The following is a 56,849-nucleotide window of genomic DNA, read 5'->3' on the forward strand; positions in this document are numbered from 1 at the left end:
TTTCGCTGCCGCATTTCGCGACAGCCAGAACCGCTTGAAACCCTGCCGCGCCGTTGCTTTCGCTTCGTCAGCAGCAGAGAGGTGAGACTATAGCGACCCCGCCTTTTCGCGTCAACTGCCAAAGCAAATTAATCTACCAACTCGGTCTTGCCCTAGAAAGAGCCGAGCAGAGAAACCCCTGCTCGGCCGTCAGGCGGCCGTCACGCGTGCGAATTTGCGCTTGCCGACCTGAAGAACCATCACGCTGCCGGCGTTAACGACCAACCCCTTGTCGGACACCTTTTCTCCGTCGGCTCGCACGCCGCCCTGTTCGATCATGCGCATGGCTTCTGAGGTACTCGCAGTCAGACCCGCTTGTTTAAGAAGCTGGGCGATCGCCATGCCCGCACCGACCTCGACGGTGACCTCAGGAACATCGTCCGGAATTGCATTGCGCTGAAAACGCGCTTCGAAATCGGCCAACGCATCCTCCGCGGCGGCGCGGCCGTGGAAGCGCGTGATGATTTCTTGCGCCAGTTCGACTTTCACATCACGCGGATTGCGCCCAGCAGCCACTTCGGCCTTGAGTGCACCAATCTCAGCGTTCGAGCGGAACGACAGCAGGTCGTAGTACCGCCACATCAGTGTGTCGGAGATCGACATCAGCTTGCCGAAAATGTCGCGCGGCGGCTCATTGATGCCGACATAGTTGCCCAACGACTTGGACATCTTGTTAACGCCGTCCAGCCCTTCGAGGAGCGGCATCATCAGCACAACCTGCGGCGACTGGCCGTGGTGCTTCTGCAACTCGCGCCCCATCAGCAGGTTGAACTTTTGATCCGTACCGCCCAGTTCAACATCGGCCTTCATCGCGACCGAGTCGTAGCCCTGGCATAGCGGGTAGAGGAATTCGTGGATCGCGATCGGTTGGTTGTTGCCGAAGCGCTTGGCGAAGTCGTCGCGCTCGAGCATCCGCGCCACGGTGTGCGTTGCAGCGAGCTTGAGCATTCCGGCGGCCCCCAGCTCGTTGAACCAGGAGGCGTTGAAGCAGATTTCGGTCTTTGCCGGGTCGAGGATCTTGAAGACCTGCTCTTTATAGGTCTCGGCGTTTGCAACGACCTGCTCCGCCGACAGCGGCGGCCGGGTGCTGTTCTTGCCAGTCGGGTCACCGATCAACGCGGTGAAATCCCCGATCAGGAACATGACGTGATGGCCCAGATCCTGGAAGTGCCGCATCTTATTTAGTAACACTGTGTGACCAAGATGCAGATCAGGCGCAGTCGGATCGAAGCCCGCCTTGATGCGGAGAGGACGACCAGTCTTGAGTTTCTCGACCAGTTCGGCCTCGATCAGGAGTTCGTCGGAGCCGCGCTTGATGAGTTCGAGTTGCTCAGTGATCGCTGTCATGCCTTCTATCCGGAAACGTGAAATTTGCTACTATCGCCCGCATTTAACCGCGCGGCCAGTTGCAAATGAGCCACACAAAAGTTTCTATTCTAGCGCGGCTTAAGGGACTTAAAGAGCAGGGTCCTGTCTGGTTTTGGTCGGGGGTCGGCATTGCCGGCGCCTCGGTGTTCGGCATGGTGGCTGCGGTTGCGGTCATTCCAGGCCCTGACGCCACGACGATCAACCAGAAGGCGGTCATCGAGAACCTGCTCGTTTCGCCCGAAGCCGAGATTCTTCCTGAAGATGCGGCCTTCTTCCGCGAAGACCGCATCCAGCGCGGCGATACCCTCGCCTCGCTGCTGCAGCGTCTCAATATTGACGATCCGGAAGTCGCCGATCTGCTGCGGACCCACACGCTCGCGCAGAACGCAATGCGTCGCCTGACGCCGGGCGCCACGGTGCATGCGTCGATGACGGCCGGTGGCCGCGTGCTGACGCTCGCACTGCCCGGCAGTTCAAGCGATCGGCAATTGCTGGTTGAGCGGCGTGACGGATCGATCGTGGTTCGCGACGTCGCGGTTGAGTTCGATACTCGCATCCAGGCCAAATCCGCCGAGATCCGCAACTCGCTGTTCGGCGCGACGGACGAAGCGGGTCTGCCGGACTCGGTCGCAGTCGGGCTGGCCGAGATTTTCGGTTCGGAAATCGACTTCCATCGCGATCTGCGCCGCGGTGACCATTTCCGCGTGATCTACGAAGTGCTCTACCACCGTGGCATGCCGGTCAAGACCGGCCGGATTCTCGGGGCGGAGTTCGTCAACGACGGCCACCGCTACACCGCTGTGTGGAACGAGAACGGCGGTCGCGGCGACTACTACACCGCCGAGGGCAAGAACCTCAAGCGCGGCTTCCTGCGCTCGCCGCTGGAGTTTTCCCGTGTCACTTCCGGCATGGGCATGCGGATGCACCCGATCTACGGCACGATGCGCGCACACAAGGGCGTCGACTACGGCGCACCGATCGGTACCCGCGTGCGCTCGACGGCCGACGGCACCGTGGAATTCGCCGGCCGCCAGGGCGGCTACGGCAATTTCATCGTGCTGCGGCACGCTGGCGGCATCACCACCGCCTACGGCCACTTGTCGCGCATCGATGTGCGCCAGGGCCAGCGTATCCACCAGGGCGATACGATTGGCGCAGTGGGCAATACGGGTTCCTCTACCGGCCCGCATCTGCACTACGAATTCCGTGTCGCCGGCGAGCACAAGGATCCGCTCAAGGTCATCCTGCCCGATGCACCGCCGCTGTCGGGCAGCGAACTGGCGCGCTTCCGCCAGCACAGCGCGACGATCATTGCGCAGCTGAACGACGCGGCGCCGACCTCTCGCGTCGCACGCGCGGAGTGAGCAAACAAACGACGCTGTTTGCCGGGCTGATGTCCGGCACCAGCCTTGATGGCGTGGATGCCGTGATCGCGGATTTCGCGACGCCGCATCCACGCGTCGTTTCCAACGCCTTCGTCCCCTACCCCTCAGACCTGCGCGACGCGCTGCTGGCGCTGAATGCCGCGGGGCACGACGAACTGCGCCGTGCGTCAGAAATGTCGGTGCGCCTCGCAGTGCTCTACGCCGAGGCCACCCAGGCCGCACTGCAAGCCGCAGGTTTAGCGGCGGAAGAGGTTGCGGCGGTCGGCTGCCATGGCCAGACGGTTCGTCACCAGCCCGCGCTCGGCTACAGCCTGCAACTGAATCAACCCGCCTTGCTCGCAGAGCGCTGCGGCATTACGGTCGTTGCGGACTTCCGCAACCGCGATATCGCGGCGGGAGGACAGGGCGCACCGCTGGTGCCGGCTTTCCACGACCGCATCCTGCGCGATGCGCGCGAGCACCGCGTGGTGCTCAACGTGGGCGGCATCTCGAACGTGACCGACCTCGCACCGGGCCGCAGTACGCGTGGGTTCGATACCGGGCCGGGCAACATGCTGCTCGACGGTTGGGCCGCGCGGCATCTGGGCACGGCGTATGACGCAGGCGGAGCATGGGCCGCCCAGGGCGCGGTGCAGGCGGATCTGCTTCAGGCTCTGCTGGCCCACCCTTTCCTGGCCCAACCCGCGCCAAAGAGCTGTGGGCGCGAGGAATTCAACCTCGACTGGCTCGATACGCTGGTACTAAGTCACCACATGGCGGTCGACGTACAGGCCACCTTGCTGGAACTGACCGCGCGCAGCATTCTGGATGCCACCAGGCGCGAATGCGGCCGCCCTGATGCGCTGCTGGTGTGCGGCGGTGGCGTGCATAACGTGACCCTGATGAGGCGGCTGGCTGCGCTCGCACCGGGCGTACGCGTCGCCTCGACAGCGGAACTGGGCGTATCGCCCGACTACCTTGAGGCGCTCGCGTTCGCATGGCTGGCGCAGTGCTGCCTTGCCGGCAGCGCGGGCAACCTGCCTGAGGTTACGGGGGCGCGCGGGCCGCGCGTGCTCGGCGCCATCTACCCCGCCTGAACGGATCCCGGCGCCGATGGGATCGCTCTGGATGCTCGTTGCGAGCCTGCTGTTCGCCTGCATGGGGGCCTGCGTCAAGCTCGGTGCGACGCGCTTCAATGCAGCCGAACTGGTGTTCTGGCGGGGTTTCGTATCGCTGGTGCTGATCGGTGCCTGGATCGCATGGCAACGACGCCCCGTGATGACGCCGATGTGGCGCACCCACCTTGCACGCTCGGTATCCGGCTTCGTTGCGCTGGTGCTGTACTTCCTGGCCATCGTGACGCTGCCGCTGGCGGCTGCCGTGACGCTCAACTACACCTCGCCGCTGTGGCTCGCGGCACTTGTCGCGGTCCTCGCGCATGAGCCGATGCGGCGCGGCATGTGGGGCGCGCTGGCAATCGGCCTGGCCGGCGTGGCGATGGTGCTCAAGCCCAGCATCGACCCGGCACTCTGGTACGGCGCAGTCTTCGGGCTGTGCTCCGGCGCGCTGTCGTCGGTGGCCTACCTGAACGTACGCAAGCTCGGCGAAGCCGGTGAGCCGGAATGGCGCACGGTGTTCTGGTTCTCGGCCGTGTGCGCCGCAGGCGGCCTGCCTTTCGCGCTGTTCGAACCGCACGCTGGCGCATGGACGCTCACCGACGCCGCCATTCTGCTCGGCGTCGGCGGCTTTGGCGCACTCGCACAACTCGCCATGACGCGCGCCTACCGCTATGGCAAAACGCTCGTAGCGGCCTCCCTTTCTTACACCACGGTAGTGTTCGCCGCGATGTTTGGCGCAGCGATCTGGGGCGAGCGGCTGGACCCGCTCGCGCTGGTCGGGATCGTCGCGGTCGTGCTGTCGGGCGCGCTCGCCGGGCGGCTCTCGCGCAAACCCGCACCGCCGGCTGAAACGGACTGAACTGCGACGACGCGGGCACTAAATTGATGCCCCGCATTGAAGCGCAGCGTGCCCCGCGCGGATAATGGGGGTGTCCCATCCACAAGGAGTGCGTGATGATCACTGCAGAACTGCGTGACAACTGCGTCGAGGCAGTCGTGTTCGGAGAACTCACGCTGGCCGATTTCCGCCAGTTCGAGGCCCAGGTCGAAGCAGCGATCGGCACCGGGGCGCCGCTGCGCGCGCTGGTCGATTTGCGCGAGATGAATGGCCTTACGCTCGACGCCGCAATCGAGGACTACCGCTTCGCTCGCCGCTACAAGAACGAGGATGGCCGCATCGCGGTACTGACGACCAACGATCTCGATTCGATCGGTGCCTGGCTGGAGCAATCGCTGATCAACGCCGAGCTTCGGCTGTTCGACGACGAAATCATGGCCCGCGCCTGGCTGGCCGGAGAAACCGTCGAATGAGTACCTGGCACACGCTGGTGGAGGCGCCTGCACTCGCGGCGCGCCTCGGTGCGCCTTCGCTGGTGGTGTTCGATTGCCGCCACGACCTTGCGAAGCCGGGGTACGGCCGCGACGCATTCGCCAGTGGCCGCATCCCCTACGCCCGCTTCCTCCATCTCGACGACGATCTCTCTGGCCCCAAGACTGGCCGCAACGGCCGCCACCCGCTGCCCACCGCGGAAGACTTCGTCGCCCTGATGCGAAGCCATGGCGTATCGGAGACGACGCAGGTCGTCGCCTACGACGACGCTGGCGGCATGTATGCGGCGCGCCTGTGGTGGATGCTGCGCTGGGTCGGGCATGACGCGGTGGCGGTGCTCGATGGCGGCTTCGCCGCCTGGCGAGACGCGGCGCTGCCGATCAGCACCGATGCACCGCTGAATCTGCCGCACGGCACGTTGAGCCTTCGCCCGGGCGTGGCGAGCGTCAGCGCCGACGATGTGTTGGCCAACCTGGCGTCGGCCGCGTTTCAGGTGGTCGACGCCCGCGCGCCGGATCGCTTCCGCGGTGAGAACGAGACGCTGGACCCGGTTGGCGGCCATATTCCAGGCGCGATCAACCGCTTCTTCCGCGACAACCTGGCGCCGGACGGCCGCTTCAAAACGCCGGCGCAACTCGCCGAGGAGTGGCGCAGCCGGCTTGGCGACCGACCCGTGGCGCAGGTGGTCTGCCAGTGCGGATCCGGCGTTACCGCCTGCCACAACCTGCTGGCGCTCGAAGTCGCCGGTCTGAGCGGCGCGCGGCTCTATCCGGGATCGTGGAGCGAATGGTGCGCCGACCCGACGCGCCCGGTCGCGCAGGGCGACTGAGCGCCACGCCGCCCGATGCGTCGGCTGCCGCCGCTCGCCAACCTTGAAGCCTTTGATGCCGCCGCGCGCCTGGGCAGCTTCCTGGCCGCGGCGGAATCGCTTGCACTGACGCCCTCTGCGGTCAGTCACCGTATCCGCGCACTCGAAGCCGCGCTCGGGCTGAAGCTCTTCGAACGTCGCCACCGCAGCATCGCGCTTACCACCGCTGGCGCCGCCTACCATGCGGAGGTCGCACCGGCGATCGATGCGCTCGCGCGCGCGACCGAACGCATCCATGCGGACGGGCACCGCGCGCTTTCGGTGTCGGTCGCGCCCGCCTTCGGGCGTGCCTGGCTGGTTGAGCGCCTCGCGGCCTATCAGACACTGCATCCGCAAATCGAATTTGCGCTGTCCACCTCGACACGGCTGGACCCGGTGCAGCGCGGCGAGGTCGATCTCGCGATTCGCTTCATCGAAGCGGTGCCAGCGGGCCTGGATGGCTGGAAGCTGTTTGACGAGGCGGTGTTCCCCGTCTGTCGCCCGGCGCAGGCGCGCGAACTCCGGCGAGCGTCGGACCTGCTCCACGCCCGCCTGATCCGGCACCCGCTGCTGTCGTGGGCGGCGTGGTTCGCCGCCGCCGGCGTGCAAGCCGCCGAGCCGACCGAAGGCCCGCGGTTTGACGACGGTGCGCTGATGCTGGACGCCTGCGCCGCCGGCCAGGGCATCGCGCTCACCACCACCACGCTCGCCGCGCCGCTGCTGGCGAGCGGGCAATTGGTAAGGCCTTTCGCGACGGAGTTGGCCCAAGGCAGCTACTACCTGCTCGCCGCGCCGGGCGTGAATGACAAGCCGTGGGTGATCGCGTTCGCGCGCTGGCTTTGCGGCGCGGCACAGCACTCCACACCGTCCGCCTGAGGCTGCTCCGGCGCCAGGCGGGGCCTGCGTAGGCAGCGTTTGATCTGGCGCACTGCGATGGTGCTCAGATTGATCCACGGCAAGATTTTCCAGCCGCGCAAGACTAGTCTCGGCACTGACCGACGCCCCATCGCGCCAATACATAGACACAAGGGCGAGGTCTCGCGCAGCAACACCAACAGAGCGCGGTCGTGATCATCTGGTTCCTCGGGGGGGGGTGCCATGTCCGACTTCGAAATCGTCGCACGCTCGGATTTTTCCGACGTGACCTTCTCGCTTGAAGTGCGCCATCCGCTGATGGCACGCGCCGCCAAGCCTGGCCAGTTCGTCATCGTGATGGAACACGAACACGGCGAACGCATCCCGCTCACGCTCGCGGATTTCGACCGCGACAAGGGCACGATCACGCTGGTGATCCAGGCGGTCGGCAAGACCACCCGCGAGATGCAGCAGAACTGCCGCGTCGGCACCCGCTTGCATGCGCTGGTCGGGCCGATGGGCATCCCGAGCCACATCGGCGCAGCCAAGAAGGTGATCTGCGTCGGCGGCGGCCTGGGCGTTGCGCCGATCTATCCGCAGGCCCGCGCCTACAAGGAAAGCGGCGCCTACGTGATCGGCGTGCTGGGCTTTCGCAACAAGGGGCTGGTCTTCTGGGAGGACAAGTTCCGCGCCTGCTGCGACGAGCTGATCCTGTGCACCGACGACGGCTCGGCTGGCATCAAGGGCCTTGTCACCGAGGGCATCAAGCAATCGATCAGCGCACACGCCGACATCGACGAAGTCGTTGCGATCGGCCCGCCGATCATGATGAAAGGCTGCGCCGAGGCGACCCGCCCCTTCGGCATCAAGACCATGGTCAGCCTCAATCCGGTGATGGTGGACGGCACCGGCATGTGTGGCGGCTGCCGCGTGAAGATTGGCGAGGTGATCAAGTTCGCCTGTGTCGACGGGCCGGACTTCGACGGCCACCTGGTCGACTTCGATGACCTGATGGCCCGTCTGGGCCGCTTCCGCCCCACCGAAAAAGCCGCGCTCGAGGCGTGGCAGGAGAGCTGCCGCCTGCGTGGCGGCGCCGGACACTGAACCCGTCTCTCGCCACCGCGAGCAGGAGGCCAGCATGGCCAAGAGAAAGACGATCCGCACCATTCCGCAGGCGCGCACGCCGATGCCGGAACAGGCGCCGGAGATCCGCATCACCAATTTCGAGGAGGTCGCCTGCGGCTACCGGCTGGAGGACGCGCTGCTCGAAGCCGAGCGCTGCCTCGACTGCCCCGACCAGCCCTGCGTGCGCGGCTGCCCGGTCGGCATCGCCATCCCCGGCTTCATCCGCAAGATCGCCGAGAAGAACTTCCACGGCGCCTACGACGTGATCACCGACACCAACCTGCTGCCCAGCGTCTGCGGCCGGGTGTGCCCGCAGGAAAGCCAGTGCGAAGGCGTGTGCACCGTGGGCGAACGACTGGAGCCGGTGGCGATCGGTCGGCTGGAACGCTTCATCGGCGACAGGGCGATCGCCGAAGGCTGGACCAACCTGCCCTACATCGAGCGCAACCGGCACAAGGTGGGCATCGTCGGCTCCGGCCCGGCGGGCATGGCCTGCGCCGCCGACATAGCCAAGGCGGGCTGCGAGGTCACGGTGTTCGAAGCCTTCCAGGAACCGGGCGGCGTGCTCAAGTACGGCATCCCGGATTTCCGCCTGCCCAACAGCGTGGTCGATGCGGAGATCGAAAAACTGCGTCAGCTGGGCATCCGCTTCGAGTGCAACACCCTGGTCGGCCGCCTGTTCACGCTCGAACAGATGATGGGCGAGATGGGCTTCTCGGCGGTGTTTGTCGGCACGGGTGCGGGCTACCCCAGCTTCATGGGCATCCCCGGCGAATCACTGGGCGGCGTGCTGTCGGCGAATGAATGGCTGACCCGCTGCAACCTGATGCACGGCCGCGACTTCCCCGCCTATGACACGCCACTGCAGCCGGGCAAGCATGTGGCGGTGATCGGCGCCGGCAACACCGCGATGGACGCAATGCGCGTTGCGCTGCGGGTGGGCGCCGAAAAGGTCACCTGCGTGTATCGCCGCAGCGCCGCCGAAGCGCCGGCCCGCGCCGAAGAGATCCACCATGCGCAGCAGGAAGGCATCGACTTCCAGTGGCTGACCAGCCCGGTTGAACTGGTCGGCGATGAGCAGCACCGGGTGCGCGCGATGCGCTGCGAGCGCATGGAACTGGGCGAGCCGGATGCCTCCGGCCGCCGCCGCCCGGTACCGGTTGCAGGCAGCGCTTTCGAGATCGAATGCGACATGGTGGTGTTCGCGATCGGCACCAACGCCAACCCGATCCTCGGCCAGACCTCCGGCCTCAAGCTCGACAAGCGCGGCTACATCTGGACCGACGACACACTCGCCACCTCGATCGCCGGGGTGTTCGCCGGCGGCGACATCGTCACCGGCGCGGCAACGGTGATCCAGGCCATGGGCGCCGGCCGCCGCGCCGCACGCGCGATGAAGGCCTATCTGGGCCTGCGTGACACCGATGCGGTGTACCTCGCCGCGCCCACCGACCCCGCCGAACGCCTGTTCGGCATCCCGCGCCGCGAACGCGGCTTCGCCCGCGTGCACTTGCCGGAGACCGCCTCATGAGCGCCACCGCCACCCTGGATCGTCCGTCGAGCACCGCATCGCGCGCCGCCGTGCCGCTCGCCGAGCACATCATCGAAGTGATCAGCGATTCCGGCGAGGGCGCGCAGCGCTGCGGGCAATCGCTGGCCGCCATCGCCGCCCGCATGGGTAACGGCATCTGGACGACCGAGATTATCCCCGCCGAGATCCAGCCACCGGCGCGCAGCGTGGCGGGCGCCAGCGGCATCCGTATCCGCATCGGCGCACAGCGCGTCACCAACGGCGGCGACCAGACCGAACTGGTGGTCGCTTTCAATGAGCAGGTGCTGATCGGCCGGGTACGTGCCGGTGAGCTCAAGCCGGGCGCAACGATCCTGCTCGAATCGATGTGGCGCAGCCACCGCGATCCGGCGATCGTCGCCTCCTACACCGAAACGGTGGAGGCGCTGCGGCGCGACGGTTTCGACGTCCACGAAGTACCGCTGGAAGAACGCTGCCGCGAACTGGTGAGCGACCCGCGCAAGGGCAAGAACATGTTCGTGCTGGGCATCCTGTGCAACCTGTACGGCTTCGATGCACGGCTCGCACGCGAGCAGATCGCCCGCATCTTCGGCAAGAAGGATGCAAAAGTGATCGAGAGCAACGTGATGCTCTACGAAGCCGGCGCCGCCTGGGGCGAGGCCAACCTGCCGTTCCGCTACCGCATCCCGGCACAGCGATCCGAGGTGCCGCAGATCGTGGTGAACGGCAACACCGCCATCGCACTGGGCGTGATCGCCTCCGGCATGGATATCTGCGCGATGTACCCGATCACGCCGGCGACCTCGGCCTCGCATTACCTGAGCGAGATCTTCGAGAAAGTTGGCGGGCTGGTGCATCAGGCGGAAGACGAGATCGCCGCCTGCGCCTTCGCGATTGGCGCGAGCTACGCCGGCAAGTGCGCGGTGACGATCACTTCTGGCCCCGGCTTCTCGCTCAAGCAGGAGGCGATGGGCCTTGCGGTGATGGCGGAAATTCCGCTAGTGGTGGTGAACGTGCAGCGCGGCGGCCCCAGCACCGGGCAGCCGACCAAGGTGGAACAGGGTGACCTGCTTACCGCCATCTACGGCAGCCATGGCGACGCGCCAAAAGTAGTGATGGCACCCTGCTCGATCGAGGATTGCTTCTACTCGATCATCACCGCCCGCAAGATCGCGGAGACCTTCGGCATGGTCGTTGTGGTGCTCTCCGACGCCAGCCTCGCCACCGCACAGCAACCCTTCCCGCGGCCACAGTTCAGCGAAGACTGGCTCGCGCCGCCGGTGGATCAGACCCCCGTCGCGCCCGGTGCCAAGCCCTACGACTGGGATCCGGTCACCGGCCTATCGCGCCGCTTCCAGCCGGGCCAGCCGGGTGGCATGCACACGCTGACCGGCCTCGCGCACGACCGCAACAGCCGTGTCGCCTACGACCCGGCGATCAATGAAGAGGGCCTGCGCGCGCGCAGCCTCAAACTCGCGGCGCTGCAGAAGACCTTGAAGGCGCCCACCGTCTTTGGCGGTGATTCGGGCGACATGCTGCTCGTAGGCTGGGGTAGCACGATGGGCGCGATCGAGGAAGCAGTCACCCGCCTGCGCAAGGAAGGCCTCGCGGTGTCGGCGATGCACCTGCGCTTCATCCAGCCGATGCCCTCGGGCATCCGCGAAATGTTCAAGCGCTTCAGGCATGTGATGACGATCGAGGGCAACTGGTCGGACAAGCCCACCGACGAACTGATCGACGAAGACAACCGCCGTTACTCGGCGCTGGCAATGATGCTGCGCGCGCGCTTCCTGGTCGATGTCGATTGCTGGAGCGAGGCCCGCGGCCAGCCGATCAAACCCGGCGACATCTGCCGCGTGGTGCGGGAAGCGATGCAACGCAAGGAGCGCGAATCATGAGTGGACTCTTGAGCCAGTGCGTGATCAAGCTGCATGAGGCGCACCATGCGCTGGAGGACTATCAGGGCGGCGTGCCGCGCTGGTGCAACGGTTGCGGCGACAACGCGATCCTCACCGCGATGCAGCGCCTGTGCAGCGAAGAGGATCTGGCGCCGGAAAACACGGTGTTCGTCTCCGGCATCGGCTGCTCCAGCCGGCTGCCGCACTACATGAAGACCTACGGCTTCCACGGCATCCATGGCCGCGCTTTCCCGGTGGCCGAGGGCATCAAGATGGCGCGGCCGGACCTGAACGTGTTCGTCAGCACCGGCGACGGCGACTGCTGCAGCATCGGCGCGGCGCACTGGATCCACGCGCTGCGCTACAACATGAACATCACCGTGGTGCTGCACGACAACCATGTCTATGGGCTGACGAAGAAGCAGGCCTCGCCCACCTCGCCGCGTGGCCTGAAGACCAACACCACGCCCTTCGGCGCCACGCTGGAGCCGATGAACCCGCTGACCGTATCGCTCGGCGTGCAGGGCGCCTCGTTCGTGGCGCAGGCGGTGGATTGGGTGCCGGAAGTGCTCTACGACATCCTGCATGCCGCCTACCGGCATGAGGGCTTCTCGCTGGTGCGGGTGCTGCAGCGCTGCCCGGAATTCATGCCCAAGTCCTTCGACCCGTGGCTGCACGACCCGATGCGCACGATGATGCTGACACACGCCAAGGGCATCCAGCTGAGCGCATCGCTCGCGAAGGTGTACCGCAACCACTGCGAGCACGACCCGATCAACCTCGACCGCGCGCGGCAACTTGCCTCGCTGGAAGACCCGATCCCGGTCGGCATCCTGTACTGCAACCCGGACGCCCCGCGCTACGAGAACCTGCGCCACGCCGGCCAACTGCGATCCCCCGCGGCGATACAGGCCGGGCTGGAACGCGAGATGGACAAATACACCGTGTGGCCCGACAGCGAAACCGCGCCCGCCACCTGACCCGGAGCCTGTGATGGACATGCATGCCAAGCATCAGGATCAACTGGTCTTCCACCTCACCGGCCGCGTCCAGGGCGATGCGCTCGCCAGCATCGCAGGCGCGGATCTGCGCCCTGCCCTGCTCGCACCCTATCGCGACCTCGACGCCCTGCGTCACGACTTTCCGCTGGTGCTCGATCCGCAGGGCGAAGGCGGCGATTGCGTGCACACGCTCGCCGCGCTGGTCGACGACATGTTGCAGAAGGTGGCGCCGCGCGGCTTCGAAGGCGAACGCCTGCGTCGCCATGCGCTGCAGTTGGAGACCGCGATCCGCCGCGCAGTGTCTGGCGGCGCCCGCGGCACCCTGAGCGATTTGTGGGACGCCGCGGCCGCACAACTCGGCGCCGCAGAGGACGACACGCTGGAACAGGTGCTGATGCACGCCGGCAGCGCAGTCGCCTGTGATGGCGAGGTGATCGGCTGCACCCAGGACGCACCGGCGCAACTCCTGACCCACACCTGGCGCATCGCCACCCGCGCCAAGTCGCGCCAGTTCCACGCTACCGCCAGCCGCCTGGTGCAGAAACTGTCGGACATCCTGCGCGCGGCGCACAGCCACTCCCAATCCGGCCGCACGCCGCAAAGCCTGATGGCCGCCCTCGGCGCGCCGCACCAGGCTCAGTTCGACTTCGAGGCGCTCTCGCGCGTGATCGGCAAGGGCGTGCCGCGCGACGAACTGCCGGCGCCGCGCCGCGCGCGCATCGAGCGCGCCTTGAAGACACTTGAAACCCAGCGTTTCTTCGCCCCCCCTGGGGAGGACGACGACGCGCCGAGCCGCTACGAATTTGCCTTCGACAATTGCGCTGCCGCCGCGCTCGCCTACCGTGAGCGCCTGCCCGCGCTGGCCGAAGTGGTGCGCGCGATAGGCATCGCCGAGCTTGAAATCACCGGCACCTACAACGAGGCCGAGCACGACCTGATCTTCGCGGCACTCGACGAACACGCGCTGACCGCCGAAGACCTTGCCCGCTTCCCGGACTACCTCGTCTGCATTCCACCCACGCAGAACGATGCGGCAGACAACGCCATGCTGATCGACCTGCTCTCCGCGGGGATGCCTTTGAAGGTGCTGGTGGAAACCGCCGATCTGCTCGACGACGCCTCGATCGGCACCGGCCATTTCGCCTTCGGCGTACGCGGTACGCGTCTCGCCACCACCGCCATGGGGCTGGGCGGCATGTTCGTGCTGCAGACCGCGGCGGCCAACTTGTACGCCTTGCGCGATCGCATGATGCGCGGCGTCTCCTGCGCCGGGCCGGCACTGTTCAGCATGTTCGCCAGCCCTGCAGGTCAAGGCAGCCTGCAGCCTTACCTCGCGGCCGCCGCGGCGATGCAGTCGCGCGCCTTTCCCGCCTTCAGCTACGACGCCGCGGCGGGCAGCAACTGGGCAACCCGCTTCTCGCTCGAAAACAACCCGCGAGCCGAAGACGACTGGTCGATCGAAAGCATCGACTACGCCGACAACAGCCTTCAGCGCCAATCGGTGCGACACGCGTTCACCTTTGCGGACTTCGTGCTGTGCGACCCACGCCATGCCGCGCACTTCGCCCTGGTCCGACCCGGCGACTGGCACGACGGCATGTTGCCGGTGGCCGACTGGCTCGCGCTCGATGAAGCCGACGCCAGCCAGCACGTGCCCTACCTGCTGGCCGTCGATGAAACCGACACCCTGCAACGGGTGGTCGTTGACGCACGCTTGATGCAGGCAACCCGCCGTTGCCTGCTGCTGTGGCGCCGTTTGCAGGAACACGCCGGCGTGCACGACTCCTATGCCGAACGCATCCTCGCCGGTGCAGTTCCGGCACCGATGCCTTCAGCCGAAGCACCCGCGACACCGCCGGCCGCGACGCCCGAAGCCCCGGAACCGGAAGCGCCGGCAGCATCCGAACATTCCCGCGACGAAGCCTGGATCGAGACCGCCCGATGCCCCAGTTGCAACGAGTGCCAGAACATCAACCCGCGGATGTTTGCGTATGACGCCAACAAGCAGGCCTACATCAAGGACATCACTGCCGGCACCTATCGGCAACTGGTTGAAGCGGCGGAGAGCTGCCAGGTCGCGATCATCCATCCCGGCGCCCCGCGTGACCCCAACGAGCCGGATCTGGAGGCCTTGCTGGCCAGGGCCGAACCCTTCCGCTAGCGCGCGCTGCGCCGCCTTACGGCGGCAGGCAAACCTGTTTGCTAGGCGCGGCGGGTGCTGAGCGTGTCGCCGGACTTCATGCCCATCGGCTCGGCTTCACTCACTGGAACGACGTTCTCGTCCCAGCACTTGCCGCATTTCTTCGAGGGCGTCGGCTTTCTCGTTTTCCAGCGATATCCGCATGCGTGGCAAAGCATATGGCCATACCACTTGCGTGGGTTCCTGCGGAACATGAACGCCACCCCGGCCGCCAGCGCGACGGAGATGGCGAAGATGATGGCGAATGCAAACATGGATAGGTTCAACCGATGCTGTAGCGAGTCAGAGGATGCAAGTGTCCCGTGAGACACGCAGTCTGCCGATCAATTCCAAAAAAATCGTCAGAAGTTGTATCACCGGCCGAGTCAGCTCGCCCGAGGCGGACGAACGCGGCTGGATTGGTGGCGCGAAGTGACAAGGGCCTGAAGGCGAATTCGCGTCCCACACCGTGGGACGCGCCGACAACGCCGCGCAACGGCGTAGACTGCGATCAGTCCGGACCCTGAATGCCTGCCGACTGCGAGCGTGCCATGACACACGAAGCCACCCGATTCCCGCTTGAAGGCGGCTGTGACTGCCGACAGATCCGCTACCGCATGGAGACTGCGCCACTTTTCGTGCACTGCTGTCACTGCCGCTGGTGCCAGCGTGAAAGCGGCGCTTCGTTTGCGCTGAACGCGATGATCGAGTCGAGCCGGCTCAGCTTGCTGAGCGGCACACCAGAACTGGTGCAGACACCTTCGCTGAGCGGCTACGGCCAGCAGATTGCGCGCTGCCCCAGCTGCCGGATTGCGCTGTGGAGCCACTATGCCGGCGCAGGGCCGCTGATCAGCTTCGTGCGCGTGGGCACCTTGGACGAACCGGACCATTTGCCACCCGATATCCACATCTTCGCCGCAAGCAAGCAGCCTTGGCTGGTGCTGCCGCCGGATGCGCTGGTGGTGCCCGAATACTACGATCGCGATCAGTGCTGGCCGGCGGAAAGCCTTGCACGGCGCGAAGCGATCGTGCCGCAACTGGAGGCGTACCGGGCAAGCCTGAAGCCGCCTGGCGGCTGATGTTCGCTGCCGAAGGCAATCGCGGCACTAAGCCCCGCGCGCCATGTCGAACGCATGGCGCTGACGTGTAAGCAATTCAATCTTCGGCGCGCCGTGCCGTTATGGTTGCGTGGCACCCACTGCTGCCGGCGTGTGCATCGCGCCGCGCACCCTTGCAGCAGATTGCTTCCGTAATCGCAACGCAGGATCGACTGATGAACGACGCAAGCCCGCTGGTCCCCCCTAACACCGTTCCAGCGGATATGTACGCGACGCTGTTCGACAACCTGATCAACGGGCTGGCGTACTGCCGAGCGGAATACGAAGGCGACACGGCGGTCGATTTCATCTACCTGCTGGTGAATGAGGCGTTCTGCCGGCAAACCGGGCTGCCCGATGTAACCGGCCGACGTGCATCCGAAGCGATACCCGGCATCACGCAAACCGACCGCGCACTGATCGAACGCTACGGCCGCGTGGCGCGGGGGGGCGCTGCGGAACGCTTCGAGCATTACGTCGAAGCGCTGAAGATGTGGTTCTCGATCTCGGTGTTCAGCCCGGCGCCGGATCATTTCATTGCGGTATTCGACGTCATCACCGAACGCAAGAACGCCGAACTGGCCTTGCGCCAGAGCGAGCGTCGCCTGGCCCGCGTCATCGAGGGTTCGGATCAGGGCTTCTGGGAGTGGAATCTGCAGACCGGGGAGTTCTCGGTTTCACCGCGCTTCGAAACCATGCTGGGCTACGCACCCGGCGAGATGAAGCTCGATCCGGCGAACTGGCCCGCCTATGTTGATCCAGACGACCTACGGCTGGCGCACGAATCGATCCGCCGGCACACCGAAGGCGCGATTCCGGCACACGAAGTCGAACTCCGAATGCTCACGAAGTCGGGCGAGTGGCATTGGGTGCTGACCTGCGGTCGGGTGGTGGAGCGCGACGCCGCGGGCAACCCGACGATGATGTCGGGCACGCATACCGATATCCACCAGAAGAAGCAGGCCGAACTGGCGTTGCGGCAAGCCGCCGCGGTGTATGAGAACACCCAGGAAGGCGTGCTGATCACCGATGCCGACGGCCATATCGTGTCGGTCAACCGCGCCTTCACCGCGATGACCGGCTACACGCTCGACGAAGTGCTCGGCATGACCGCATCGATACTGAAATCCGGGCGGCACGATGCGGTCTTCTTTGCCGCGATGTGGGCCGAGATTGCGGCGACCGGGCGCTGGCAGGGCGAGCTGTGGAACCGGCGCAAGAACGGCGAGATCTATCCGCAGCTCACAAGCATCAGCGCGGTGCGCGACGGGCGTGGCCATGTGTCGCGCTACGTCGGCGTGCTGACCGACATCTCGGCGATCAAGGCCTCGGAGGAGCGGCTGGAGTTTCTCGCCCACCACGATCCGCTGACCAACCTGCCCAACCGGCTGACGCTGTTCTCGCGCATCGAACGCGCGATGAAAGTGGCCAAGCGCGAGGGGCATTCGACCGCGCTGTTGATGCTCGATCTCGACCGCTTCAAGGACGTGAATGACAGCTTCGGACATCTCGTGGGCGACAGTCTGTTGCAACGCGTGGCGGAAGGCCTGCGTTGCCGGCTGCGCGAAGTCGATACGCTGAGCCGGCTGGGCGGCGACGAGTTCACGATCCTGCTCGAAAAGCTGCACCGCCCGGACGATGCATCACGGGTGGCGGAAGACATCCTCGACACACTGCGAACCCCCTGGACACTGCCCGGCGGATCACAGCTACGTGTATCGGCAAGCATTGGCATTGCCCACTACCCCGGCTCGGCCGTTTCGCCCGAAGAACTGCTGCAGCAGGCCGATGCCGCGATGTACCGCGCCAAGCGCGAGGGCCGCGGCCGCTACCACTATTTCTCGCAAGATCTCACACACGCCGCGCGTGCCCGCCTTGAATTGGAAAGTGCCCTGCGCAGCGCCATCGAAAACGGCGAACTGCGCGCCTACTTCCAGCCGCAGATCGACATCCGGAGCGGCCATCTTGTCGGCGCAGAAGCGCTGGTGCGCTGGCACAAGAATGGCGACGGCGTTATCGCGCCGGACGCCTTCATCCCGCTCGCCGAAGAGACCGGGCTGATCGTGCCGCTGGGCGAATGGATGCTGCGGGAAGCCTGCCATCAGGCCAGCAGTTGGCCAGCGCGCCGCGGCAACCCGCTGGGGGTGGCGGTGAACGTGGCGGCAGCACAGATCCGCCGCGCCGACTTCGCCGATATGGTGCTGGGCATCCTGGCTGGCAGCGGCCTGCCGCCCGAACGCCTGGAGCTCGAGCTGACCGAATCCTCGTTGCAGGGGGAGGAAGACGCGGGCCTCGCACAACTCGCGCGCCTGCGCGACGCCGGCGTGCGCATCGCGATCGACGATTTCGGCACTGGCTACTCGTCGCTCGCCTACCTGAAGCGCTTGCCGCTGGATGTGCTGAAGATCGACCGCAGCTTCGTCGAACATGTGGTCAACCGGCGCGACGATCGCGAGATCGTGACCGCCATCGTGCAGATCGGCCGCACACTCGGGTTCAAGGTCATCGCGGAGGGCGTCGAAACGCAGGCGCAGCTCGACATCCTTGATGGTCTCGCCTGCGATCTGTACCAGGGCTACCTCTGCAGCAAGCCCCTGCCGGCCGAAGATTTCATGGCCTTCGCCAAACACGGCACGGCGCTCGGCAACCGCAGCCCGCAGTAAGGCCGGCACTGCCGCCGCAGGTGCCGGCACGACGCGCCCGCACCTCACCCACCCGCGGCATGCGCCGTGTTCGAGTGAAATTCCCTCACCCCAAACCGCGCGCTTTTCGTTCGACCCCGCACCACGCCGCCGGCAAAGTGGCCCTACCCCGCACACCGGTGCCGCCACAGCCCTCCACTACCCCGAGCTGATTCGCACCGCCCGCCGCCCAACCCGGGTCGGCCCGTTTGCCCGCCTTGGCGCGGGCGATTCCCGAATCGCTTTGGAGTGAACGAAATGAAACTGTCGGAACGTGATGGCTGGATCTGGCTGGATGGTGAATGGCTACGCTGGCGCGACGCAACGGTGCATCTGGGCACCCACACCTTGCATTACGGACTGGGCTGCTTTGAAGGCATCCGCTGCTATGCAGGTGCCGATGGCGCGGCGATCTTTCGCCTTGACGAGCATCTGGCACGCCTCGAAGGCTCCGCCCGCCTGCTCGGCATCGAAATCCCGTTCAGCCGCGCAGCACTGCGCGAAGCCTGCGTTGAAGCAATGCGCCGCAACGGCCTCACTGAAGGCTATTTGCGCCCGCTGGTGTTCCTTGGCGATGAGCGCCTCGGCATGGACCCCGCCGGCTTGTCAGTGCGCGTTGGCGTGATGGCGATGCCCTGGGGCCGCTACCTCGGCGCCGATGCGCTGACGCACGGGGTGCGGGTGAAGGTGTCGACCTGGGCACGGCAGCACCCCAACGCCTACCCGTGCCGCGCCAAGGCGATCGGCGGCTACACCACGGCGATCCTGGCGGCGCGGGAAGCGCGTGCGGATGGCTACGATGAAGCGGTGCTGCTCGATACCGAAGGCTTTGTCGCCGAAGGGCCGGGCGAGAATATCTTCATCGTGCGCGGTGGCGAAATCCTGGAACCGGAGGTGACCGTCGCGCTCGACGGCATCACCCGCCGCACGCTGCATGCGCTGGCGGCTGACCTGGGCTACCCGGTGCGCGCTGCGCGCCAGACGCGCGACGACCTCGTGCTGGCGGACGAGCTCTTCTTCTGCGGCACCGCGGTCGAGGTGACGCCGATCGTTGAAGTGGATCGCCGCCGTGTCGGCGATGGCACGCCGGGCCCGATCACGCGTGCGCTGCAGTCGCGCTACTTCGCCTGCGTGAAGGGTGAAGTGACGGCACACGCCGACTGGCTGACGCCGATCAGATGACGTCCGCGGTAACCAGCGCCCCCTCGATCGAGGGGGCGCCCTTAGGGAAGATCTGAAAACGTGAGCGAGACGGATGCAGCGCAAGGCGTGGCGCGCGCAGCGACCAAGACATATCAAATGGATAGGCGCGGGAGCGAGCACGCCACAGCGCCGCGATGCGCCGTCGCAGCCACTTATTCAGACCTTCCTTAGCCGAGGCGTAGCGGTGCGTCTGGCAACTCGTTCGGATTCGCCTCACCGGGCGCCAGCGGAAAATGCTGCCGCAGCAAACCGCCCACGGCAGCCACAGCGGCCGCCAGCCCCTGCTCGAAGCGGCCTGCGGCAAACTCGGCCCGCATGTCGCCCAGCAGGTTGTGCCACTCGATAATGCTGACCCGCCGATCCAGTCCGCGGTCGGCAATGATCTCGATGCGCCGTTCCGCGAGCAGCAGGTAGATCAGCACGCCGTTGTTGTGCTCGGTATCCCACACCCGCAGCTTGCCGAACAGCGTGATGGCGCGGTCGCGCGCGCTGAGCCGCTTCCAGAGGTAGGAGTTGGGCAAGCCCGCTTCGACCACGATGCGGATTTCGCCGCTGTGCTGCGTCTCGCTCTCGCGGACAAGCGACTGCAAGCGCTTCATGGCCGCATCGTCGATTGCGCGGCGGACGTGGCGCCCGCTGAACAGGCCGTGGCGGATGAAACGCCACGGACGCGGAGTTTGAGGGCCGATCGAACCGGGCATCACCAGTCTCCCGAGGCGCCGCCGCCACCGAAATCGCCACCGCCGCCGGAGGAAAATCCACCTCCGCCATCGCCGCCGCCACCGAAGCCACCGCCTCCGCCGCCATGCGAGCCCACGCTGAGCGCATTGCCGAGCAGGCTCGCCAGATTGCCGACGCCGACCGCAGCCAGAATCAAGCCAACAACGCCGCCAATCGCGGCCAGCACGATGCTGGATGACAACAACCAGCCCGCCAGGCCTGCCACTGCGCTGGTGCCCATCACACCGAGGGTGCGGCCGAGCACCGCTTTGAGCAGCACGCTGGCAGCGAGTACGCCAAGGACGAAGAAGACCAGCGTCGATTCCGCGCCGCCACCGGCGTCGCCACCGGTGCGGTATTGCGGGGCGCGCTCAGGCGGTGGCGCCGGCAAGCCCTCGCCACGAATCCGCGCCGCGAGCAGGTCTACTGCCGCATCGAGCCCACCGGCGAAGTCGCCCTTCTTGAATGCCGGCTTCAGTGCTCGATCGATGATCTGCTTGGCAGCCAGATCCGGCACCGCGCCTTCGAGCGCCTTGGCGACTTCGATGCGCAGGCGTCGGTCTTCCTTCGCTACGACGATCAGCAGCCCGTCGCCGACATCGCGCCGGCCGATCTTCCAGGTGTCCGCCACCCGCTGCGCGTAGGCAGCGATGTCCTCCGGCTGCGCCGTCGGCACCATCAGGACGACGATCTGGCTACCGACCTCGTGCTCGAACTGTTCGAGCTTGCTGCTCAGCGCAGTGCGCTGAGCAGCCGACAGCGTGCCGGTCTGGTCGATCACGCGGCCGCTGAGCGCAGGCACCGGCTGCACATCCTGCGCCCAGGCGGGTGCGAAGCAGCAGGCCAGTAGCAGCAAGAAGGCGCGGAGCAGCATCACGCGCGCCGGATCACTTCTTCGCAGGCTGGTCGAAGTTCACCGCCGGTGGCTGCGAGATCTGCGCTTCGTTCTGCACCGTGAAGCTCTCCTTCGGCTTGTAGCCCATCGCCATCGCGGTGAGGTTGCTCGGGAAGCTGCGCGCCAGCACGTTGTAGCTCTGCACCGTCTTGATGTAGCGGTTGCGTGCCACGGTGATGCGGTTCTCGGTGCCTTCGAGCTGCACCCGCAGGTCCTGGAAGGCCTGGTTCGCCTTGAGGTTCGGGTACTGCTCGCTGACCACCATCAGGCGCGACAACGCGCCGGTCAGCTCACCCTGCGCGGCCTGGAATTTCTTGAAGGCCTCGGGGTCGTTCACCAGTTCCGGCGTGGCCTGGATGCTGGTGGCCTTGGCGCGAGCCTCGATCACCTTGGTCAGGGTGTCCTGCTCGAAGCTGGCTTCGCCCTTCACCGTGGCGACGATGTTCGGAATCAGGTCCGCACGGCGTTGGTACTGGTTGAGCACTTCGGCCCAGCCGGCTTTCACCTCTTCGTCCAGGCGCTGGAAGTCGTTGTAGCCGCAAGCGGTCAGGCTCGTGGCCAGAATCAGGGCAGACAACAGGGTCAGTACGCGACGCAACATCGTGACTCCTTTCGAGAACCGGGACCGAAGGACCGCCGGGCGCGGCCAATTCTACGCATGCAAGATGGGTCCGGCAGGCGGCGATTTCAAGTCCGCGCGCCGTAAAGCGTATTTGTGCCACATGCGGAACTCGCCGGCGGTGGCGCTCAGCCAGTCGGCGATGCCGCGCCGCCGCTAGTCCCTGAGGTACTTGTCGTAGATCGCGCGGTAGCGCCCGCTCTTCTTGAGCAGGGCAAGCCCGGCATTGAAGTCGTCGCGCACCTTGGCGCTGCGAAACACCGGCCGGTAGTCCTGCGGGCGCGCGATGGTGAACGCGTGTTCCTGTATCGGCTGCTGCTTGAAGCTGCCGGTCCGCGTGAGCTGAAGCGAGAAGTAGCGGAAGATGTTGCGGTCGCTCAGCACCACATCGTGGCGCCCATCATTGAGCATGCGTACCTGCAGCGACTGGTCGTTCTGCTCGTGGTAATTGCCGGCCTGCTTCACCGGCCCCAGCCATTCGGGGTAACGCTTGTCGGCGCCCTGGAAGGCAATCACCGATAGGCCCTTCAGGTCTTCCGGCCGCCGGATCTTCAGCCCGCGTGAGCGCAGCGTGATGAACACGTTGTCGTAGAACACCGCCGGGTCGCCGTAGTGGCCGCCGTGCGGCTGCATGTCCTCGCCCAGATCGGTCATCGCGGCATCGACTTCGCCAGCCTTGAACGCCACCGGCACGCGCGCAAAGGGAAAGTACACCGGTTTGAGCTTGTGCCCGCCGCCTACGGCGAGCGCCTCGGCGATCACTTCGATCTCGATGCCCGAATTCGTCTCCGGGAAGCAGAACGGCGGGATCTTCTCGCCGAACGCCATCGTCACGTCCTCCGCCAACACGGTGGGCGCAATCAGCATCAGGAGCACGGCAAACAAACGACGCATTGACGTCCTATCCAGAGTGAGTACCGCGAAGGGCACTTTAGTGCGCTTGCGCAAGCAGAGCCAGCAAGGGCTTTCCCTAAACCCGCCCCGCCCGCTGCCGCACCCGCGCCGCGGCGTGGCGCAAGGCGGCGGCGAACGTATCGGCCAGTGGCGTGCTGGGCCGCTGCTGCGGGCGAATCAGCGTAACCCGAAACGGGATCGACACGCTGATCGGGCGCCAGTGCAGGCCCAGGCCTTCCAGCTCGATCGCGGTGAGCGGGTTGACGATCGACACACCCAGCCCCTGCCGCACCAGCGCGCAAACCGATACCGCGCTGGTGGTCTCGATCACCAGCCGGCGCTGCACGCCCTGCGCGGCGAACATCGCGTCGATGGCCTGACGGTAGGCATCCTGCGGCGCGAGGCTGACGAAGGACTCGCCCGCAAAATCCGCCGGGTGCAGCACGTTCTGACCGAGCAGGCGGTGACCATCCGGCAGCACCGCCACTTCGTCGCCGACGAAGAGGTCTTCCGCGATGGTGCCAGGCGGCGGCTCGGCGTGTTCGGTGAGGCCCAGATCGAAGCGCTGCGCGCTGAGCCATTCTTCGAGCAGCGGGGATTCCTGCGGCGTGATCGACAGGCTGGCCTGCGGATGGGCCGCGACAAACTCGGCGCAGGCCGCCGGCAGCAAGCCGTGCGAGAGGGCCGGCAGACACGCCACGCTCAAACGCCCCTGCGCGAAGTGACGCAGCGATTCGGCGGTGGCGGCGACCCGCTCCAGCCCCACATAGCTGCGCTGCACTTCGTCGAACAACTGCACTGCGCGCGCAGTGGGCTGCAGGCGGCCACGCACGCGGTCGAACAGCGTCATGCCGACGACCTGTTCGAGCCGCGCGAGCTCGCGGCTGACCGTGGGCTGCGAGGTGTGCAGCAACTCGGCGGCGCGGGTGACATTGCCGGTGTTCATCACGGCGCGGAACACATCAATCAGGCGGTGGGTCAGCAGCATGGCTTATCCATATCAGCAATGCATGATTGACGCACAAATCCGCATTTTTCGAAATACCCCGCGCGCGGCACACTGTCGCCATTCCCGAATCCAAACCGGACACACGCGATGAAGCCCAGCCTGAACCCCACCCAGCTCCTAGCTTTGACCCGCCAGCACGGCACGCCGCTGTGGGTGTACGACGCCGCGGTGATCCGCGCGCATGTCGCCGCGCTGCGCGCCTTCGACACGATCCGCTTCGCGCAGAAGGCCAACTCCAACATCCACCTGCTGCGCCTGCTGCGCGAAGAAGGCGTGAAGGTGGATGCGGTGTCGCTCGGCGAGATCGAGCGCGCGCTCGCGGCCGGCTACAGCTCGCGCAATGGCGAATCGGGCATCGTGTTCACCGCCGACCTGATCGACCGCGCCACGCTGGCCCGCGTGGTGGAGGAAGAGATTCCGGTGAATGCCGGTTCGATCGACATGCTGCATCAGCTCGGCGCCGTGTCGCCGGGCCACCGGGTGTGGCTGCGCATCAACCCCGGTTTTGGCCATGGCCACAGCAACAAGACCAACACGGGCGGCGAACACAGCAAGCACGGCATCTGGCACACCGATCTGCCGGCCGCGCTGGCCGCGATCCGCCAGCACGGTTTGAAGCTGGTCGGCCTGCACATGCACATCGGCTCGGGTGTCGATTACAAGCATCTGGAACAGGTGTGCGGCGCGATGGTCGAACTCACCCGCCAGCTCGACGCCCCGCTGGAGGCGATTTCGGCCGGCGGCGGCCTGTCGATTCCCTACCGCACGAACGATCCGCAGATCGACACCGAGCATTACTTCGGCCTGTGGGATGCGGCGCGCCGCGAAGTCGGCCAGATCCTCGGCGCGACGCCGCACCTGGAAATCGAGCCGGGCCGCTACCTGGTGGCCGAATCCGGCCTGCTGCTGACCGAAGTGCGCGCGGTTAAGCAAGCCGGCAAGAACCGCTTCGTGCTGGTGGATGCCGGCTTCAACGACCTGATGCGGCCGTCGATGTACGGCAGCTTCCACCACATCAGCCTGCTGCCGCAGGACGACAGCCCGCGCGCCGAGCACGCCACCGTGATCGCCGGCCCGCTGTGCGAATCGGGTGATGTGTTCACGCAGGGCGAAGGCGGCGTGGTGCAAACGCGCCACCTGCCCGAAGCGCGCGTCGGCGACCTGCTGGTGATCCACGATGCCGGCGCCTACGGTGCCTCGATGTCGTCGAACTACAACTCGCGCCCGCTGATCCCGGAAGTGATGATCGACGGCGACACCGCCCGCCTGATCCGCCGCCGCCAGACGGTGCAGGAACTGCTGGCGCTGGAACTGGAAGCCGGGCGCTAAACCCGCGATTCGGGTTAGCCATCGCATCGCTACCGCGATGCGATGGCGCGCGAATGCTGGCTAGGTAGTAGCCCGCGCCAACTCACGGCGCGCCCGCATCAAACGCACGATCGTCGTGGCGTTGGTCAGGCCAATCACGCATTCGAGCGCTGAGCCGCCAATCGAGCCCGAAAGGATGTTATTGCTCAGCCAAAGGCCGGTGCCGACCAGCAAGGTGACGCGCATCGGAATGCCGTCCAGGAAGAACATCGCAAGCGTGCCGAGCACCGAGCCAACCAACGGCAACAGATGCTGCCAGTGCGACACCAGCATGCCCCCCACCGTCAGGTTCGCAAGGATCACCGCCCCGGCTACCCACGGCGAGCGGGTGAAAAGCGAAAGCCATGCGCGCACAGCGGAAATGCCGGCCCCCGCGGCGGCGGCGGGGTTACCCAGCAGCGTGAAGTGCACCGCGTAAGTCAGACTCAGCGCGGTCACAAGGTAGCGCAGGCGCCTGTCGTCGCGCTGCCAGAAGGCCGAAACGCCGAGCACGAACGCCAGGTAGCCGAGTAGCTGCGCGGCTGAAAGCGGGCTGGCCGTTATCACTTCAAAGCCGGCCGCAGCGCCGCCGCCTCGCGCGCGAGACGCTCAATGGTGGCCCAGTCGCCTGCCGCAACGCGATCAGGTGGCAGCATCCACGAACCGCCCACGCACAGGACGTTCGGCAACGCGAGCCAGCTCGGCGCCGAGGCCAGATCGATGCCGCCGGTCGGGCAAAACCGAACTTCGGGGAACGGCCCGGCCAGCGCGCGCACCAGGCGCGGACCGCCTATCTCTGTGGCCGGGAACAGCTTCAGGCGATCGAAGCCATCGTCCATGGCCGCCATCACTTCCGACGCCGAGCCGACACCCGGCAATAGCGAAATCGGCGCGGAGCGCGCTGCGGCCGCCAACTCGCGAGTGAGGCCGGGGCTCACGGCGAAACGCGCGCCGGCGCTTACGGCAGCATCGAGCTGAGCCGGTGTGCGCACCGTGCCGGCGCCGACCACGGCGTCCGGTACTCCACGCGCAATCAACGCAATCGCGTCCAGCGCTACGGGGGTGCGCAGCGTGACTTCAAGGGCCGGCAGCCCGCCGGCAACCAGTGCGCGCGCCATCGGCAGCGCCTGCTCAAGGGTGTCGATCCGGATTACCGGAATCACGGCAGCGAGCCGCATGACGTCTTCTGATTTCAGCTTCATAGATTCTTCAATCGTTGTGTTGCCAAGGGCGGCGAGAGTCACCGCCGGGCCGTCAGGCCAGAAGCGCTGCCGGCATGCATTCGGGCGGAATGATCGCGCCGGGGTACTGGATCACGGTGGCAGCGAGCCGGTTCCCCACGGCCGCCGCCTGTGCAGCGCCAAGCCCGTGCAACCGCGCAGCAAGGTAGCCAGCACCGAATGAGTCGCCAGCGGCCGTCGTATCGACAACGGTCTTCACCGGCTCAGTCGCAACCTCCAAGCGCGAACCGTCGATCGCGCGGATCAGCGTTGGTGCGGCGCCGCGCTTGATCACCACCTCGCGGCACGGCAACGCACAGGCAAATTCGATCGCTTGCGCCTCATCCGCGATCGACCGCACTTCCATTTCGTCGCCCAAGGTCACCAGCGCAATATCGGCGCGCGCGTACGCCGCGGCATAGGTCTGCCGCGCTTCCTCTGGGTTAGGCCACAGTCGCGGGCGGTAGTTGTTGTCGAACACGAAGCGCGCCCCCTTGGCACGCAGCCAGTCGATCAGTGCGAACAGTCTTTCACGGCCCGCCGGCGGCAGGATCGCAAGGCTGATGCCGCTCAGGTACAGCAGGTCGATGTCTGCGGCGCGGCGCTCCAGCGGGCTCGCGTCGCCGGCAAAGTAGTTACGCGCAGCACTGTTCTGGCGCCAGTAGGCGAAACGCCGCTCACCCGCCGCATCGACCTCAATCGTGTAGAGGCCCGGCAGTTCACCGGGCCGCCGCTCGACGAACCCGGTCTCGATGCCTTCGGCCACCCAGCTTGCAAGCATCGCGTCGCTGAACGAATCGCCTTCGCCCACGGCCGTTGCATAGGCGACGTCGAAGGCGCCGCCGGCGAGCCGCGCGAGGTAGACAGCCGTGTTGAGGGTGTCACCGCTGAAGGACTGCCGCATGAGCCCTTCCTCCACCCGGCGAAGTTCGACCATGCATTCGCCGAATGCGACGAGCTTAAGTCTCTTTGTGTTCATGACTGACTCCACTGCAGATAGGCGCGCGACAACACCGGGCGACAATGCCGCCCGGACGCCTCTGCGTTGTAGTGCGCCTGCGCGCGGCTCAGGCGTCGTCGCCTGGACGCCCCGCGGGCAAGTGATTGACGAAGTAATCCGGGCGGAAGGTGCGGGCGATTTCGACCACCGGGAATACATGATCGAGGTGATCGCGCATCGCTGCGACTGCCTGCAATGCCTCGCCTGATTCCATCGCGGCGACAACCGCTTCGTGCTCGGCCACCACACCGTCCATGCGGCCCGGCATCGGCAGCGTGAGCCGGCGGTAGCGGTCGACCTGCGTCTTCGCCTGTACGATCAGGCGCCACACACCGGGGAAGCCGGCGATGTCGGCCAATGCTTCGTGGAAGGCTTCGTCGGTGCGGTGAAAGCCCCGCATGTCGTTCGCTTCCACGCAGGCATGCTGTTCGGCGAGGATCGCGCGAAGCCGCGCCAAGCCCTCGCTGTTGGCCCGCGTCGCTGCACGCTCGACGACAGCGGCCTCCAAGGCCGTGCGCACAAGCATCGCTTCCTCGATCTGATCGAGCGGAATGCGGGCAACGAACGTCCCCACGCGGGGCACGACTTCGATCAATCCTTCCTCTGCAAGGCGCTGTACCGCTTCGTGAACCGGCGTGCGGCTGGTGCCGTGCTCGGCGGCAATGTCCCGTTCGATGATGCGGGTGCCCGGCAGCAGTGTCATGTCGAGAATCTGCTGTCGCAGCGCGTGATAAACCTGCTTTGCGGCGCTCATTGCATTGTCCGTTTGCGATTTCCGGGTTGGCGTCAGCCAGCGGGGCCTCATTTGCCGACCGCGATGCGCCTATGCGGCAAACACGTCGGTTTGGAGTCACCGGTCGGTTACTGATTCTAGGCATTCTGACGTCATTCCCAAACTGGTCCGGCCGGGTGCGGCAGTCATGTCGCACCCGGCCCGGCGCTTACCAGGTAGTTCCACCCGGGCTAGTCGGCGACGGGAAGTCGACGTAGGCACGGCTGCAATCGACCACGTTCGCGGCTTCGACCGCTTGCGAGGCGGCGCCGCTTACGACGATGCGTTGATCGGCCGACGCAACGATCGGCAGGTTCACACCGCTCAGCGTGAGGTTGGCATCCGACGCAATCAGGTTCATCGAGGTTGGCGAATCCGCCACCACGTTCTTCAGCGTCATCACGAGCGGATATTGCGGATTGCCCAGCCCGCCGGTGTTGGCCTGGAAGCCCATCAGCTTGAGCGTCGTCTTGTCCTGGATGCGCACGTTGCTCAGGTAGATGTCGTGGAAGTTCGGGATCAGCGCGCCCGCGGCCGGCAAGGCCTTGGTGCTGTAGTACGGCGTGAACAGCAGCGCGTTGGTCGAATCCTTGATGCAGATGTTGTCGTAGTAGATGTTGCTGACTTCACCGCCACGTGCGTAGTCAGACTTGATCCGCAGCCCCTCTTCCGAGCCGTTGAAGCTGTTGTCGTACACATGCACGTTCTTCACGCCGGCATTGGTCTCCGACCCGATCGAAATGCCGTGGCCCCAGTAGATATGGTTGTGCGCGATCGTAATGCCGTACTTGCGATCGGCGCGGACATCCATGTTGCCGTCGATACCAGGCAGGCCCGAACCGGTCGGGCTGGGGTTGTTGCTGCCTTTCAGGACGATGTCGTCATCACCGGTGCTGACGTAGTTGTACACAATCGCCACGTTTTTCAGATAGCCGTCGAAGTACATCTTGGCGGCAGAAGTCGTGGTGGTGGTCGTCCACGTCGTGGTCGGCTTGGCAGCGCCCGCGGCGGCGGTGGTCAGCACGTTGGTCGCACCAGTGGTCAGCGCAACTTGTGTCGGCTTGGATGCGGAACCTGGGTCGAGCGCGTCGGTGTTCTTGACGTTGTCTTCGTTGAAGGTGTCACCGTTGTACAGCGGATTGCCGTTACCGGCCGGGTTCGCGAAGGCCGCCAGCGAAGGCGTCTGCAGCTTGATGCCCCACACCGTCAGGCCATCGATGCCGCTCGGCACGAAGTGGAAGTTCGCGCTGTTGTTCATCGTGATGCGGTACAGCGTCAGGTTCTTCACGTAGTTGAAGACCATCATGCGGAAGCAGGACTGCGAGCCCGATCCGGTTGTGCCGTTGTCGACCATGTTCCCTTTCATGGCCAGATCCCACCAGGTCATGTTGCGCACCGTGGTTGTACGGTTCACGACCGTGCCACCGTTGTCGCACGGTGTGCCTTCTGCGGCGAACGTGCCCTTCTGGTAGGCGGCGTAGGTGTTCGAGCAGGTCTCGTTCACCTTCATGATCGGGTAGTACTTGTCGGTGGTGACGATCTCCGCGTAGGCGCGGCTGTCGATCGCACCGTCGCCCACAATCGCGGCGTTGACGAGGTTGTCGCCGCCGATCAACGGGCGGCAGTTGCCGGACGAACCGGCCTTGGCGGCGGTCGTCGTGGTCGTCGGCGCGGCAGTGTTCCCGCAGTACTTGCCGGGCAGGTTGTAGAGCATCACGTCACGGCTGGCAAAGAGCGTCACGCCCTTGTCGATCCACAGCGTCACGCCCGAGGGCAGCGTCAGCGGGCCGGAGATGAAGGCGTTGCCACCATTGGCGCCCGCCGTCAACCGCACGGCGTACTTGGTCGCTTTGTATTGCGGCTTGGCCAGTTCCTCACCCGAGGCGCCGGCGATGTTCTTGGTCGGGTCGGCCGCTGCGATCTGCAGCGCGGCGGCGGCGGCGTCGGCATTCGCGATCGCTGCCCCCACTTCGGTTTCGACACCAGCACCACAAGCGTTCAGCGCTGCCTGGATGCGTGCCTGATCCGGGTTAGTGGTGGCCGCACTTGCGGCAACGCCCGCACCAGCCACGGAGGGATCGGCTTCGGGTGGCAATGCACCATCTGGCCGTTTGATCAGCGTATCGCTCGCCTGTAGCGTGGCGCAGACCTGCGTATCGGCCGGCAGGGTCGGCTCCGCGGGCAGGTTCGCGTCGTAGGCCGTGGTGCCGACCTGGAACGGCTTCGCCGACGAGTAAGTCACCCCAGAATCACCATCGCCGCCGCCACCACAGGCGACAAGCACCAGGGACAAGGCAAGGCAGGAAATCATCACTGCACCGTGCTTCATGCGCGGCGCCAGCGTTTGAACAGAGGCCTTCATTTCAAAATCTCCTCGAATAGGCCCGACGCACTCGCGGCGTGGGGCCGATCAACTTTGTGGTCTTCATGCATTGCGCAGCCGGCAGCAGCGGCGACGCTCACGTACGGGCCAGGCTCAGAAGCGCGCAATCACGCCGACACCTGCAGCACGCGGGCTGTTACCGGGCGCTAGGTAGGCGTCGTTGGTGCCCGAGTTGTTGCTGAAGACCGGCGACTGGCCGAAGTTGACGTTCTGCTGCGACTTGTTGTCGATGTTCGTGTAGTACAGGTAGGTCTTGAAGTACTCGTTGAACTTGTAGCTCGCGCCGAGCGAGTACTGAGTGGCGGAGTAGTCCTTGGGCTGGCCGACCACGGCGTTATCCAGATCGCCGAGCTTGGCGTAGGCGGCCATCAGCGAAATCTTGTCGCCGATGTCCTGTGCGATCGAGATCATCGTGCTGCCCTGCTTCATCGTGCCGTTCTCTACGCTCGGGTAGAAGTTGCTGCCCGACGGCGGCACGAACAGCTGGTAGCCATAGCTACCCTTCTCGTAGCCGACGCCCAGATAAGTGCTGGTCGGCAACTTGTACGAGGCGATCAGCTTGTAGAAATACGTGCTCGCGCCATCCTGCCCCGCGAGCTTGAAGCCGTAGCCCTGCTGCAACTTGTCGACGTCGACCGCGGTATCGTTCTGGCGGTCGTAGCCCACGCCAATCTCGAACGGACCATAGGTGTACTTCAAAGCCAGCGCGTAGCGGTCTCGGTTGCCGCCTTCGGTGCGAGCCTCATCGAACCCATAGGACGCCGCTGCCTGAAAGCCATACAGCTCCGGCGAAAGGTAGTGCACCGAATTCTTGTAGCGTGCCTCGCCGCGGCCAAAGATGCTGCTGGCGTTACCCGTCATCTGCGCGGTGGTGTTGTTCCACAGGTCGAGACCATGCGAGGTCATGCCCACGTTGCCACCGAGCTCACCGCCCGAACCAACCAGCGAACGGTAAGCCGAGTCGTTATTGCCGGCGATGAGACGGCCGAAGCGACTGTCCTCGATGCCAACGAAGCTGTTGCGCGACACGATGGTCGCCGAACTGCCCTGATCGTTCGTGCCACCCTGTTCGAAGTTGTTGAAGCTGCCTTCGATCTGCCACAGCCCTTTCGCGGTATCGGTGATGCCAATCGAACCGGTGAAGCCGATCCGCGAGTTTCCGTCGGACAAGCGCCCGCGGCGCTCATACGGCGTGGCACCGCCCTTGGCCTCGACCGATTCGACCTGCGCGTTGAGGAAACCGTACACCTTCACGCTCATCGGCAAATCGGCGTACGCCGCGTTGGAAAGGCAGGCAAACAACGCCGGTGCTGCCAGCAGCATCGCCTTCCGTGTGAATTGCTTCTTTGTCTTCATGTCATGCTCCTCCAGATTCCGGGTGTGGGTAGCCATACCTGGCATTTGCAATGCAGCGCCGCCGCGCCACGGACAGCCGTGCTCGTGCAGCGAGCAGAGCGCGCTCTGCTCGACGCCATGCGGGATGTCGGTGATATGTGCCGCCGCGCTGTCCGCAGACGCCTGCCATGCATCTGCGGGTCTTCGAGAATCGGGCAGCGCATTGGCGCGCCGCCCGGAACTGCTGCGTCGATCAGGCTCCGGTTCGGGCGGCCTGCAAGGGCGGCGTCGCCGCTGACGGTTCGGATACGCGGTTACGGTCGGTCGCGAGCACGCACACCACCACGGCACCAATCAGGTCGAACACCGCGAGCACCACGAACAGCGGGCTGTAGCCGACCTTCGTGACGAGCACGCCGAACACCGCGGTAAACGCCGCCGCGCCGAGGTAGCCCATCATTCCGCCCATGCCGGTGGTGGTCGCCACTTCGTTCTTGCCGAACATGTCGGAGGTGACTGAATAAAGCGCGCCGGAGAGTGTCTGGTGCGCGAAGCCGCCTACGCAGAGCAGCGCAATCGCGGTATAGGGGCTCTCGACAAGACCGATGCAGGCCGGTCCGATCATGAAGAGCGCGCCGGTGACGACGACCATCTTGCGCGAGGTGAACAGCGAGACCTTGCAGTACTTGTGATAGAGCGGAGAGAGGTAGCCGCCCAGCACGCAGCCGATGTCCGCCGCAAGGAAGGGCAGCCAGGCGAACAGCGCGATCTCCTTCAGGTTCATGTGCCGCTCGGTCATCATGTAGAGCGGAATCCAGGCGTTGAAGGTCTGCCACGCCGGCTCGGAGAGGATGCGCGGAATGCCGATCGCCCAGAAGTTGCGGCTGGTGATGATTTCGGTCCAACGGCGCTTCTTCGCGTTCGGGTCGGAGTACTGCGCCTCCTGGCCCGAAACGATGTAGTCGCGCTCTTCGTCCGAGAGCCGCTTCTGGTCCCGCGGGTGCTTGTAGAACAGCATCCACAGGAAGGTCCAGACGATGCCCAGACCGCCGACGATCAGGAAGCCCCATTCCCAGGAGCCATGCATGATCGCCCACACTACCAGCGGCGGCGCGAGCAAGGCACCGACTGACGAGCCGATGTTGAACCAGCCGATTGCGACCGAGCGCTCCTTTGCCGGGAACCACTCAGTGGTCGCCTTCACGCCGGCTGGAATGCCCGCCGCCTCGGTGATGCCGAGCATGCCGCGGAACACGGCAAGGCTCTGCCAACTGGTAGCCATCGCCGCCGCAGCGCAGGCCAGCGACCAGGCCAACGCGAAGATTGCAAAGCCCATCTTGGTGCCGATCGCATCGAGGATGTAGCCGGCGATCGGTTGCATCAACGCGTAGCACACCTGCCAGGCCACCACGATGTGCGAGTACTGCTCGGTGGAGATGTTGAGGTCTTTCATCATCGTCGGTGCTGCCACCGACAAGGTGTTACGGGCGAGGTAGTTGACGATCAGCCCGGCTGTCACCAGGCCCACCATCCACCAGCGCATTCCTTTCATGGTCTTCACGGTTGTCTCCTTCATGCTGCTCAATGGGTCCTCCTGCTGGCGTGCTTTGTAGTGGGCGAACCCGGTGCACGCTCGACGGAGGCCGGACAAATCGCTCTCTAGTCCGGGATCACTTCTCTAGTTACTGCGGTATTGCGTTGTATCCGGCAGGCGCAGGCTTTACGCCCGCGCCGTGTGTTCAAACTGCTACCGGCTGCTCAGTTGTCAGTGCTGCCAGCACCTTGCGCATGCCCTGCTGCCCGATCGCTTCGAGCGAGGACGCTACCGCCTCGCACAAACCGGGAACCGTGTTGAGATCGCGTCCCCACAGCGCGGTGTTCGCGAGCCACGACTTCGTCAGCTCATGCCGCGACCACTCACCCTGCACAACGCGCTGCCAGCCCGCCTCGAACCACGCGAGGATGGGCGCATCGTCGGCGAGCTTGATCACACCGCCGCGGTAGAGCTGCATCGTTGCGGCAAGTGCGAGCACCAGGCGTTGCGGCAACACGCCGTTGGTGGCCTGGTAGGTCAGCAATTGCGGCAGCACGCGCGCGGCGAACTTGCTCCAGCTGTTGAGCGCGATCGATTCCAGTCGGTGGTGGATGTACGGATTGCGGAAGCGGCGCAGCACGTCTGCCGCAAAGGGCTCCAGCTCCTCACGCGGCAGGGGCAGCGCGGGGATGATTTCCTGGTTCAAGGCGTCGAGCAGGAAGCCACCGACCTCAGCGTCATCCATCGCTTCGCCGACACTCTCCAGCCCCGCGAGCAGCGCCACCGGCACCATCGCGGTATGCCCGCCGTTGAGCACGCCGACCTTGCGCTGCTTGTAGGGCGTGATGTCGTCGACCAGTTTGATGTTGAGGTTTGCGCCAGCAAGCTTCAGCTCGTCGGCAAGCCAGGCGGGGCCTTCGATCACGAAGAGGTAGAAGTGCTCCGCGGTGACGAGGAACTGATCGTGGTGGCCCAGTTCGGCCTCGATCGTCGCGATCTCCTCGCGCGGGAAGCCGGTGACGATGCGGTCCACCAGCGTCGAGCAGAAGGTGCAAGCTTCGTCGAGCCAGGCGTTGAACGGTTCGCCGAGCGCCCATAGGGCGGCGAAGTGCTTCACTGCCGCGCGCAGCGCATCACCGTTGTGGTCAATCAGCTCGCAGGGCAGCAGCACCACACCCTTGTCGAGCGCTCCCTTGAAATGCTGGAAGCGTTCGTGCAGCAGGCGGGTCAACTTGGCAGGGAAGCTCGCCGGCGGCACGTCGGCGTAAGCGTCGCTGTCGTTGGTTGTGATGCCCGCTTCGGTCGTGTTGGAGACGATGAAGCGCAGCGCCGGGTGATGCGCCACAGCGAGGTAGTCGTCGTACATCGAGGCGATGTCGATCTCGCGTTGCACGCAGGTGATCTTGCGATACGTCTTCACCGCCTCGCCCGCCTCGTTGAGCCCGCGGATCAGCGTGGTGTAGACGCCACCCTGGCTGTCGAGCAAGGGCATGTCGGCGCGGGCGATCGGGCGCAGCACGACCACGCCGGCGTCCAGACCGCTGCGCTCGTTGAGCAGGTCGATCTGCCAGTCGACGAAGGCGCGCAGGAAGTTGCCCTCGCCGAACTGCGCGAAGCGGATCGGGTAGGCAAAGGGCGTTTCGCGATTGAGTTGTTTCATGGTGGTTCTCCGCGCGGCGATCAGAGCGAGATGTCGCGCTTCCAGAAGATGAAGTCGTACTGCTGCAGGCGGTCGGCCTTGACGGTGTATTGGCCGCCTGCGGTGGCAACGACGAGATCGAGCAGCTGGCCGGCGACCTCGGGCAGCGGCGCGCCGTCGACGACCGGGCCGCAATCGAAGTCGATGATGTCGTTGAGCTTGGTGGCGACCCGCGTATTGGTGGCGATCTTCAGTACCGGCACGATCGGGTTGCCGGTCGGCGTGCCAAGACCGGTCGAAAACAGCACGACGTTCGCGCCGGAAGCGACGATGCCGGTCACCGATTCCACGTCGTTCCCCGGCGTACAGAGCAGCGAGAGGCCAGGCTTGTCGGTCTGCTCGCCGTAATCGAGCACCGACACGATCGGCGAGGTGCCACCCTTCTTCGCGGCACCGGCAGATTTCATCGCATCCGTGATCAGGCCATCGCGGATGTTTCCTGGGCTCGGGTTGTCGGCGAAGTGCGTGCCAACGGCTTCGGCCTTGGCTTCGAAATCGCGCATCAGGCCGAGGAAGCGCCGTTTGTCATCCTCATTCACGCAGCGTTCGATCAGGTTCGCCTCGACACCGCAGAGCTCCGGGAACTCAGCCAGGATCGAAGCGCCGCCAAGCGCAACCACCATGTCGGAGACAAGGCCCATCGTCGGATTGGCCGAGATGCCCGAGAACCCATCGGACCCACCGCACTTCACGCCGATCTTCAGGTGCGACAGTGGCACGGGCTGGCGCTTCACCTCGTTGGCCTGCTTGAGCGCAGCCAGCGTGTCGCGCAGCACCGCCTGCATCATCGCCTGCTCACCGCCTTCCCACTTCTGCTGTTCGTAGATCAGGCAGGGCTTGTCGAAATTCGGGTTCTGTTTCGCGAGCGCTTCCTTGAACATCGATATCTGCGCGTTCTGGCACCCCAGGCTGAACACGGTGATGCCGGCCACGTTCGGGTGATCGGCGTAGGCAGAGAGCACCCGACACAGCGTGCGCGCATCGGCCCGCGTACCGCCGCAACCACCGGTGTGCGTGATCATGCGGATGCCGTCGACGTTCGGGAACGGCCGCGTCACCGCCTTCGGTTCGGCCATGTCTTCGTTGAGCAGCGAGAGCGTGAACGCGGCGAGGTCGTCACGCGCATAGCCCAGCGGCGCTTCGAGCGCATTGCGCAGATGTTCGACGTTGCGGTTCTCGCAGAAGACCAGCGGGAAGATCAGCCAGTAGTTGGCAGTGCCGACACGGCCATCGGCACGCACAACCCCCGGGAAGGTCGCGCCGGCCCAGCGCTCCACCGCCGGCGGCGTCCACTCGTAGGCTTGCGTCGCACCCAGTTCCACATCGGCGGCGTAGTGGCGCAGGTTCTCGGTCGTCACAGCCTCGCCGCGACGGATCGCAGCGGTCGCCTTGCCAACCGGCACGCCGTAGAGCTTCATCACCTCACCTTCGGCGAAGGCGCGGCGTGCGAGCTTGTGTTTGCGTGCGACAGGTGTGCAGACGAGGATCGATTCCGACTCCCACTGGACGACCTCGCCAGCAGCGAGATCGTCGAGCGCAACGAGCATGTCGTCGTCGGGGTGGATGCAGAGGACTTTTTGCATGATCGCGTTTCCTGATCCGGTGCCGGTCACAGCGCGAAATAGCGCTTGGCGTTTTCGTAGCTGACGCCACGCACGATCTGCGCGAGTGCATCGAAGTCGTTCGGGTATTCGCCAGCCTCGACCCACTGGCCGAGCAGACGGCACAACAGGCGGCGGAAGTAGTCATGGCGCGGGTAGGAAGCAAAACTGCGCGAGTCGGTCACCATGCCGACGAAGGTGCCAAGCAGGCTGTGGTTTGCCAGCGTCTGCAGTTGCTGCAGATTGCCGTCCTTGTGGTCGTTGAACCACCAGGCCGGGCCGTACTGCAGCTTGCCGGCCGAGCTGCCGTCCTGGAACGCACCGATCAGCGTCGACAGCACTTCGTTCATGCCGGGGTTGAGGCAGAACAGCATCGTCTTGGGCAACTGGTCGTCGGTGTCGAGCGCGTCGAGTAGCGCGGACAGGCCCGCGGAACAGCTCATGTCCGAGATCGAGTCGTAGCCGGTGTCCGGGCCGAGGCGGCCCATCATGCGGCTGTTGTTGTTGCGCTGGGCACCGATGTGCAGGCACATCGTCCAGCCGTGCTTCGCATACACCCGGCCGAGTGCTTCGAGCAGGCCGCGCAGGTACTGCGCAGCTTCCGCATCGCTGAGCAACTCACCATCGACGCGCTTGGCGAACAGGGTTTCGAGTTGTGCCGCACTAACCTGGCCAAACGGCAGGGCGATGTCGACCGCGTGGTCGGAGATCCGCGCACCACGCGCATGGAAGAACTCGACGCGCGCTGCAAGCGCCGCGATCAGCGAATCAAAGTTGGCGATCCGCACGCCCGACACAGCGGACAATCGTTCGATGTAGGCGACGAAGTCCGGGTTATTGATCCGCATCGCCTTGTCGGGGCGGAAGGCCGGCAGCACGCGGGTCTTCAGCGCCGAAGCGGCGATCTCGGCGTGCTGCGCCAGATCGTCCGCCGGGTCATCCGTTGTGCAGGCGACTTCGACCTTGGCCTGCTCGAGCAGCGTCCAGGTGTTCATGTTCGCCAGCTTGGCGTTCGCCGCTTCCCAGATCTGCCCCGCATTCGCTTCGTTGATCGTCAGCGCGATGCCGAAGATGCGCCGCAGCTCAAGGTGGCTCCAGTGGTGGATCGGGTTGCCGGCCGCCAGCGGCAGCATCTTGCAGAAGGCGCGGAACTTTGCCTCGTCCGGCTGGCTCCCGGTGATGAAGTCTTCCGACACGCCGGCGGTGCGCATCAGGCGCCATTTGTAGTGGTCACCACCCAGCCACAGCTCGGCGATGTTGCGGAAGGTCTTGCGCGAGGCGATCTCGCCCTGCTGCAGGTGCGAGTGGTAGTCGATCACCGGCAGGTCGGCCGCAACCTCGTGATAGAGGCGGCTGGCGACGGCGGTATCGAGCAGAAATTCGTGGTCGATGAAGTTGCGCATGCGTTGAGTCTCCTGGCGTGGCAGCTCAATCCCGACGCGTCCTAATCAACGCCGTTTATCGCGGGATCAACTGATATATCAGTAGACTAGTACTGATATATCAGCAGTGCAAGCGATTTTTTCTTGGGGTGTCCTTGACGGAAATTCATGGGCGCAACTCGCAGCGCATTCGGCCGCCCACCAAGAGCGCCACGAACCTGCGCCGATTCGCGAGCGACAGCCTCAGTGCGACATGTCGGCGGACGCCGCGGGAACCCGCGGGCCAAACGGCTGCCGCGTCAAGTCGCGGCAGCAGCCGCCGTTAACGTGGCGATCGTGGGTGTTTTCAGAGGGTCGTTTGATGCGCGCTGTGCAAGCGCTGGTGGGGTGGCTGTGCGTTGGGCTGCTTGTCAGCCCGTATGCGTTTGCGCGCGAGCTCCTCGTCGTCAGCGAAGCGTTCGCACCCTATGTGTTCGAGGAACAGGGGCAGCCAACTGGATTCGATTACGACGTCAGCAAAGCGGTGTTGGCACGCATGGGGCATACGCTGAAACTCAGTTTCGCGCCGTGGAAGCGCGCGCTGCTGATGGCGCAGAAAGGCGAGGTGGATGCGCTCCTGGACATCGGCCGGGGCGACCAGAACGAGCGGGAAGACTTCCTCGCCTTCCCTGACGAAGCCTTGTCCGGCACTCGCATCACGCTGTTCTATCTCAAGCGCAATCCGTTCCGATACGAGGGTCTGTTCAGCCTCGCCGGCAAGACAGTCGGTACGCTGGCCGGTTACGCCTACTCACCCGACTTCGCCAACGCGCCCTACTTTCAGCGCGAGGCCGTCGAGACGCATGAACAGAATCTGCGCAAGCTGCTGCGCGGCCACATCGACTTTGCGATGCTCGACACCGCGGTGGGGATCTACACGGCGCGCCGGCTCGGCGTCGCGGACCAGATTGGCTATGAGCCGATTTCGATATCGGGTGGCAAGCTCTATATCGCCTTCTCCCTCGCGCGCGGGCAACAGTCGCTGGCGCGCGACTTCAGCAAAACACTAAGCGCGTTCAAGCAGACAGCGGAGTACCGCGCCATCTTCGCGCGCTACGGTATCGATCCGGCGAGTGTCGCGCCGCCCGAGTTCTGATCGCCACCATGCGCCCGACCCTCACCCTCTTGCTGGCGCTGTTGTCAGCTGCTGCCAATGCCGGCACCGCGGCGGCCCCGAGCACGATTGATCGTTGGCTCAAGGAATTCCAGCCCAGCACGCTCACGCGACAGGAACAAAAGGCCGAGCTGGAATGGTTCATCAAAGCGGCCAAGCCGTTTCGCGGTCAGACGATTCGGGTGGTGTCGGAGACGATCGACACGCACAAGTACGAATCCGCCGTGCTCGCGAAGGCGTTCACCGAACTCACCGGCATCCGCGTGGTTCACGACACCATCCCGGAGGGCGAGCTCGTCAGGCAACTCAAGCAGCAGATGCTCGGCGGCAAGAATGTCTATGACGCCTACGTCAACGACAGCGACCTGATCGGCACACATTTCCGCTACGGCAAGACGCTGGTTCTCAGCGACTGGATGCAGGGCGACGGTCGCGACGTGACGCTGCCAACGCTCGACCTGAAGGACTTTATCGGACTTGCATTCACGACGAGCCCCGACGGCAAGCTCTACCAGCTGCCGGATCAGCAGTTCGCCAATCTGTACTGGTTTCGCTACGACTGGTTTTCGCGCCCCGAGCTCAAGCAGCGCTTCAAGCAGAAGTACGGCTACGAGCTAGGCGTGCCGCTCAACTGGTCGGCATACGAGGATATCGCCGCATTCTTCAGCAACGACGTGCGCGAGCTCGATGGCCAACGCATCTACGGCCACATGGACTACGGCAAGAAAGACCCGTCGCTGGGCTGGCGGTTCACGGATGCCTGGCTATCGATGGCAGGCGCGGCCAGCAAGGGTTACCCGAACGGCACGCCGATCGACGAATGGGGCATTCGGGTCGAGAACTGCCGGCCAGTTGGTGCTTCCGTGACCCGCGGTGGCGCAACGAACAGTCCGGCCGCCGTGTACGCCCTGCGCAAGTATCTCGACTGGCAGACGCAGTTCGCGCCGCCGGGCACGCTGCAGCTGGACTTCACCGACGCCGGGCCGATCCCAGGCAAGGGGCAGGTGGCGCAGCAGATCTTCTGGTACACCAGCTTCACCGCCGCCCTCACAAAACCCGGCCTGCCGATCAACAACCCGGACGGCTCACCCAAGTGGCGCGTGGCCCCATCGCCCCACGGCGCCTACTGGGAGCCCGGGATGCAGCGTGGCTACCAGGACGTCGGCGCCTGGACCCTGCTCAGCGGCACCCCGGTGCAGCGGCAGAAGATGGCGTGGCTGTACGCGCAGTTCACCGTGTCACGGACCGTATCGCTGAAGAAGTCGATCGTCGGCCTGACCTTCATCCGCGATTCGGACATCCGCTCGCCTGCGATGACACGCTTGGCCCCCAAGCTGGGCGGTTTGATCGAGTTCTACCGCAGCCCTGCCCGCGTCTACTGGACACCCACCGGCCCGAATGTGCCGGACTACCCGGCGCTGGCCGAGCTCTGGTGGAGGCAGATCGGCGCGGCGACCACAGGCGAAAAGACACCGCAGCGCGCGATGGACGACCTCGCACAGGACATGGACAGCGTGCTCGCCCAGCTTGAGACCAGCGGGCTCGCGCGCTGTGCGCCCAAACTCGGCAACGAACGCAGCAAGGAATTCTGGTTCAGTGCGCCGGACGGCCCGCGACGCCCACTGCCGGACGAGCGACCGCGTGGCAAGACCATCGATTACGACAAACTGCTGCGTATCTGGCGCGAGGGCGGCGACAGCAAGTAGGCGCCACCGGCCCGCGCTGGTCGTTTTGCCAACGACCGCTCAGCCGGCAGCTACCTCCGCCATGATCCAGGCACGAAAGCGCTGCATCAGCGGCGTTTCGCGTGCGCGATCGGCGGTGACGTACCAGTAGGCGAGATCGGTCGGCACCTCTTGCGGGAACAGCTTGACCAACCGCCCGGCGGCGATTTCCCCGGCAGCAATGCTGCGTCGGGTCACGGCAATGCCGCGGCCATCGATGGCCGCCTGCAGGGCGAGCGATGAATCGTTGAAGACGAGGCCGTTGCTCGGCACCGTCAGCGACAGGCCGGCGCCGCGGAACCAATCGTCCCAGAACGGGTAATCCTCGCGGATCAAGGGATGCGCCAGAAGCGACTCGGGCGTCGTCGGCAGGCGCCCATTCGCATAGCCGGGGCTGGCAACGACAAGCAGCGTGTCGGCCATCAGCCTCACTGCGTTGGGCTCGTTGCAGGGCCCAAAGCCGACGCGGATCGCGACATCGATGCCGTCTCGCGCGAAGTCCAGAACCTGCGCGGTGGTGATGATGCTGAACTCGACGCCCGGCTCGACATCGAGAAAGCGCGAGATCCGCGGGGCGAGCCAGCGCGCCGCGAACGACGGCATCGTTGTAATCGTGAGTCGATTCGGGTTGGTTCGCCGCTTGAGCTTGGCTGCAGCGTCGCCAACGCGACACAGTGCCTCATTCGCTGCGGCCGCAAAGCTGACCCCTTCCGGCGTCAGCGAGACGCGGCGCCCGCTGCGTTCGAACAGTGGAACACCAAGCCAGTCTTCGAGTGCGCGCACCTGCTGACTGACCGCGCCGTGGGTCACCGCCAGCTCTTCGGCTGCGGCACTGAAACTCGGGTGGCGCGCCGCCGCCTCGAACATCCGGAGGGCGCTCAGTGGCGGCAGTCGCGGCGGCTTCTGCATGTTAGCTCAGCTCACAAAGAGGTCAGAAATCATCGACGCAAACATTCGCGGCAAGGCCAATAATCAATCAACAGTTGGCGTATGCACGGAGAAGTGATGATGAAAGTGAATCTAACACACGGCGCAATTGATCTAGCGCAAGGGAAGCTGCTGTCACTTGACGCAGCAGGCGGCTGGACGCTGCAGGTCAGCCACGGCAGCATCTGGGTCACCAGCCCGGATATGCCCGGCGATCACTTCATTCACGGCGGTCAGAAGATCCGCCTGTCGGGTGCATCGCGCGTCGTTGTCGAAGCCCTGCGGGACTGCGCAATCCAGCTCGCCCCCGCAAGCGCAACGGCGAAGTCGCCTGCCCGGCGCGCCGCAGCGCCGGTCACCGCTTTCAACGCGTGTGCGGCGTGATGACTTGAGACCGGGGTAGCGCGTCAGGCCAGATGTGCTCACCCCATAGCACGTCGATGGCGTGAGCCACGGTGCCGGGGTTGCCGCTACACCAGAAACGCACCGGCTTCGCTTCGCCGGCCGGTGCACGATGGCCTTTTTCATCGAGTTTGCGCGCAAGTTGCCGCGCCACAGCGGCGCCGGTGTCGATCACCTTGACCTGCGGGCCAACGATCGACTCGACCAGCTCGCGCAGGAATACGTAGTGCGTACAGCCGAGCACGATCACATCGGCGCCAGCCGCCAGCAACGGTTTAAGGTGTGCTTCGAGCATGTGGCGGGTGCCGTCCGCACTCAGTTCGCCGCGCTCCACCGCCTCGACCAGCCCGACACCCGGTTGCGTCACCACCCGCACATCGTGTCCGAAGGTATCCAGCAAGGCCGCAAACTGCGCGCTCGATAGCGTGCCGACGGTGGCGAGTACGCCCACCGTGCCGCTGCGCGTTGCTGCCGTAGCCGGCTTCACCGCCGGCTCCATGCCGATCACCGGCAGCGAAGGCCAGCGCTCGCGCAGCGCACGACCGGCTGCCGCGGTGGCCGTGTTGCATGCGATCACGAGCGCCTTCACGTCATGCCGCACGAGGAACTCCGCCAGCTCAAGCGAACGCTCGCGGATCACCTGCTGCGGTTTATCGCCGTAGGGTGCGTGACCGGAATCGGCGCAGTAGATCAGGGTCTCATCCGGCAGCAGGGCACGGATCTCGCGCAGGACGGAGAGTCCGCCTACGCCGGAGTCGAAGATGCCGATCGGGCGGGTGTCGTTATTAGCCACGGGCGTTTGTGCAGAGCGTTCGAGAAGCGGGAATCATAGCCCGCTCAGGCCGACACGCCACAGACACCACCGAGGTAGCTCGCGAAGCTCTCAGCCGCCGCGACATCGAAACCGCCATCCGGCGACTTGGTCGTACGCAGGTATTGATACAGGGCGACGATCAATTTCATGGCCGCCTCGTCGGTCACTGAAATTTCGCGCGCCCCAAGTTGCTTCACGGTGAGGCGAACCGCGTGCTCAAGCGCCGCCATATCCACTACTTCGGCCTGCCGATAGCGGTAGCCGGCGCCCGTTGCGAGCCATTCGAGCGAGCAGTTGGCCGCCCGCGCAATCTGGTTGGCCTTCGCCAGGCCCGGTTCGGACCCTGCGAGGTACTTGCGGATCAAGGCTTCGGATACGCCCACGCGGCGCGCAAATGCGGCCACCGGGGTATCTCCGATCAGCTCGCGCAGCCGTGCTGCAAAGCCCTCTTCCCCCGACGAATTCGTACTTTGGTTCGACATTAACGCACCATGTTGCGAGACGCAGCGATCGCGACTAGACTCGCACCATCGTACGCAATCTCGTACTTCATTACCAAATTCCGATGAGAACCGAATCCACCCTGAGCCTCCTTGAAGCCCGCGCCGCGATCGACGCAATGCGAAGCGAACTCCAGCGCAGCGGTCGCGCCGCCGTGATGGCCGTGGCCGACATGCGCGGCGAATTGATCAGCCTCGAACGCATGGATGGCGCACAAACCACCTCAGTCCGCGTCGCCACCAACAAGGCCTGGACCAGCGCCCGGCTCGACAGCCCGAGCGGAGACGTCGGCCGCGCCGCGCATGAACAGGGCTGGGACTTCTGCTACTACGACGACACACGCTACGTCGGCTGGGGCGGCGGCCTGCCGGTGCGCGTAGGTGGCGCGGTGGTCGGCGGCGTCGCCGTCAGTGGTCTATCTCAAGAAGAAGACGTTGCGATCGCCGAGATCGGCGTTCGCGCGATTCTCGACCTGCTCGGAGCCCAAGCATGATCAGCCCCCGCATTCAGTTGGCCGAGCACGGCCCGGAACTCTCCCGCATCGTGGCCGGCGCCTGGCGCATGGCGGACTGGCAGTGGTCGGCGCAACAGCGGCTGGACTGGATCCGCGGCTGTATCGACCTCGGCGTGACCACCTTCGACCATGCCGACATCTACGGCGGCTACACGGTTGAAGCCCTGTTCGGCGAAGCGCTGGCGCTTGAGCCCGGCCTGCGCAACCGGATCGAGCTGGTCACCAAGACCGGCATCGCGCTGACCACGCCGAACCGGCCCGAGCACCGGATCAAGCACTACCGCACCGGGCGCGAACACCTCTTCGCCTCGGTGGACGCTTCGCTGCAGCAACTGCGCTGCGACTGGATCGACCTGCTGTTGATACATCGGCCAAGCCCGCTGATGGATCCGGACGAAATCGCAGACGCGTTCGATCGCCTGCTGCAGTCGGGAAAAGTGCGCGCCTTTGGCGTCTCGAACTTCACCCCGGCCCAGTTCGCGATGCTCAACGCACGCGTGCCGCTGGTCACGAACCAGATCGAACTCTCGCCCTTGCATCGCGAACCGCTGCACGACGGCACGCTCGATCAGGCGATCGCCCTGGGCCGGCCGCCGATGATCTGGTCTGCGCTGGGCGGTGGCCGCCTCTTTGGCGACAGCCCGGAAGCACACCGGGTGCGCGGCGCACTCGATGCCTACGCGCGCGAACACGGCGTATCACTGGAAACCGCCGCCTATGCGTGGATCCTTCGCCACCCGGCGCGGCCACTTCCGCTTACGGGTAGCCAGCGCCTGCCCGCAATTGCAGCAGCGGTTGCTGCGACCGCGCTTGCGATGGACGAGCAGTCGTGGTTTGCGATCTGGCAAGCCGGTGCGGGGCACGAAGTACCCTGAGGGGCCGGGCGATGCCGCGCCTGGCCCAGCGCGGCATTTGGCCACCATTACAACTTTGTTGATTGTAATAATTCCAACATTTCGACTCGCCAGAATGACGGTTTATTGAAGACCGCCTTTCTGGCCATGCAACGACTTCTCTCCGTACTCGCCTTCGCCCTGCTCCCGCTGTCCGCACAAGCTTTTGCACAAACCCGCAGCACCCCAGCCATACCACCGGTGGCACAGGCAGCCGAGCTGCGCTCGCTGTCTCAACGGCTGGCAAAACTTCACCTGCAACTGCGCCTGAACCTCAACGCGGAGCCGGCGCAGCGCCAGATCGAACAGGGCGTCACCCGCTTCGACGCCACGCTGGCCAGCTTGCGGCAGACCCCGCTGCAAGGTCCGGCGGCGGCGACCTTCAAACGCGTGGAAGCCGGCTGGCAGGAGCAGAAGCAGCTGATCACCGCGATCCCGACCGCGAGCACCGCCGAGCGCGTGATCCTCAGCGCCGAAGAGCTGACGATTGCCGCCGGTCGCCTCGCGATGCAGCTCGAAGGTGCGGAAGAAAGCCCTGTATGGCGGCTGTCGGACCTGGCTGGCCGCAACAACATGCTGGCGCAGCGCCTCGCCCGCCTCTACCTGCAGACACGCCTGGGCGACAAATCGCAGGGCCGCCGCGTGGACATCGAAACCACCCGCAAGGAATTCGTCACCAGCCTGGACGAACTGACCCGTGCGCCGCAGACCTCGCCCGCAGTCGCAGACAACCTCAAACTCGCGCGCCAGCAGTGGATCTTCTTTGATGCCGCGATCGGGCCTGACGGCGGTGACGCCAACGCCGCGCGCCATGTCGCGACAACCAGCGAGCGAATCGGCGAGATGATGGACGCCATCGGCAGCAGCTACGCGCGCCTGGCGGCCGAGAAGCCGGCCCGCTAACCCGACAAACCGACTCAGCGCTCGGCGGGCGCGAGCAGGTCGTAGCTGCCGAGCAATTTGTGCAGCGCCGGGATCGCCTTGACGCCCGCGCCGTTGAGCATTGGCACGACAAGGCGCCGCGCGTTGACCTGCTCGGCATCATCCCGGCTCAGGGCGCCGTAGCCGCGCGGATACGACCAGCCATAGCCCCAACGGTAGGTGGTCGGAAAATACGGTGTTCCGCCCGCCCGGACACCGGCGAGCATCAGTTTCGCAATCGCCGGCTCGCCGACCGCGGCCACACATTGCTCCAAGGTCTCGTCGGCGGCGACTCCTCCTTGGTGCCGCCGATCCAGTAGGCGATGTCGTGCTTCACGCAGCAGTCGAGCCACAGCGTCTGTTGCCACGGGGTGCCATCGGGGAAGCTGGAGCAGCCATCGGTCGTAAAGGGTTTGAGCGTATCGGCCCAAGCGACGCTCGCCGCGAGGCCGCAGAGCACAAAAACCGACTGCGCCAAGTGGCGCCAGCCGGGCCGGTTGTGTCGTTTCAAGTTGTCGCCTCCATGTCTTGCCCCGCGCCCCCGCGGCGCGCAGCGTGCTGCGCAAGTGCCCAGCCAACATGTTCGCGCACCAGTTCGGACTGATCCGCCGCGCGCGACTGCAACGCCGCCAGCACGGTCGGTGTCGTCGGCGCATTACCGAGGGCCACAGCGATGTTGCGCAGCCAACGCTCATGCCCGATCCGGTTGATCGCGCTGCCCGCCATGCGGCTCGCGAAATCCTCCGCGCTCCAAGCGAACAGCTCGACCAGCGCCGCCGAATCCAGCCCATTGCGCGGCGCGAAATCCGCCTCGGAAGTGGTGCGCGAGAAACGGTTCCAGGGGCACACCAGCTGACAATCGTCGCAACCATAGATGCGGTTGCCCAGCTGCGGACGCAGCGCTTCGGGAATCGGCCCTTTGAGTTCGATCGTCAGGTAGGAAATGCAGCGCCGCGCGTCCACCTTGTAGGGCGCCACGATCGCCCCGGTCGGGCAGGCATCGATACAGGCCGAGCAGCTGCCGCAGTGGGGCGCAATCGGCGCATCGGGTGGCAGCGCGAGGTCGACGAACAACTCGCCAAGAAAGAAGGTCGAGCCACCGTTTCGATCGAGCAGCAGCGTGTGCTTGCCGCGCCATCCGGTGCCTGCGCGGGTCGCCAGCGCAACTTCGAGCACTGGGGCCGAATCGACGAACACGCGGTGGCCGAATTCGCCAATCGCGTCACCGATCCTGTCCGCCAGCTTCTGCAGCCGGTTGCGCAACACCTTGTGATAGTCGCGCCCCAGTGCGTAGCGCGACACATAGGCGCGCTCCGGATCAGCCAGTTGCTGCTGCGCGCCGTGCGCCTCGGGCCAGTAATCGAGCCGCACCGACACCACCGACAGCGTGCCGGGTACGAGTTCGGCGGGCCGCGCACGCTTGAGCCCGTGGCGGGCCATATAATCCATCTCGCCGTGGTAGCCGGCCGCGAGCCAGGCCTCCAGCGCTCCTTCCGCGTCACCCAGGTCCACGCCTGAAATGCCGACTGCGGAGAAGCCGAGCGCCCGCCCCCATTCCTTGATCTGCGCCGCCAGTTGCGCCGCGTCCGGAGAAGAATTGTGTCTGACCGCCTGCATGCCCCCGATGATAGCCGCTCGCCCGCCGCAGATTGCCTGCTTGCGGACGAGGCAGCGACGCGCGCACTCGGTGCCGCGATAGCGCCGGCGCTCGAAGGCGGGCTCACGATCTACCTGCTGGGGGATCTCGGCGCGGGCAAAACCACCCTGGTGCGCGGGCTGTTGGAGGCTCTCGGCCACCGTGGTGCGGTACGCAGTCCGACGTACACCTTGATTGAACCTTATGCTGTTTCTAAATTAGACTTGTATCACTTTGATTTCTATCGGTTCACGGACCCGGAAGAATTTGTCGATGCAGGGCTTGAAGAGTACTTCGGAGGCCAGGGCATATGCCTGGTCGAATGGCCGGACAAAGGTGCGCCCTTTGTGCCGGCTGCGGACCTTGAAGTCCAGCTTGAGCCGGAAGGCGACGGGCGTCGCGCGCGCTTGCGCGGCTGCAGCGAGCGAGGCCTCCAGTGTCTGAACCGGATCACGCTGCCGTGCCGATGATGCAACGCCGTCGTTTCATGAAATTCGGCGGCGCGGCAATGACGCTGCTCGTCTCGCGCGTCGGCTTCGCGGCCGAAACCAGCATCCTGGCCGTACGGGTATGGCCTTCGCAGGACTACACACGCGTCACGCTCGAAGGCCGCGACACGCTCAAGTACAGCCATCAGATCGTCAAGAATCCGGAACGTCTGGTGATCGATCTGGAAGGCGCTGAGTTCAACAGCGTGATCCAGAGCCTGCCAGGCAAGATCACCGATAGCGACCCCTACATTAAACTGATCCGCGCCGGTCGCAACCGCCCCGGCGTAGTGCGCCTTGTCATCGAACTCAAGGCCGAGGTCAAACCACAGGTGTTCACGCTGGACCCGGTCGGCCAGTATGGCCATCGCCTGGTGCTGGACCTCTACCCGGCCGAGCCGATCGACCCGCTGCTCGCGCTGATCGAAAAGCCCGATCCGATCGTGGCCGCGAGTGGCGAAGCCGCGTCCCCGACGCGGCCAACTGCGCAGCCAGGCGGCGACGCCGGCAAACTACCGAGCACCACCCCTGAACCGGCGTCCTCCGCACCGGTTCAGGCCGCTGAACCAGTCAAGCCGGCTCAGCAAGACAACAAGGAGGAGGTCAGCCCTGCCGACCGCAAGCACCGCGGCGGCAAGGGACAGGTCACCCGCCTGGCCACGATCGCGATCGATCCGGGCCACGGCGGCGAAGACCCGGGTGCAGTCGGCAAGGCGGGGACGTTTGAAAAGAACGTCACGCTGGCAATCGGGCGCCGCCTGAAAGCCAAGATCGATGCCGATCCGCTGTTGCGCGGGATGCTGACGCGCGATGGCGACTTCTTCGTACCGCTCGGCCAGCGCGTTGCCAAGGCGCGCGCGGTGCAGGCGGATCTCTTCGTGTCGATCCATGCCGACGCCTTCATCAAACCCGATGCGCGCGGCAGTTCGGTATTCGTGCTGTCCGACAAGGGTGCATCGAGCACGGCTGCGCGCTGGCTGGCGCAGAAAGAGAACGCAGCCGATCTGGTCGGTGGCGTGAACCTCGGCGTCAAGGACGCCCTGCTCGCCCGCACCCTGCTCGACCTTTCGCAGACCGCCACAATGCAGGACAGTGCCAAGCTCGGCCGCGCCGTACTGGGCGAACTCGGTGGCATCAACCAGCTGCACAAGGGCCAGGTTGAACAGGCCGGCTTCGCGGTGCTGAAGGCGCCAGACATTCCATCCATCCTGGTCGAGACCGCTTTCATCTCGAACCCGGAAGAAGAATTGCGTCTGAAGGACGAGGCGTACCAGGACAAGATGGCCGAGGCGATCCTGCGCGGCATCAAGCGCTACTTCGCGAAGAACCCGCCGGTCCAGCGCAACACCGTCGCCTTCATCGGCTAGTGCGTCAGCAAAACATAGTTGTTACTTGAGGAATACAGTCGTTACCTCAGAAAATTAGTCGTTACCAGGTCTGCTGTGCCCCGCTCAATGGAGAATCCAGCCTGGTCCCTTGTGCGGTGGGGCACTGCAATCTCACCAACGGTGCCTCTGGTGGCCGCCTCGTACCGCGTTCTGCTGTCGCAATTATTCCGGCCTCTGCGCCGGCTCGACGCTGAGTCAAACCCCTAGGGCGAGACGATTCCTTGAGGCACAGCGCCACCATAGAAAACATAGAGTCCCTGCAACATCGCGTTCAGCAGCGTTTAGGTCGCTGCATCCTGAGGCTCCAGCAGAATGAACGCCTGTTGAAAGCGCTCGTTGGCTCTGGTCTGCTTGTTTTGATGCGTCGCGGGTTCTGCCTATTCGGTACAGCCCTTCTACTGTGCGAGGGGTGCGCCGACTCCGAGCTCGGGACTCGGTGCGGATTCCGGTCTGTTTCACCGTCGATGCCGGTAACCGAGGACGACATTGCTGGTCCTGACCGAGCTGCCGTTCCCGGGCAATAGCCGCCATTGGCGACGCCTGCCAAATCTCCATCGCCGGCCTGCCCTGGATGACCGGTTCCCGGCGACCAACTTAGACCATGTCTTGGCTCGATTTCGGCCATTCCGGTCTGTCGTTGACGCTGCCCAATTCAGCCAAAACCAGACATTCGGAACTACTGTTTGCCTGGAAAATTCGGTCCTCCCCTCAATCGAGTAGTCAAACCCTGATTGGCGCATGTGGCATATCGTATGGCGTGATTGGCATATATCTAGCGCCGCTGAGCTCCTAGACTTCTTACATCCCGAGAACTTCTCTCGGTCCACAAAAAGGAGTCTGAAATGTCCAATCAAGTAGCCCTGATTACTGGCGGCGCCACCGGCATCGGCAAGGCCGTTGCCCTCAAGCTTGTCGCCACAGGCGTCACTGTCGTCATGAGCGGCCGTCGTACGGACGTCGGGCAAGCCGCCGTCGCCGAGGTTTCCGCCGCGGCCCGGGACGGCGCACAAGTTCGCTTTGTTCAGAACGATGTAGCCGATGAGGCTGCGGTCAAGTCGATGATTGACGGCATCGTGGCTGAGTTCGGTCGCCTAGACATGGCGGTCAATAACGCTGGCCTGTCCAACGAGACTGGCACTCTTGTGCAGTCGAGCAGTGACAACTACCGTGCAATGGTTGAGACCAACGTCATGGGTGTGTATTTCAGCATGAAACATGAGCTCGTTCAGATGACCAAGCAGGGAGGCGGTGCCATCGTCAACTTGGCGTCCATCGCTGGTCTAAATGGCATCACCTGGGCGGGGCCATATGCCTCGACCAAACACGCGGTGGTGGGACTGACCAAGTCGTCTGCCCTGGACCACGCGACTCAAGGCATCCGGGTCAACGGCGTGGCACCTGGCGCCATCAAGACCGACATCATTGCCGCCCAGCTCGGCGGTGGCGACCCCAACTACAATGAGGTGAGTATCTCGGCAATGCACCCCATGAATCGACTGGGCCGCCCTGAAGAAGTCGCCAATGCCATCTGCTGGCTGCTGTCGGACGAAGCCAGCTTCGTCACCGGTCACATACTTAACGTAGATGGCGGCTTCCAAGCGAAGTAAGGGCAATGAATAGCACCGCTCCAGACAAGTTGAAGATTCCGGCCACGCTGTGGGAGGGCCTCAAGCGGGCCGGAGTTGACCGTGCAGAGGTCATTCGACGCGCGAACCTGCCTCTGAGCGTGCTGAGGGACGATGCGCCGATTGCCACGACGCAGTTCTTCGCCCTGTGGCGGGCCATCGAAACTGTTAGCCAAGACTCGACCATTGGCCTTCGTATCGCAACGAGTCTGGACGGGGCCGTGATGCCTCTCGCTTTTGTGGCAGCCCAGCACGCTCGAACTTTTCGGGACGCTTTGAATCGGGTCGCTCGTCTCAAGCGACTGTGCGCACCCGAGGAAGTTTCGGTCCAAGATTTTGCCGACCACAGCGCGCTTAGCATCAGTTGGCCACATGGTGCTTCAGATACAGTTCCTCGCGCTTTAGTCGACGCGACCATGGTGTCGTTCGTGGAGTTGGGACGCAGAGGAACAGGCGAGCGCCTGATACCTCTGTCGCTAGAGCTTGCACGTTCGGCTGTAGCAAGGTCGGCACTTGAGAAATACTTCGGGTGCGACATCAAGTTCGATGCGACGGTCGACCGCATCGCGTGGCGGCGAGAAGACCTAGACAAGCTGTTTGCCACCTACAACAAGGACCTGCTCGATGTTCTCGTTCCGGAATTGGACAGACGTCTTGAACATCATGACGCGTCCGAATCCGTGACCGAGCAGACCAAGTGGGTTTTGCGGCGTCGTTTGACTGCCGGTCGCCCGGACATTCGCTCCGTGGCCGCTGAACTTGCCATGAGCGAGCGTTCTTTGCAGCGCCGCCTGACGGATGAAGGCGTCAGCTTCCAAGCCCTGGTGACTCAGACCCGACATCAGATGGCACTCGAGCATCTGGCGGACCACTCGCTCACGCTTATCGAAATTGCCTATCTGCTGGGCTACGAAGACCAGAACTCATTCTTCCGTGCCTTTCGGCAATGGGAGTCGCAAACCCCTTCCGAGTGGCGCGCTGCACATGCTGTTGAGTGTCACGCGGGCAACTAAGTAAGTTCCTATGAACCCCACTGAAACCCTTGCACCGCTGCAGTCTTTGATTCGTGAATATTTCAAAGGCGAGTACCACGAAATGCTGCTCATCTTCGCGGGCTCAGCTGCGTTGACCTGCATTGCCGTTTGGCTCTGGGTTGCGACGCACTCCGGTTTTGCCGTGGGGTTCGGCGTCACCGTCTTGGCAACTGCGATGCTGCTGTGTGGAACGGCAGCATCGCTGCTTGTACGGGACAAGGGCTTGGTCGAAGAACTGACCTTGAGTATCGGCACACCTCAACAGAGCCAGGTGTTAGCCAAAGAGCGAGCACGCATAGAGGTTGTGGTATCAAAGTATAGGTATTACCGCTACAGCGCGGCAGTGCTGGCGGCCTTGAGTGTGTTGGGCCTGCTGCTTACAAGCCGAGGCTGGGTGCACGGCGTCGTGACTGGATTGCTTCTACTGGTGGTCGCACAGGTCGTCATCGACCACTTTTCGGAGCAAAGGGCCACCCAGTACCTCGCAGCGCTTCCGTGAACTGCGGGAGCTGCCCAAGAGGCCTGAGGAGTCGGTGGCCGCTTCGGAGGCGACTTAAGTTCCGCTTCGGGTCGCCATGCGACGGTCAAGCCCAGCGGGGGTGTTAGCCACGACCGGCACAGCGGTCAACGCATACCAGCGCCAGCAACTCGGTGCTTCACGTCGCAAAACAAGTTTGCGCAGCGGCATAGCCGCGTCGACCTGCACTCGGAAAAAATCCTGGGTCCAGGCCACGTCCGAGCGCTGTTTTCTTGGCGTGGCCTGCCAGTCCTTTAATGCCCGCTCGGGTACGGGCGAAAGCCGGGCCTTCTGGCCGCTGATGGGTAACAACTCTTTTTTTCGCCGAACATAGGTGAACGACGCCGTGGCGCCGTTTCGCGTAACAACATTTTCTCGTGCACGCTCTGGCTCTGGCTCTGGCTCTGGCTCTGGCTCTGGCTCTGGCTCTGGCTCTGGCTCTGGCTCTGGCTCTGGCTCAGGCTCAGGCTCAGGCGAGCTAAGCCTATGATTGACGGGCCCGCGAAGTAACGAGTCTTTTTTCCCGGCCCAGCTAGTTCGCCCGCTCATCACGCCGCAGCTGCAGCGCGGCTTCCACCTCCCGGAGCAAGGCTGGATTGCCCGCACGCAGCTCCAGCTTTGGCGGTAGCGGGCGGACGAACCAGCGCACCGTGTAATCGAGTACGGCACCCGGCGCCAGCGACACGCATGCGCCGTGGTTTTCAAGCTCGATGTAGACGCCGCCGTCCTGCCCCCAGATTTCGATCGGCGCATGACCCTCGGCACACTGTGCCGCACCGACCCGCTCGAACTGCTTCACGAACAGCAGGCGTTCCGGCGTGACATGAGCGAGCCATCCTTCGCGAGCGACCCCGAAATGTTTGCGCCCGACGACTAACTGTTCCCGCTCAAAGGCGTACCAGGCGAATCCACGCTCACATCGCTGCACGGCAAGCGCCGACGCGGGTACGTTAGGGGCGTCGCCCCCGGGGTAGAAACTCAGCCCGCCCGGAACCCGCGTGACCTCCCAAGGCGCCAAGCGTTGTGCTTGAGCACGGTGGTTACGAATGCGGTAGCGAATCGCGAAACCCTGTTCCTCGGGTAATGCCACGAAGCGCTTGTTGAAACTCAGGCCACAGGAAGCGTCGACATGGCTCTGGCAGACCAGCGCGTCGCCTTCGACCGTGCTTTCGTACGGCGCCGAATCGAGCCCTACCCTCGGTGGCCACCCCCACGCGGCCTGCGGCGCGTCCCAGAAAGTCGAGCCGTAGTTGTCCGGATGCGCATGCGGCTGCGAAAGCACTTCCGATTCGCCCAGGCGGAGCGAAACCACGCGTGCCCCGACGTTCGGATCGACTTCCAGGCAAACGCCCGCCGACGCAAGGCGAAAGCGCCCGTTCGCGAGCCGAATGGGCTGTGTTTCAGCGATCAAAACACTCATGCAGAACCCCTGATCATGAAAACGTTATCTTGGCTACCCTGAAATCGGAGCGCCCACCGATAGCACCGACTGCACCGGACAATCCAGGGCGCAGACCATACGCAGCAGCGCCTATTGAGCCGACCCATACTTCGTCCATGCGCAATCAGAAACAAATCCATGCTCTCAGAGGGCTTTCATTTTTGCAAACGTTTTCATATCATGACGGCTGACATGAAAGCAGGCCGGCAACGACGCAGTTTCAGCCAAGCAAGTCGCTGAAGATGCTTCGCACAGAGCCCCAACTGGACCCACCCACACCATGAATAGCGCGAGCACCTTCAAGTACGGTCATTTCGACGACGCCACCCGCGAATACGTCATCACCCGCCCCGACACGCCCCTGCCCTGGCTCAACTACCTCGGGCAGGACGAGTTCTTCGGCCTGTGCACCAACACGGCCGGCGGCTACAGCTTCTGGAAGGACGCCAAGCTGCGGCGCCTGACCCGCTACCGCTACAACAACGTGCCTTACGACCTCGGCGGCCGCTACTTCTATGTGAATGACGGCGGCGAGGTCTGGAACCCGGGCTGGAAACCGGTCAAGGCCAAGGGCGTGAAATACGAATGCCGCCACGGCCTGGGCTACACGCGCATCGTTGGCGAACGCGACGGGCTGGAAGTGGAAACCCTGTTCTTCGTACCGCCGGGCGAAAACCTTGAAGTGTGGAAGGTAACGGTGCGCAACAAGTCGGCGCAGCGCAAGACGCCGAAGTTGTTCTCCTACCAAGAGTTCTGCTTCTTCGAAGCGCTCAACGACATGACCAACTACCAACGCACCTACTCGATCGGCGAGGTCGAGGTGGAGGGTTCGGCGATCTATCACAAGACCGAGTTCCGCGAGCGCCGCAACCACTACACGCTGTTCGCCTGCACGCGGCCGATCGCCGGTTTCGACACCTCGCGCGACGCCTTCGTCGGCATCCACGAAGGGCTGCACGAGGCAAAAGTACCCTTCGCCGGCCAGGCCACCAACTCGGTCGCCTTCGGCTGGAACCCGATCGGCTCGCACCAGATCGACCTGGATCTCGCGCCCGGCGCCGAAGAATCCTTCGCCTTCGTACTCGCCTATGTCGAACAGGGCGACGCGCCGAAGTTCGACGCGCCCTTCGTGATGAACAAGTCGGTCGGCCGCGCGATCGTCGAGAAGTACTCGGCGCCCGGTGCGGTGGATGCCGCGCTGGCAAACCTGAAGGCCTACTGGGATGCGCTGCTCGGCAACTTCCAGGTCGACTGCCCGAACGAGCACGCCCAGCGCATGGCCAACACCTGGAATCAGTACCAGTGCATGGCGACCTTCAACATGAGTCGCTCCGCCTCGATGTACGAAACCGGCATCGGCCGCGGCATGGGCTTCCGCGATTCGAACCAGGATCTGCTCGGCTTCGTGCACATGATCCCGAGTCGCGCACGCGAACGCATTCTCGACATCGCTGCGACGCAACTCTCGGACGGCACCTGCTACCACCAGTACCAGCCGCTGACGAAGAAGGGCAACGCCGACATCGGCGGCGATTTCTACGACGACCACCTGTGGCTGGTGCTCTCAACCTGTGCGTACATCAAGGAATCGGGCGATACCTCGATCCTGCAGGCGCCGTGCGCTTACGCCGACAAGGCTTATGAAAACGTTATCACCGATACGCTGCTCGATCACATCGAAACCTCCATCGCCTACACGATGAAGAAGCGCGGCCCCAACGGCCTGCCGCTGATCGGCCACGCGGACTGGAACGACTGTCTCAACCTCAACTGCTTCTCGACCGAGCCGAACGAGTCCTTCCAGACCGCCGGCGACGTGCGCGATTCGAAGGCCGAGTCGGTGATGATCGCCGGCCTCTTCCTCTACGCCGCGCGCGAAATGGCCGTGCTCTATGAGCATCTGGATCGCAACGCTGACGCCGCACGGATGCGCGGCCACTACGCCGAGATGCTGGATACGGTGGAACGCGTGACCTGGGACGGCGCCTGGTACGCGCGCGCCTACGCGGCCGATGGTTCGGTAGTCGGCTCGCACACCAACACCGAAGGCAAGATCTTCATCGAGAGCCAGGGCTGGTGCGTGCTCGGCGGTGCCGGCGCCAACAATGGCCGTGCGCGGCAAGCGATGGAATCGGTGCACCAACACCTCTACACGAAGAACGGCGTGGTGCTGCAACAACCGGCCTACTCCACCTACGACAAGGCGCTCGGCGAGGTGACGTCCTACCCGCCAGGCGTGAAAGAAAACGCCGGCATCTTCAGCCACAACAACACCTGGATTCACCTCGCCTGGTGCCAGCTCGGCGAAGGCGACCGCGCGCTGGAGTACTACCTCTCGATCTGCCCCTCGGCCAAGCAGGGTCAGATCGACACCTACCGCGGCGAGCCCTACGTCTACGCCCAGATGATCGCCGGCAAGGATGCCCCCTGCTTCGGCGAAGCCAAGAACAACTGGCTCACCGGCACCGCGGCCTGGACCTTCGTCGTCGTCAGCCAAGGCCTGCTCGGCATCAAACCGGACTACGCCGGCCTGCGCATCGACCCCTGCATCCCGAAGGACTGGCCCGGCTTCAAGGTGACGCGGCGCTTCCGCGGCGACACCTTTGAGATCACCGTCAGCAACCCGCAGCACGTCAGCAAAGGCATCAAGGCAGTGCGAGTGGACGGCAAGGACATCGATCCGACGCAAGCGATCAGGCCCGCTGGCGATGGTCGCACCCATCAAGTGGAAGTCGTGCTGGGCGAATAAGCCCTGACGGAAGGAAAAGGCCGGCGGCTGAATCGCCGTCGGCCTTCTTGCGGTAACGCCCGCTCGGCTCAGTAAG

The 56,849-nt window shown here is 64.8% G+C and carries 52 protein-coding genes (1 of these 52 running past the window's edge); 27 read left to right on the forward strand and 25 right to left on the reverse strand.

Going from position 1 to position 56,849, the window contains the following annotated elements:
- Positions 1-189: 189 nt before the first annotated feature.
- On the reverse strand, positions 190-1,386 hold the full coding sequence (gene tyrS, locus HH302_RS21580) for a tyrosine--tRNA ligase (RefSeq protein ID WP_172205079.1): 1,197 nt from the start codon (positions 1,384-1,386) through the stop codon (positions 190-192).
- Between the two features lie 173 nt (positions 1,387-1,559).
- Here tyrS and HH302_RS21585 point away from each other — a divergent pair, with 173 nt between their 5' ends.
- The 11 genes from HH302_RS21585 (at position 1,560) to HH302_RS21635 (ending at position 14,637) form a co-directional block, all read left to right on the forward strand.
- Complete coding sequence (locus HH302_RS21585; RefSeq protein ID WP_172205082.1) at positions 1,560-2,771, forward strand: peptidoglycan DD-metalloendopeptidase family protein; 1,212 nt, start codon at positions 1,560-1,562, stop codon at positions 2,769-2,771.
- Positions 2,768-3,868, forward strand: coding sequence for an anhydro-N-acetylmuramic acid kinase (locus tag HH302_RS21590; protein WP_172205085.1), 1,101 nt, complete (start codon positions 2,768-2,770; stop codon positions 3,866-3,868). Before HH302_RS21585 ends, HH302_RS21590 begins: the two co-directional genes overlap by 4 nt.
- A gap of 16 nt (positions 3,869-3,884) precedes the next feature.
- Positions 3,885-4,748 carry a DMT family transporter gene (locus tag HH302_RS21595; protein ID WP_172205087.1) on the forward strand — a complete coding sequence of 288 codons (864 nt, stop codon included), beginning with the start codon at positions 3,885-3,887 and terminating at the stop codon, positions 4,746-4,748.
- Between the two features lie 95 nt (positions 4,749-4,843).
- Entirely contained in the window at positions 4,844-5,200 is a 357-nt protein-coding gene (locus HH302_RS21600) for an STAS/SEC14 domain-containing protein (protein ID WP_172205089.1), read from the forward strand.
- Positions 5,197-6,048: a sulfurtransferase gene (locus tag HH302_RS21605; RefSeq protein ID WP_172205091.1), complete on the forward strand. Its 852-nt coding sequence runs from the start codon at positions 5,197-5,199 to the stop codon at positions 6,046-6,048. The genes HH302_RS21600 and HH302_RS21605 overlap by 4 nt, the downstream gene beginning before the upstream one ends.
- Positions 6,049-6,063: 15 nt before the next feature.
- The gene (locus HH302_RS21610) at positions 6,064-6,942 is read left to right on the forward strand and encodes a LysR substrate-binding domain-containing protein (protein WP_172205093.1); all 879 of its coding nucleotides are present in this window, start codon (positions 6,064-6,066) and stop codon (positions 6,940-6,942) included.
- Between the two features lie 222 nt (positions 6,943-7,164).
- Positions 7,165-8,025 (forward strand): sulfide/dihydroorotate dehydrogenase-like FAD/NAD-binding protein, encoded by an 861-nt coding sequence (locus HH302_RS21615; RefSeq protein WP_172205096.1) that lies wholly within the window; start codon positions 7,165-7,167, stop codon positions 8,023-8,025.
- A gap of 34 nt (positions 8,026-8,059) precedes the next feature.
- The gene (gene gltA, locus HH302_RS21620) at positions 8,060-9,577 is read left to right on the forward strand and encodes an NADPH-dependent glutamate synthase (RefSeq protein WP_172205098.1); all 1,518 of its coding nucleotides are present in this window, start codon (positions 8,060-8,062) and stop codon (positions 9,575-9,577) included.
- On the forward strand, positions 9,574-11,475 hold the full coding sequence (locus HH302_RS21625) for a 2-oxoacid:acceptor oxidoreductase subunit alpha (RefSeq protein WP_172205100.1): 1,902 nt from the start codon (positions 9,574-9,576) through the stop codon (positions 11,473-11,475). Before gltA ends, HH302_RS21625 begins: the two co-directional genes overlap by 4 nt.
- Positions 11,472-12,455 (forward strand): thiamine pyrophosphate-dependent enzyme, encoded by a 984-nt coding sequence (locus tag HH302_RS21630; RefSeq protein WP_172205102.1) that lies wholly within the window; start codon positions 11,472-11,474, stop codon positions 12,453-12,455. The genes HH302_RS21625 and HH302_RS21630 overlap by 4 nt, the downstream gene beginning before the upstream one ends.
- 13 nt (positions 12,456-12,468) lie before the next feature.
- Positions 12,469-14,637 carry a ferredoxin gene (locus tag HH302_RS21635; RefSeq protein WP_172205104.1) on the forward strand — a complete coding sequence of 723 codons (2,169 nt, stop codon included), beginning with the start codon at positions 12,469-12,471 and terminating at the stop codon, positions 14,635-14,637.
- A gap of 41 nt (positions 14,638-14,678) precedes the next feature.
- Here the strand turns inward: HH302_RS21635 and HH302_RS21640 are convergent, their stop codons facing one another.
- Positions 14,679-14,930: a hypothetical protein gene (locus HH302_RS21640; RefSeq protein ID WP_172205107.1), complete on the reverse strand. Its 252-nt coding sequence runs from the start codon at positions 14,928-14,930 to the stop codon at positions 14,679-14,681.
- A 276-nt stretch (positions 14,931-15,206) separates the two neighbouring features.
- On the opposite strand from HH302_RS21640, the gene HH302_RS21645 reads away from it, so the two are divergent.
- From HH302_RS21645 to HH302_RS21655, 3 genes are all read left to right on the forward strand, one after another.
- On the forward strand, positions 15,207-15,734 hold the full coding sequence (locus HH302_RS21645) for a GFA family protein (protein ID WP_172205110.1): 528 nt from the start codon (positions 15,207-15,209) through the stop codon (positions 15,732-15,734).
- Positions 15,735-15,928: 194 nt separating this feature from the next.
- Positions 15,929-18,415 carry an EAL domain-containing protein gene (locus HH302_RS21650; RefSeq protein ID WP_172205113.1) on the forward strand — a complete coding sequence of 829 codons (2,487 nt, stop codon included), beginning with the start codon at positions 15,929-15,931 and terminating at the stop codon, positions 18,413-18,415.
- Positions 18,416-18,691: 276 nt separating this feature from the next.
- Positions 18,692-19,615 (forward strand): branched-chain amino acid transaminase, encoded by a 924-nt coding sequence (locus HH302_RS21655; RefSeq protein WP_172205116.1) that lies wholly within the window; start codon positions 18,692-18,694, stop codon positions 19,613-19,615.
- A 188-nt stretch (positions 19,616-19,803) separates the two neighbouring features.
- Here HH302_RS21655 and HH302_RS21660 read toward each other — a convergent pair whose 3' ends face one another.
- The 5 genes from HH302_RS21660 to HH302_RS21680 form a co-directional block, all read right to left on the reverse strand.
- Positions 19,804-20,337, reverse strand: coding sequence for a TPM domain-containing protein (locus tag HH302_RS21660; protein ID WP_172205119.1), 534 nt, complete (start codon positions 20,335-20,337; stop codon positions 19,804-19,806).
- A complete protein-coding gene (locus HH302_RS21665) occupies positions 20,337-21,230 on the reverse strand; it encodes a YgcG family protein (RefSeq protein ID WP_172205122.1) in 894 nt (297 codons plus the stop codon). Before HH302_RS21665 ends, HH302_RS21660 begins: the two co-directional genes overlap by 1 nt.
- A gap of 13 nt (positions 21,231-21,243) precedes the next feature.
- Entirely contained in the window at positions 21,244-21,849 is a 606-nt protein-coding gene (locus HH302_RS21670; RefSeq protein WP_206256430.1) for a LemA family protein, read from the reverse strand.
- A 177-nt stretch (positions 21,850-22,026) separates the two neighbouring features.
- Positions 22,027-22,764, reverse strand: a complete 738-nt coding sequence (locus tag HH302_RS21675) for an ABC transporter substrate-binding protein (protein WP_172205128.1) — start codon at positions 22,762-22,764, stop codon at positions 22,027-22,029.
- Between the two features lie 76 nt (positions 22,765-22,840).
- The gene (locus HH302_RS21680; RefSeq protein ID WP_172205130.1) at positions 22,841-23,752 is read right to left on the reverse strand and encodes a LysR family transcriptional regulator; all 912 of its coding nucleotides are present in this window, start codon (positions 23,750-23,752) and stop codon (positions 22,841-22,843) included.
- Positions 23,753-23,860: 108 nt separating this feature from the next.
- Between HH302_RS21680 and lysA the strand changes: the two genes are divergently transcribed.
- Positions 23,861-25,102 carry a diaminopimelate decarboxylase gene (gene lysA / locus HH302_RS21685; protein ID WP_172205132.1) on the forward strand — a complete coding sequence of 414 codons (1,242 nt, stop codon included), beginning with the start codon at positions 23,861-23,863 and terminating at the stop codon, positions 25,100-25,102.
- A gap of 60 nt (positions 25,103-25,162) precedes the next feature.
- Here lysA and HH302_RS21690 read toward each other — a convergent pair whose 3' ends face one another.
- The 10 genes from HH302_RS21690 to uxaC all read right to left on the reverse strand — a co-directional run bounded on the left by HH302_RS21690 (position 25,163) and on the right by uxaC (position 38,067).
- Complete coding sequence (locus HH302_RS21690) at positions 25,163-25,687, reverse strand: YgjV family protein (RefSeq protein ID WP_216662018.1); 525 nt, start codon at positions 25,685-25,687, stop codon at positions 25,163-25,165.
- Positions 25,684-26,322 carry a bifunctional 4-hydroxy-2-oxoglutarate aldolase/2-dehydro-3-deoxy-phosphogluconate aldolase gene (locus HH302_RS21695; protein ID WP_172205134.1) on the reverse strand — a complete coding sequence of 213 codons (639 nt, stop codon included), beginning with the start codon at positions 26,320-26,322 and terminating at the stop codon, positions 25,684-25,686. Before HH302_RS21695 ends, HH302_RS21690 begins: the two co-directional genes overlap by 4 nt.
- A 52-nt stretch (positions 26,323-26,374) precedes the next feature.
- Complete coding sequence (locus HH302_RS21700; protein ID WP_172205136.1) at positions 26,375-27,319, reverse strand: sugar kinase; 945 nt, start codon at positions 27,317-27,319, stop codon at positions 26,375-26,377.
- 88 nt (positions 27,320-27,407) lie between these two features.
- Entirely contained in the window at positions 27,408-28,094 is a 687-nt protein-coding gene (locus HH302_RS21705) for a GntR family transcriptional regulator (RefSeq protein WP_172205138.1), read from the reverse strand.
- A 187-nt stretch (positions 28,095-28,281) separates the two neighbouring features.
- A complete protein-coding gene (locus tag HH302_RS21710; protein ID WP_172205140.1) occupies positions 28,282-30,474 on the reverse strand; it encodes a glycoside hydrolase family 28 protein in 2,193 nt (730 codons plus the stop codon).
- A 114-nt stretch (positions 30,475-30,588) separates the two neighbouring features.
- Positions 30,589-31,851, reverse strand: a complete 1,263-nt coding sequence (locus HH302_RS21715; RefSeq protein ID WP_172205142.1) for a porin — start codon at positions 31,849-31,851, stop codon at positions 30,589-30,591.
- Positions 31,852-32,083: 232 nt separating this feature from the next.
- Positions 32,084-33,382 carry an MFS transporter gene (locus tag HH302_RS21720; protein WP_172205247.1) on the reverse strand — a complete coding sequence of 433 codons (1,299 nt, stop codon included), beginning with the start codon at positions 33,380-33,382 and terminating at the stop codon, positions 32,084-32,086.
- Between the two features lie 187 nt (positions 33,383-33,569).
- Entirely contained in the window at positions 33,570-35,024 is a 1,455-nt protein-coding gene (locus tag HH302_RS21725; RefSeq protein ID WP_172205144.1) for a tagaturonate reductase, read from the reverse strand.
- 20 nt (positions 35,025-35,044) lie between these two features.
- Positions 35,045-36,646: a UxaA family hydrolase gene (locus HH302_RS21730; RefSeq protein ID WP_172205146.1), complete on the reverse strand. Its 1,602-nt coding sequence runs from the start codon at positions 36,644-36,646 to the stop codon at positions 35,045-35,047.
- 26 nt (positions 36,647-36,672) lie between these two features.
- Positions 36,673-38,067, reverse strand: coding sequence for a glucuronate isomerase (gene uxaC, locus HH302_RS21735; RefSeq protein ID WP_172205149.1), 1,395 nt, complete (start codon positions 38,065-38,067; stop codon positions 36,673-36,675).
- A 340-nt stretch (positions 38,068-38,407) separates the two neighbouring features.
- Here uxaC and HH302_RS21740 point away from each other — a divergent pair, with 340 nt between their 5' ends.
- Positions 38,408-39,181, forward strand: coding sequence for an ABC transporter substrate-binding protein (locus HH302_RS21740; RefSeq protein WP_172205152.1), 774 nt, complete (start codon positions 38,408-38,410; stop codon positions 39,179-39,181).
- 8 nt (positions 39,182-39,189) lie between these two features.
- On the forward strand, positions 39,190-40,905 hold the full coding sequence (locus HH302_RS21745; RefSeq protein ID WP_172205155.1) for an ABC transporter substrate-binding protein: 1,716 nt from the start codon (positions 39,190-39,192) through the stop codon (positions 40,903-40,905).
- Between the two features lie 39 nt (positions 40,906-40,944).
- Here HH302_RS21745 and gcvA read toward each other — a convergent pair whose 3' ends face one another.
- Positions 40,945-41,832 carry a transcriptional regulator GcvA gene (gene gcvA / locus HH302_RS21750; protein ID WP_172205158.1) on the reverse strand — a complete coding sequence of 296 codons (888 nt, stop codon included), beginning with the start codon at positions 41,830-41,832 and terminating at the stop codon, positions 40,945-40,947.
- Positions 41,833-41,931: 99 nt separating this feature from the next.
- Between gcvA and HH302_RS21755 the strand changes: the two genes are divergently transcribed.
- Positions 41,932-42,234 (forward strand): DUF2917 domain-containing protein, encoded by a 303-nt coding sequence (locus tag HH302_RS21755; protein WP_172205161.1) that lies wholly within the window; start codon positions 41,932-41,934, stop codon positions 42,232-42,234.
- On the opposite strand, the gene murI is transcribed toward HH302_RS21755, so the two are convergent.
- Positions 42,215-43,045, reverse strand: a complete 831-nt coding sequence (murI, locus tag HH302_RS21760) for a glutamate racemase (RefSeq protein ID WP_172205164.1) — start codon at positions 43,043-43,045, stop codon at positions 42,215-42,217. The genes HH302_RS21755 and murI overlap by 20 nt on opposite strands.
- Before the next feature lie 44 nt (positions 43,046-43,089).
- Entirely contained in the window at positions 43,090-43,548 is a 459-nt protein-coding gene (locus tag HH302_RS21765) for a helix-turn-helix transcriptional regulator (protein ID WP_172205167.1), read from the reverse strand.
- Between the two features lie 83 nt (positions 43,549-43,631).
- On the opposite strand from HH302_RS21765, the gene HH302_RS21770 reads away from it, so the two are divergent.
- The 3 genes from HH302_RS21770 to HH302_RS21780 all read left to right on the forward strand — a co-directional run bounded on the left by HH302_RS21770 (position 43,632) and on the right by HH302_RS21780 (position 45,877).
- Positions 43,632-44,060, forward strand: coding sequence for a heme-binding protein (locus tag HH302_RS21770; protein WP_172205170.1), 429 nt, complete (start codon positions 43,632-43,634; stop codon positions 44,058-44,060).
- Positions 44,057-44,956 carry an aldo/keto reductase family oxidoreductase gene (locus HH302_RS21775; RefSeq protein WP_172205173.1) on the forward strand — a complete coding sequence of 300 codons (900 nt, stop codon included), beginning with the start codon at positions 44,057-44,059 and terminating at the stop codon, positions 44,954-44,956. Before HH302_RS21770 ends, HH302_RS21775 begins: the two co-directional genes overlap by 4 nt.
- A 126-nt stretch (positions 44,957-45,082) precedes the next feature.
- Positions 45,083-45,877 (forward strand): type IV pili methyl-accepting chemotaxis transducer N-terminal domain-containing protein, encoded by a 795-nt coding sequence (locus HH302_RS21780; protein WP_172205176.1) that lies wholly within the window; start codon positions 45,083-45,085, stop codon positions 45,875-45,877.
- 14 nt (positions 45,878-45,891) lie between these two features.
- On the opposite strand, the gene HH302_RS22370 is transcribed toward HH302_RS21780, so the two are convergent.
- The 3 genes from HH302_RS22370 to queG are packed head-to-tail and all read right to left on the reverse strand — an operon-like array spanning position 45,892 to position 47,512.
- Positions 45,892-46,158, reverse strand: coding sequence for a hypothetical protein (locus tag HH302_RS22370; RefSeq protein WP_216662020.1), 267 nt, complete (start codon positions 46,156-46,158; stop codon positions 45,892-45,894).
- Positions 46,122-46,406: a hypothetical protein gene (locus tag HH302_RS21785; RefSeq protein ID WP_216662021.1), complete on the reverse strand. Its 285-nt coding sequence runs from the start codon at positions 46,404-46,406 to the stop codon at positions 46,122-46,124. The genes HH302_RS22370 and HH302_RS21785 overlap by 37 nt, the downstream gene beginning before the upstream one ends.
- Positions 46,403-47,512 (reverse strand): tRNA epoxyqueuosine(34) reductase QueG, encoded by a 1,110-nt coding sequence (queG, locus tag HH302_RS21790; RefSeq protein ID WP_172205179.1) that lies wholly within the window; start codon positions 47,510-47,512, stop codon positions 46,403-46,405. The genes HH302_RS21785 and queG overlap by 4 nt, the downstream gene beginning before the upstream one ends.
- Between queG and tsaE the strand changes: the two genes are divergently transcribed.
- The 5 genes from tsaE to HH302_RS21815 all read left to right on the forward strand — a co-directional run bounded on the left by tsaE (position 47,495) and on the right by HH302_RS21815 (position 52,565).
- On the forward strand, positions 47,495-48,001 hold the full coding sequence (gene tsaE, locus HH302_RS21795; RefSeq protein WP_172205182.1) for a tRNA (adenosine(37)-N6)-threonylcarbamoyltransferase complex ATPase subunit type 1 TsaE: 507 nt from the start codon (positions 47,495-47,497) through the stop codon (positions 47,999-48,001). The genes queG and tsaE overlap by 18 nt on opposite strands.
- Positions 47,998-49,386 carry an N-acetylmuramoyl-L-alanine amidase gene (locus HH302_RS21800; RefSeq protein WP_253946276.1) on the forward strand — a complete coding sequence of 463 codons (1,389 nt, stop codon included), beginning with the start codon at positions 47,998-48,000 and terminating at the stop codon, positions 49,384-49,386. The genes tsaE and HH302_RS21800 overlap by 4 nt, the downstream gene beginning before the upstream one ends.
- An 863-nt stretch (positions 49,387-50,249) precedes the next feature.
- On the forward strand, positions 50,250-51,014 hold the full coding sequence (locus HH302_RS21805; protein ID WP_172205185.1) for a glucose 1-dehydrogenase: 765 nt from the start codon (positions 50,250-50,252) through the stop codon (positions 51,012-51,014).
- A gap of 5 nt (positions 51,015-51,019) precedes the next feature.
- The gene (locus HH302_RS21810) at positions 51,020-52,045 is read left to right on the forward strand and encodes an AraC family transcriptional regulator (protein WP_172205188.1); all 1,026 of its coding nucleotides are present in this window, start codon (positions 51,020-51,022) and stop codon (positions 52,043-52,045) included.
- Between the two features lie 10 nt (positions 52,046-52,055).
- Positions 52,056-52,565, forward strand: coding sequence for a hypothetical protein (locus HH302_RS21815; protein ID WP_172205191.1), 510 nt, complete (start codon positions 52,056-52,058; stop codon positions 52,563-52,565).
- A gap of 550 nt (positions 52,566-53,115) precedes the next feature.
- On the opposite strand, the gene HH302_RS21820 is transcribed toward HH302_RS21815, so the two are convergent.
- Entirely contained in the window at positions 53,116-54,003 is an 888-nt protein-coding gene (locus tag HH302_RS21820; protein WP_172205194.1) for a hypothetical protein, read from the reverse strand.
- Between the two features lie 301 nt (positions 54,004-54,304).
- Here HH302_RS21820 and HH302_RS21825 point away from each other — a divergent pair, with 301 nt between their 5' ends.
- Complete coding sequence (locus HH302_RS21825) at positions 54,305-56,773, forward strand: GH36-type glycosyl hydrolase domain-containing protein (RefSeq protein WP_172205197.1); 2,469 nt, start codon at positions 54,305-54,307, stop codon at positions 56,771-56,773.
- A gap of 68 nt (positions 56,774-56,841) precedes the next feature.
- Here HH302_RS21825 and HH302_RS21830 read toward each other — a convergent pair whose 3' ends face one another.
- Positions 56,842-56,849 carry the 3' end of a hypothetical protein gene (locus HH302_RS21830; protein WP_172205200.1) on the reverse strand. 235 nt of this gene lie beyond the right edge of the window, so only the last 8 of its 243 coding nucleotides appear in the window; its start codon lies beyond the right edge, outside the window; it ends in the stop codon at positions 56,842-56,844.

Origin of the sequence: Niveibacterium sp. COAC-50, assembly GCF_013184235.1 — a bacterium.
Classification (GTDB): domain Bacteria; phylum Pseudomonadota; class Gammaproteobacteria; order Burkholderiales; family Rhodocyclaceae; genus Niveibacterium; species Niveibacterium microcysteis.

Excerpts from the sequence above, each read along its gene's own strand:
- tyrS (WP_172205079.1), bottom strand. The coding sequence starts at position 1,386 with ATGACAGCGATCACTGAGCAACTCGAACTCATCAAGCGCGGCTCCGAC.
- HH302_RS21585 (WP_172205082.1), top strand. The coding sequence starts at position 1,560 with ATGGTGGCTGCGGTTGCGGTCATTCCAGGCCCTGACGCCACGACGATC.
- HH302_RS21595 (WP_172205087.1), top strand. The coding sequence starts at position 3,885 with ATGGGATCGCTCTGGATGCTCGTTGCGAGCCTGCTGTTCGCCTGCATG.
- HH302_RS21600 (WP_172205089.1), top strand. The coding sequence starts at position 4,844 with ATGATCACTGCAGAACTGCGTGACAACTGCGTCGAGGCAGTCGTGTTC.
- HH302_RS21605 (WP_172205091.1), top strand. The coding sequence starts at position 5,197 with ATGAGTACCTGGCACACGCTGGTGGAGGCGCCTGCACTCGCGGCGCGC.
- HH302_RS21610 (WP_172205093.1), top strand. The coding sequence starts at position 6,064 with ATGCGTCGGCTGCCGCCGCTCGCCAACCTTGAAGCCTTTGATGCCGCC.
- HH302_RS21615 (WP_172205096.1), top strand. The coding sequence starts at position 7,165 with ATGTCCGACTTCGAAATCGTCGCACGCTCGGATTTTTCCGACGTGACC.
- gltA (WP_172205098.1), top strand. The coding sequence starts at position 8,060 with ATGGCCAAGAGAAAGACGATCCGCACCATTCCGCAGGCGCGCACGCCG.
- HH302_RS21625 (WP_172205100.1), top strand. The coding sequence starts at position 9,574 with ATGAGCGCCACCGCCACCCTGGATCGTCCGTCGAGCACCGCATCGCGC.
- HH302_RS21630 (WP_172205102.1), top strand. The coding sequence starts at position 11,472 with ATGAGTGGACTCTTGAGCCAGTGCGTGATCAAGCTGCATGAGGCGCAC.
- HH302_RS21635 (WP_172205104.1), top strand. The coding sequence starts at position 12,469 with ATGGACATGCATGCCAAGCATCAGGATCAACTGGTCTTCCACCTCACC.
- HH302_RS21640 (WP_172205107.1), bottom strand. The coding sequence starts at position 14,930 with ATGTTTGCATTCGCCATCATCTTCGCCATCTCCGTCGCGCTGGCGGCC.
- HH302_RS21645 (WP_172205110.1), top strand. The coding sequence starts at position 15,207 with ATGACACACGAAGCCACCCGATTCCCGCTTGAAGGCGGCTGTGACTGC.
- HH302_RS21650 (WP_172205113.1), top strand. The coding sequence starts at position 15,929 with ATGAACGACGCAAGCCCGCTGGTCCCCCCTAACACCGTTCCAGCGGAT.
- HH302_RS21655 (WP_172205116.1), top strand. The coding sequence starts at position 18,692 with ATGAAACTGTCGGAACGTGATGGCTGGATCTGGCTGGATGGTGAATGG.
- HH302_RS21660 (WP_172205119.1), bottom strand. The coding sequence starts at position 20,337 with ATGCCCGGTTCGATCGGCCCTCAAACTCCGCGTCCGTGGCGTTTCATC.
- HH302_RS21665 (WP_172205122.1), bottom strand. The coding sequence starts at position 21,230 with ATGCTGCTCCGCGCCTTCTTGCTGCTACTGGCCTGCTGCTTCGCACCC.
- HH302_RS21675 (WP_172205128.1), bottom strand. The coding sequence starts at position 22,764 with ATGCGTCGTTTGTTTGCCGTGCTCCTGATGCTGATTGCGCCCACCGTG.
- HH302_RS21680 (WP_172205130.1), bottom strand. The coding sequence starts at position 23,752 with ATGCTGCTGACCCACCGCCTGATTGATGTGTTCCGCGCCGTGATGAAC.
- lysA (WP_172205132.1), top strand. The coding sequence starts at position 23,861 with ATGAAGCCCAGCCTGAACCCCACCCAGCTCCTAGCTTTGACCCGCCAG.
- HH302_RS21695 (WP_172205134.1), bottom strand. The coding sequence starts at position 26,322 with ATGAAGCTGAAATCAGAAGACGTCATGCGGCTCGCTGCCGTGATTCCG.
- HH302_RS21700 (WP_172205136.1), bottom strand. The coding sequence starts at position 27,319 with ATGAACACAAAGAGACTTAAGCTCGTCGCATTCGGCGAATGCATGGTC.
- HH302_RS21705 (WP_172205138.1), bottom strand. The coding sequence starts at position 28,094 with ATGAGCGCCGCAAAGCAGGTTTATCACGCGCTGCGACAGCAGATTCTC.
- HH302_RS21710 (WP_172205140.1), bottom strand. The coding sequence starts at position 30,474 with ATGAAGGCCTCTGTTCAAACGCTGGCGCCGCGCATGAAGCACGGTGCA.
- HH302_RS21715 (WP_172205142.1), bottom strand. The coding sequence starts at position 31,851 with ATGAAGACAAAGAAGCAATTCACACGGAAGGCGATGCTGCTGGCAGCA.
- HH302_RS21720 (WP_172205247.1), bottom strand. The coding sequence starts at position 33,382 with ATGAAAGGAATGCGCTGGTGGATGGTGGGCCTGGTGACAGCCGGGCTG.
- HH302_RS21725 (WP_172205144.1), bottom strand. The coding sequence starts at position 35,024 with ATGAAACAACTCAATCGCGAAACGCCCTTTGCCTACCCGATCCGCTTC.
- HH302_RS21730 (WP_172205146.1), bottom strand. The coding sequence starts at position 36,646 with ATGCAAAAAGTCCTCTGCATCCACCCCGACGACGACATGCTCGTTGCG.
- uxaC (WP_172205149.1), bottom strand. The coding sequence starts at position 38,067 with ATGCGCAACTTCATCGACCACGAATTTCTGCTCGATACCGCCGTCGCC.
- HH302_RS21740 (WP_172205152.1), top strand. The coding sequence starts at position 38,408 with ATGCGCGCTGTGCAAGCGCTGGTGGGGTGGCTGTGCGTTGGGCTGCTT.
- HH302_RS21745 (WP_172205155.1), top strand. The coding sequence starts at position 39,190 with ATGCGCCCGACCCTCACCCTCTTGCTGGCGCTGTTGTCAGCTGCTGCC.
- gcvA (WP_172205158.1), bottom strand. The coding sequence starts at position 41,832 with ATGCAGAAGCCGCCGCGACTGCCGCCACTGAGCGCCCTCCGGATGTTC.
- HH302_RS21755 (WP_172205161.1), top strand. The coding sequence starts at position 41,932 with ATGAAAGTGAATCTAACACACGGCGCAATTGATCTAGCGCAAGGGAAG.
- HH302_RS21765 (WP_172205167.1), bottom strand. The coding sequence starts at position 43,548 with ATGTCGAACCAAAGTACGAATTCGTCGGGGGAAGAGGGCTTTGCAGCA.
- HH302_RS21770 (WP_172205170.1), top strand. The coding sequence starts at position 43,632 with ATGAGAACCGAATCCACCCTGAGCCTCCTTGAAGCCCGCGCCGCGATC.
- HH302_RS21775 (WP_172205173.1), top strand. The coding sequence starts at position 44,057 with ATGATCAGCCCCCGCATTCAGTTGGCCGAGCACGGCCCGGAACTCTCC.
- HH302_RS21780 (WP_172205176.1), top strand. The coding sequence starts at position 45,083 with ATGCAACGACTTCTCTCCGTACTCGCCTTCGCCCTGCTCCCGCTGTCC.
- queG (WP_172205179.1), bottom strand. The coding sequence starts at position 47,512 with ATGCAGGCGGTCAGACACAATTCTTCTCCGGACGCGGCGCAACTGGCG.
- HH302_RS21800 (WP_253946276.1), top strand. The coding sequence starts at position 47,998 with ATGATGCAACGCCGTCGTTTCATGAAATTCGGCGGCGCGGCAATGACG.
- HH302_RS21805 (WP_172205185.1), top strand. The coding sequence starts at position 50,250 with ATGTCCAATCAAGTAGCCCTGATTACTGGCGGCGCCACCGGCATCGGC.
- HH302_RS21810 (WP_172205188.1), top strand. The coding sequence starts at position 51,020 with ATGAATAGCACCGCTCCAGACAAGTTGAAGATTCCGGCCACGCTGTGG.
- HH302_RS21815 (WP_172205191.1), top strand. The coding sequence starts at position 52,056 with ATGAACCCCACTGAAACCCTTGCACCGCTGCAGTCTTTGATTCGTGAA.
- HH302_RS21820 (WP_172205194.1), bottom strand. The coding sequence starts at position 54,003 with ATGAGTGTTTTGATCGCTGAAACACAGCCCATTCGGCTCGCGAACGGG.
- HH302_RS21825 (WP_172205197.1), top strand. The coding sequence starts at position 54,305 with ATGAATAGCGCGAGCACCTTCAAGTACGGTCATTTCGACGACGCCACC.